Origin of the sequence: Streptomyces sp. NPDC007084, assembly GCF_040703595.1 — a bacterium.
In the GTDB taxonomy this organism is placed as follows: domain Bacteria; phylum Actinomycetota; class Actinomycetes; order Streptomycetales; family Streptomycetaceae; genus Streptomyces.
The window spans coordinates 1-43,066 of record NZ_JBEYFY010000061.1; the positions used below are offsets into that span (position 1 = coordinate 1).

At 71.6% G+C, this 43,066-nt stretch carries 38 protein-coding genes and 1 pseudogene; 23 read left to right on the plus strand and 16 right to left on the minus strand.

Annotated elements, in window-relative coordinates:
* The 6 genes from AB0912_RS30565 to AB0912_RS30590 form a co-directional block, all read left to right on the plus strand.
* On the plus strand, positions 1–740 hold a 740-nt coding region (locus AB0912_RS30565), incomplete at its 5' end, for an aldehyde dehydrogenase family protein (RefSeq protein WP_366705543.1).
* A 247-nt stretch (positions 741–987) separates the two neighbouring features.
* Positions 988–1,896 carry an alpha/beta hydrolase gene (locus AB0912_RS30570; RefSeq protein ID WP_366705545.1) on the plus strand — a complete coding sequence of 303 codons (909 nt, stop codon included), beginning with the start codon at positions 988–990 and terminating at the stop codon, positions 1,894–1,896.
* Positions 1,896–3,545 carry an FAD-dependent monooxygenase gene (locus tag AB0912_RS30575; protein WP_366705547.1) on the plus strand — a complete coding sequence of 550 codons (1,650 nt, stop codon included), beginning with the start codon at positions 1,896–1,898 and terminating at the stop codon, positions 3,543–3,545. The genes AB0912_RS30570 and AB0912_RS30575 overlap by 1 nt, the downstream gene beginning before the upstream one ends.
* A gap of 108 nt (positions 3,546–3,653) precedes the next feature.
* Positions 3,654–4,751: an amidohydrolase family protein gene (locus AB0912_RS30580; RefSeq protein ID WP_366705549.1), complete on the plus strand. Its 1,098-nt coding sequence runs from the start codon at positions 3,654–3,656 to the stop codon at positions 4,749–4,751.
* A gap of 130 nt (positions 4,752–4,881) precedes the next feature.
* Entirely contained in the window at positions 4,882–5,511 is a 630-nt protein-coding gene (locus AB0912_RS30585; RefSeq protein WP_366705551.1) for a GntR family transcriptional regulator, read from the plus strand.
* Between the two features lie 391 nt (positions 5,512–5,902).
* Complete coding sequence (locus AB0912_RS30590) at positions 5,903–7,099, plus strand: amidohydrolase family protein (protein ID WP_366705553.1); 1,197 nt, start codon at positions 5,903–5,905, stop codon at positions 7,097–7,099.
* Positions 7,100–7,237: 138 nt separating this feature from the next.
* Here AB0912_RS30590 and AB0912_RS30595 read toward each other — a convergent pair whose 3' ends face one another.
* Entirely contained in the window at positions 7,238–9,601 is a 2,364-nt protein-coding gene (locus tag AB0912_RS30595) for a pyruvate dehydrogenase (protein ID WP_366705555.1), read from the minus strand.
* A 396-nt stretch (positions 9,602–9,997) separates the two neighbouring features.
* Between AB0912_RS30595 and AB0912_RS30600 the strand changes: the two genes are divergently transcribed.
* The 4 genes from AB0912_RS30600 to AB0912_RS30615 all read left to right on the plus strand — a co-directional run bounded on the left by AB0912_RS30600 (position 9,998) and on the right by AB0912_RS30615 (position 13,128).
* Positions 9,998–10,480, plus strand: coding sequence for an Lrp/AsnC family transcriptional regulator (locus AB0912_RS30600; protein ID WP_366705557.1), 483 nt, complete (start codon positions 9,998–10,000; stop codon positions 10,478–10,480).
* A 545-nt stretch (positions 10,481–11,025) separates the two neighbouring features.
* Positions 11,026–11,874 carry a fumarylacetoacetate hydrolase family protein gene (locus AB0912_RS30605; protein WP_366705559.1) on the plus strand — a complete coding sequence of 283 codons (849 nt, stop codon included), beginning with the start codon at positions 11,026–11,028 and terminating at the stop codon, positions 11,872–11,874.
* A 164-nt stretch (positions 11,875–12,038) separates the two neighbouring features.
* The gene (locus AB0912_RS30610) at positions 12,039–12,611 is read left to right on the plus strand and encodes a VOC family protein (RefSeq protein ID WP_366705561.1); all 573 of its coding nucleotides are present in this window, start codon (positions 12,039–12,041) and stop codon (positions 12,609–12,611) included.
* A gap of 43 nt (positions 12,612–12,654) precedes the next feature.
* The gene (locus AB0912_RS30615; RefSeq protein ID WP_366705563.1) at positions 12,655–13,128 is read left to right on the plus strand and encodes a hypothetical protein; all 474 of its coding nucleotides are present in this window, start codon (positions 12,655–12,657) and stop codon (positions 13,126–13,128) included.
* Positions 13,129–13,211: 83 nt separating this feature from the next.
* Here AB0912_RS30615 and AB0912_RS30620 read toward each other — a convergent pair whose 3' ends face one another.
* Positions 13,212–13,982, minus strand: a complete 771-nt coding sequence (locus tag AB0912_RS30620) for a phosphotransferase (protein ID WP_366705565.1) — start codon at positions 13,980–13,982, stop codon at positions 13,212–13,214.
* Positions 13,983–14,138: 156 nt separating this feature from the next.
* Between AB0912_RS30620 and AB0912_RS30625 the strand changes: the two genes are divergently transcribed.
* From AB0912_RS30625 to AB0912_RS30640, 4 genes are all read left to right on the plus strand, one after another.
* Positions 14,139–14,558 carry a hypothetical protein gene (locus AB0912_RS30625; protein WP_366705567.1) on the plus strand — a complete coding sequence of 140 codons (420 nt, stop codon included), beginning with the start codon at positions 14,139–14,141 and terminating at the stop codon, positions 14,556–14,558.
* On the plus strand, positions 14,555–16,747 hold the full coding sequence (locus tag AB0912_RS30630; protein WP_366705569.1) for a tetratricopeptide repeat protein: 2,193 nt from the start codon (positions 14,555–14,557) through the stop codon (positions 16,745–16,747). The genes AB0912_RS30625 and AB0912_RS30630 overlap by 4 nt, the downstream gene beginning before the upstream one ends.
* Positions 16,748–17,108: 361 nt before the next feature.
* Positions 17,109–18,758: a CHAT domain-containing protein gene (locus tag AB0912_RS30635; RefSeq protein WP_366705615.1), complete on the plus strand. Its 1,650-nt coding sequence runs from the start codon at positions 17,109–17,111 to the stop codon at positions 18,756–18,758.
* A gap of 56 nt (positions 18,759–18,814) precedes the next feature.
* Positions 18,815–19,222 carry a hypothetical protein gene (locus AB0912_RS30640; RefSeq protein WP_366705571.1) on the plus strand — a complete coding sequence of 136 codons (408 nt, stop codon included), beginning with the start codon at positions 18,815–18,817 and terminating at the stop codon, positions 19,220–19,222.
* Here AB0912_RS30640 and istB read toward each other — a convergent pair whose 3' ends face one another.
* Positions 19,223–20,020, minus strand: coding sequence for an IS21-like element helper ATPase IstB (istB, locus tag AB0912_RS30645; protein WP_366705573.1), 798 nt, complete (start codon positions 20,018–20,020; stop codon positions 19,223–19,225).
* Positions 20,017–21,651, minus strand: coding sequence for an IS21 family transposase (gene istA, locus AB0912_RS30650; protein ID WP_366705617.1), 1,635 nt, complete (start codon positions 21,649–21,651; stop codon positions 20,017–20,019). Before istA ends, istB begins: the two co-directional genes overlap by 4 nt.
* Positions 21,652–21,979: 328 nt before the next feature.
* Between istA and AB0912_RS30655 the strand changes: the two genes are divergently transcribed.
* The gene (locus tag AB0912_RS30655; RefSeq protein ID WP_366705575.1) at positions 21,980–22,618 is read left to right on the plus strand and encodes a hypothetical protein; all 639 of its coding nucleotides are present in this window, start codon (positions 21,980–21,982) and stop codon (positions 22,616–22,618) included.
* Positions 22,619–22,658: 40 nt separating this feature from the next.
* Here AB0912_RS30655 and AB0912_RS30660 read toward each other — a convergent pair whose 3' ends face one another.
* From AB0912_RS30660 to AB0912_RS30700, 9 genes are all read right to left on the minus strand, one after another.
* Positions 22,659–23,597, minus strand: a complete 939-nt coding sequence (locus AB0912_RS30660; protein WP_366705577.1) for a sugar kinase — start codon at positions 23,595–23,597, stop codon at positions 22,659–22,661.
* A complete protein-coding gene (locus AB0912_RS30665; protein WP_366705579.1) occupies positions 23,594–24,229 on the minus strand; it encodes a bifunctional 4-hydroxy-2-oxoglutarate aldolase/2-dehydro-3-deoxy-phosphogluconate aldolase in 636 nt (211 codons plus the stop codon). Before AB0912_RS30665 ends, AB0912_RS30660 begins: the two co-directional genes overlap by 4 nt.
* The gene (locus AB0912_RS30670) at positions 24,226–25,149 is read right to left on the minus strand and encodes an SMP-30/gluconolactonase/LRE family protein (protein ID WP_366705581.1); all 924 of its coding nucleotides are present in this window, start codon (positions 25,147–25,149) and stop codon (positions 24,226–24,228) included. The genes AB0912_RS30665 and AB0912_RS30670 overlap by 4 nt, the downstream gene beginning before the upstream one ends.
* A gap of 33 nt (positions 25,150–25,182) precedes the next feature.
* Positions 25,183–26,211, minus strand: coding sequence for an ABC transporter permease (locus tag AB0912_RS30675; RefSeq protein ID WP_366705583.1), 1,029 nt, complete (start codon positions 26,209–26,211; stop codon positions 25,183–25,185).
* Positions 26,208–27,797: a sugar ABC transporter ATP-binding protein gene (locus AB0912_RS30680; protein WP_366705585.1), complete on the minus strand. Its 1,590-nt coding sequence runs from the start codon at positions 27,795–27,797 to the stop codon at positions 26,208–26,210. Before AB0912_RS30680 ends, AB0912_RS30675 begins: the two co-directional genes overlap by 4 nt.
* A 147-nt stretch (positions 27,798–27,944) precedes the next feature.
* On the minus strand, positions 27,945–28,985 hold the full coding sequence (locus AB0912_RS30685; protein WP_366705587.1) for a substrate-binding domain-containing protein: 1,041 nt from the start codon (positions 28,983–28,985) through the stop codon (positions 27,945–27,947).
* 80 nt (positions 28,986–29,065) lie between these two features.
* The gene (locus tag AB0912_RS30690; protein WP_366705589.1) at positions 29,066–29,821 is read right to left on the minus strand and encodes an SDR family oxidoreductase; all 756 of its coding nucleotides are present in this window, start codon (positions 29,819–29,821) and stop codon (positions 29,066–29,068) included.
* On the minus strand, positions 29,818–30,804 hold the full coding sequence (locus AB0912_RS30695; RefSeq protein ID WP_366705591.1) for a dihydrodipicolinate synthase family protein: 987 nt from the start codon (positions 30,802–30,804) through the stop codon (positions 29,818–29,820). Before AB0912_RS30695 ends, AB0912_RS30690 begins: the two co-directional genes overlap by 4 nt.
* Positions 30,804–32,519: an IlvD/Edd family dehydratase gene (locus AB0912_RS30700; RefSeq protein WP_366705593.1), complete on the minus strand. Its 1,716-nt coding sequence runs from the start codon at positions 32,517–32,519 to the stop codon at positions 30,804–30,806. The genes AB0912_RS30695 and AB0912_RS30700 overlap by 1 nt, the downstream gene beginning before the upstream one ends.
* Positions 32,520–32,669: 150 nt before the next feature.
* Between AB0912_RS30700 and AB0912_RS30705 the strand changes: the two genes are divergently transcribed.
* Positions 32,670–33,383: an FCD domain-containing protein gene (locus AB0912_RS30705; RefSeq protein ID WP_366705595.1), complete on the plus strand. Its 714-nt coding sequence runs from the start codon at positions 32,670–32,672 to the stop codon at positions 33,381–33,383.
* Between the two features lie 51 nt (positions 33,384–33,434).
* On the opposite strand, the gene AB0912_RS30710 is transcribed toward AB0912_RS30705, so the two are convergent.
* The gene (locus AB0912_RS30710) at positions 33,435–37,151 is read right to left on the minus strand and encodes a glycoside hydrolase family 2 TIM barrel-domain containing protein (protein ID WP_366705597.1); all 3,717 of its coding nucleotides are present in this window, start codon (positions 37,149–37,151) and stop codon (positions 33,435–33,437) included.
* A gap of 543 nt (positions 37,152–37,694) precedes the next feature.
* Entirely contained in the window at positions 37,695–38,345 is a 651-nt protein-coding gene (locus AB0912_RS30715) for a type III effector protein (protein ID WP_366705599.1), read from the minus strand.
* Between the two features lie 175 nt (positions 38,346–38,520).
* On the opposite strand from AB0912_RS30715, the gene AB0912_RS30720 reads away from it, so the two are divergent.
* The 4 genes from AB0912_RS30720 (at position 38,521) to AB0912_RS30735 (ending at position 40,863) form a co-directional block, all read left to right on the plus strand.
* The gene (locus AB0912_RS30720; RefSeq protein ID WP_366705601.1) at positions 38,521–38,955 is read left to right on the plus strand and encodes an Hsp20/alpha crystallin family protein; all 435 of its coding nucleotides are present in this window, start codon (positions 38,521–38,523) and stop codon (positions 38,953–38,955) included.
* A 117-nt stretch (positions 38,956–39,072) separates the two neighbouring features.
* On the plus strand, positions 39,073–39,468 hold the full coding sequence (locus tag AB0912_RS30725; protein ID WP_366705603.1) for a DUF2267 domain-containing protein: 396 nt from the start codon (positions 39,073–39,075) through the stop codon (positions 39,466–39,468).
* A 111-nt stretch (positions 39,469–39,579) separates the two neighbouring features.
* Positions 39,580–40,014 carry a DUF2267 domain-containing protein gene (locus tag AB0912_RS30730; RefSeq protein ID WP_366705605.1) on the plus strand — a complete coding sequence of 145 codons (435 nt, stop codon included), beginning with the start codon at positions 39,580–39,582 and terminating at the stop codon, positions 40,012–40,014.
* A gap of 201 nt (positions 40,015–40,215) precedes the next feature.
* Positions 40,216–40,863 (plus strand): HAD family phosphatase, encoded by a 648-nt coding sequence (locus AB0912_RS30735; RefSeq protein WP_366705607.1) that lies wholly within the window; start codon positions 40,216–40,218, stop codon positions 40,861–40,863.
* Between the two features lie 23 nt (positions 40,864–40,886).
* Here AB0912_RS30735 and AB0912_RS30740 read toward each other — a convergent pair whose 3' ends face one another.
* Entirely contained in the window at positions 40,887–41,705 is an 819-nt protein-coding gene (locus AB0912_RS30740) for a helix-turn-helix domain-containing protein (protein ID WP_366705609.1), read from the minus strand.
* A 91-nt stretch (positions 41,706–41,796) separates the two neighbouring features.
* Between AB0912_RS30740 and AB0912_RS30745 the strand changes: the two genes are divergently transcribed.
* From AB0912_RS30745 to AB0912_RS30755, 3 genes and pseudogenes are all read left to right on the plus strand, one after another.
* Positions 41,797–42,399: a TIGR03086 family metal-binding protein gene (locus AB0912_RS30745; RefSeq protein ID WP_366705611.1), complete on the plus strand. Its 603-nt coding sequence runs from the start codon at positions 41,797–41,799 to the stop codon at positions 42,397–42,399.
* A gap of 161 nt (positions 42,400–42,560) precedes the next feature.
* Positions 42,561–42,788 (plus strand): hypothetical protein, encoded by a 228-nt coding sequence (locus AB0912_RS30750; protein WP_366705613.1) that lies wholly within the window; start codon positions 42,561–42,563, stop codon positions 42,786–42,788.
* 187 nt (positions 42,789–42,975) lie between these two features.
* Positions 42,976–43,066, plus strand: a pseudogene (locus AB0912_RS30755) (GlsB/YeaQ/YmgE family stress response membrane protein); the annotation flags it as partial.

Genomic DNA, 43,066 nt, shown 5'->3' on the forward strand with positions numbered 1-43,066 from the left:
CGTCCCGGTTCAAGAGGGTGGGGCTGGAGCTGGGCGGGAAAACGCCGCATCTGGTGTTCGCGGACGCCGACACGGAGGCCGCCCTCGCCACGGCCGTGCAGTCGTGCACCGTCTTCGCGGGGCAGTTCTGCATGACGGGCAGCCGGGTGCTCGTCCAGCGGGAGATCGCCGACGCGTTCACCGAGGCCCTGGCACGTCGGCTGGAGAGCGTGCGCCCCGGTCCCGCCTCCGACCCGGCCAGCGAGATCGGCCCGCTGATCGACAAGGCGTCGGTCGCCCGGGTCGACGCCGCCGTGGAGGCGGCCGTGGCGGCCGGCGCCAAGCCGCTCGTCCGCGGCGGCCCGAGCACCCGCCCCGAACTCGCGGGCGGCGCCTTCTACCATCCGACGCTGCTCGCCGTGTCCGACTCCTCGCTGCCGATCGTCCAGGAGGAGACCTTCGGACCGGTGCAGACGGTCCAGGTCTTCGACACGGAGGCGCAGGCGATCGCCCTCGCCAACGACACCGAGTACGGGCTGAGCGCCTGCGTGTGGTCCCGGGACGCCGACCGGCCGGTTCGGGTGGCGCGGCAGCTCGACGCGGGTCTCATCTCCGTCAACAGCTGGGCGAACCTGACGGTGGAGTTCGAGGAGGGCGGCTACAAGTCCAGTGGCGTGGGCCGCCTCGGCGGACTGGCGTCCGTGGAGGACTTCCTGGAGCACAAGCAGATCACCCAGGACTATCTGCCGCAGCACGGCTGACCTCCCGCGTCCGGCGCGTCCTCGCCGGTTCACCACTCGCCGATCCGCTCGCTCCGGGCGTGCCGCGACTCTTGCTGTTATTACATATAACGCCTAGTCTCGCAGGACCCCGCCGCCGCCCGCACGCGGCACGTGGGCCCGCGGACCCGGGGGCCAACGCTCCCCCGCGAACCGTGCGTTGTCGTTCACCGCGCGCCGTCCTCCCGCCGCGCGGCACGCTGGAACACACCTTGGCAGGAGGCCACACATGGCCCAGCAACGCGACCTTCTGACCTTCGAGGTCGACGGACACACGATCACGGCACTCACCGCCGGACCCGCCGTACCCACCGGCAAGCCCCTCATCGCCGCCCTCCACGGCGGCACCTACACCGCGCGCTACTTCGACGTCGCGGCAACCGCCGAGGGCTCCTTCCTCGACGCCGCCGTCGCGCACGGACACCCGGTGGTCGCCTTCGACCGTCCCGGTTACGGGGGCAGCACGCCTCTCGCGCCGGACGCCAACACCTTCGCCCGCCACGCCGAACTGCTCGGCGACGCCGTCACGCAGGCCACCAAGCGCCTGGCGGCCGACGGCGTGTTCCTGGTCGGCCACTCCATCGGCGGGATGATCGCGCTGATGATCGCGGCCGGCGACCCCGCCTTCCCGCTGATCGGGGTCTCCGCGACCGGCATGGGGGCCGTCATCCCGCCGGGCGGAGCGGCCGAAGCCCTCGGCACGCTGCCGCCGGACGCGACGATCGATCTGCCGTACCCGGAGCGGGACGCGGTGATGTTCGGCCCGGCGCACACCCACACCCCCGAGGCGGTGGAGCGGGCCCACGCCTCGTACGCGCCCGTCCCGGTAAGGGAGTTGGTGCAGGCACCCGCCTGGCCGCGGGAGCATCTGCCCGGGCTCGCGCCCAACGTCCGCGTACCGGTGCACAACGCGCTCGCCGAGTTCGACGCCCTGTGGAGCAGCGGTTCGCGGAACGTCGGTCACTTCGCCGGCCTGTTCACGGCGGCCCCCTTCGTGGACGCGAGTGTCGCCCGCGGCACGGGCCACTGCATCGATCACCACACGCTCGGCCACGCCCTGCACCTGCGGCAGCTCGCGTTCGCCGAGGAGTGCGCGCACTGGGCCGCGACGCGGCGGCCGGCCGGGGCCGGGGCCTGATGCCCGCGACCGGGCCGGCAGGCCGGCCGCCGCGGCACACCCAGGTCCTGATCGCCGGCGGAGGCCCCGTCGGACTGGCGGCCGCCGTCGAACTGGGCCGCCGGGGTGTCGAGTGTGTCGTCGTCGAGCCCCGTCCGACGGTGTCCCGGGCGCGGCCCCGCTGCAAGACGCTCAACGTCCGCACGATGGAGCACCTGCGCCGCTGGGGGCTGGCCGGCCGGCTGCGCGAGCGCGCGCCCCTGCCCGTCTCCTGGTCCCAGGACGTCGTGTTCTGCACGTCGCTGTCCGGGGCGGAGCTGTCCCGCTTCACCGGCGTGCTCGGACTCGTGCCCGAGGGGGACCGGTTCCCGGAAGTCGGCCAGCAGGCACCGCAGTACGTCCTGGAGGACGTGCTGCGCGAGGCGGTCCAGGATCTCGCCGCGTGCCGGCTCGTCCTCGGCTCGAAGGTCACCGCCCTCGACCAGAGCGAGGACCTGGTGTCCGTGACCGTGGAGGACGGCGCCGGGAACCGCGCCGTCGTGACGGCCGACTACGTGATCGGCTGCGACGGCCCCCGCAGCGTCGTACGCGACGAGATCGGCGCCCGCTACCTCGGCGGAGAGGCCCTGCGCCCGAACTTCGGCATGGTCTTCGAGTGCCCCGGACTGTGGGAGCACGTCCGGCACGGGCCCGCCGTGCAGTACTGGATCGTCAACCCGGGCGCGCCCGCGCTGGTCGGGCCGCTGGACCGGACGGACACCTGGTGGGCGATCCTCTTCGGCGTCGACCGGGCGGCCGGCGAGCGGGACGGGGCGCGCTTCCTCGACTCGGTGGCCGGCCGGCCGGTGAAGGCCTCCGTGCTGTCCACCGACCCGTGGACGGCCCGTATGCAGGTGGTCGACCGGATGCGTCATGGCCGGGTGTTCCTCGCGGGCGACGCCGCACACCTCAACCCGCCCTTCGGCGGCCATGGGCTGAACACCGGTGTCGGTGACGCCGTCGACCTCGGCTGGAAGCTGGCGGCGGTGCTCGACGGCTGGGGCGGGCCGGGACTGCTCGACAGCTACGAGACCGAGCGCCGTCCCGTCCAGGAGCGCGTCGTCCGGGAGGCGACCGCCAACATGCGGGTGCTGTCGACCGAGTTGCTGGCCGAGAACCTGGAGGACCGGGACCGGGCGGGCGCGACGGCGCGGCAGGCGGCGGCACTGCGCATCCAGGAGACCAAGAAGGCGGAGTTCCACTCCCTCGACCTGGTGCTCGGGCTTCGGATCGCCGCTTCCCCGGTGCTTCCGGCGGAACCGGAACAGGCTCCCGTGCCACCCGACGGACGGGCGCGTGTGGGTGCCCGCCTGCCGCATGTCTTCCTCCGGGACGGCCGCTCCCTGTACGACGTCCTGGGCGACCGGCTGACGCTGCTCGTCGCCGGTGACGCGACGCTCGACGAGGCCGCCCTGCCGGAGGCGGGGGCGGCTCTCGACGCGGTGCGCCTGAGCGGTTCGGTCCCCGGCGACTACGCGCGGCGGCTGGGCGCCCGCTTCGTGCTGGTCCGCCCCGACCAGGTGGTCGGCTGGCTGGGGGACGAACTCTCCCCGGCGTTTCCCGCGCTGGTCGACACCGTGCGGGGGCGCGGCGCACACCGGGTCGAGACCGCGCCGCCGCAGCGGGTCTGACCCTCCACCCAAGGCTCCGCCCCGGCCGCGTCCTGTCCGAGGTACCCGCCTCGCGGCCGGGGCGGCCCCCTGTCCGTACGTCCTCGACTCCGGAAGGAAGCAGCACACATGACCAGGCAACCATGGACCAGACGTCAGGTACTCAACACGGCGGCCGGTACGGCCGCGCTCGCCGGCGCGGGCCAGCTGGCGGCGCCCGGCGTGGCCCAGGCTCACGGCGGGCGCCCCGCTCACGGCGGACCGCTGAGGATCGTCGCGATCGAGGAGGCCGTCATGCTGCCCGGCCTCATCACCCAGGGCACCGCGCTGGGCGGCGCGATCCCCTTCAAGCCCGAGGTCGCCCGCGAGTGGCTGAAGCGGCTCCCGGACATCACCGAGTACCGCCTCGCCGAGATGGACGCCAACGGCGTGAGCATGCAGGTGCTGTCGCTCACCCCGCCCGGGGTGCAGATGCAGCCCGACGCGGCCATCGCCGTACGGGACGCGCAGGTCGCCAACGACGCCCTCGCCCGAATCATCGCCGAGCGCCCCGCACGCTTCGGCGGTCTCGCCGCCCTGCCCCTCCAGGACCCCGCGGCGGCCGTACGGGAGGCGAAGCGGGCGATACGCGACCTCGGCATGGCCGGCTTCCTGGTCAACGGCCACACCAACGGCCACTACCTGGACGAGCCGCAGTTCCGGCCGGTGTGGGCGGCGCTGGAGGAACTGGGCGCCGCTCTCTACCTGCACCCCACCCCGGCACCGGCCGGCGACTGGGGCCTGCTGAAGGACCGTCCCGAACTCGTCGGCCCGCTCTACAGCTGGGCCGCCGAGACGGGCGGGCACGCCCTGCGGATCCTGCTCGGCGGGGTCTTCGACGACTTCCCCGGCGCCCGGCTCATCCTGGGCCACATGGGCGAGTTTCTGCCCTTCCACGCTCCCCGCCTCGATGTGCAGATCCGGAACATCACCACGCGCGTGGCGCTCAAGAGGCCGCCCTCCGCGTACTTCGGGGCCAACATCTCCCTCACCACCTCCGGGGTCATGGACGACACCATGCTCAAGGCGGCCATCGACATCGTGGGCATCGACCACGTGCTCTTCGCCATCGACTACCCCTTCGAGAAGAGCGAACAGGCCGTCAACTTCCTGCGCCGGGCGCCGCTGACGCCCGTTCAGCGCAGGAAGATCGCGCACGGGAACGCCGAGCGGATCCTGAAGCTGTGACGCCTCCCGTCCTGCCCGCTGCCGGCGGACGTGGCCTCGCTATAGTTGATATCGACCACTGGGCGGCCGAAGCGAGGGATACAGCGTGGCGACACCCCGAGGAGCCGTGCAGCCCATTACGTCACGGTCCGTGTCCGAGCAGGCCACCGACGAGTTGCGGCGCGCGATCCTGGCGGGCGGACTCGCTCCCGGCGCGGAGTACTCGCTGCGCGAGCTGGCCGGCATGCTCGACATCAGCTTCATCCCGATCCGTGAGGCGCTGCGCTCTCTGGAGAGCGAGGGCCTGGTCATCATGCGGCCCGGCCGCAGCGCGGTCATCGCGCCGCTCGACCTCGACGACCTGCGCGGAATCTACCGTCTCCGGCGTGCTCTGGAGCCGGAGATCGCGCGGCGCTCGTGCGCCCTGCTGACCACGGCGGACCTGGACCGGCTGCAGTCGCAGGCCGCCGAGTTCGGGGCGCGGGAGCAGGGCATGGCCGACATCTACGACGACCACCACGCCTTCCACCTCGCGCTGTTGGCGCCGGCCGCGACCGCCTGGGACATCCGCGTCCTGACCACGCTGTGGCGGGCGGCGGAACGCTACATCCGCATCGGATTCGGGCGGCTCGACCCCGACCCGACCGAGCACGAACGGCGCGGGAAGGCCCACGTGGACCTGCTGGCCGCCTACCGCACCGGTGATCCCGACAAGGTCGCGGCGGCGGTGGAACGGCACCTGGCGCGCAACGAGAAGATCGCCTTCTCCGCGCTGTCCTGACCGGACGGCACGGCGCGTCTTCCCGCAAGGGCACACCGTCTCCGCCTCTTTAGGACCTGTCTTACCTGTCCGGCCTGTCGTGCCCGCGCGGCCTGACGGGACTGACTGGGCTGACTGGGTCTGTTGACCCGTTCGGCCTGACCGGGCTGATGGGGACCTGCCCGCCTCCCCCGCGTCTCCTCACGCGAGAACGCACCCGCGCCGACCTCTTGTTGTTATCACATATAACAACTACGGTCGTCCCCCGACGAGGACCGAGGGGCGTCCGCCGAACCAGGCAGGACACGCCCCCGGACCCGCCCGAAGGCCGGCCGACAGCACGCTGTCAGCGCGCTCCGGCCCGACGCTCGATCGCTGCACTTTCCGCACCCCCTCGCAGAAAGGCACCACGATGTGCATCCCGCACACGAACCGGCGTGACTTCCTCAAGACCGCCGCGACGGCCGGAATCGCCGCCGCGGCCCTGCCGGCGCTCGTCGCCCCCACCGTCGCCCACGCGCAGCCGCGCACCCGCATTGCCGACGCCTCCCCGAAGGTCGCGCTCACCGGTGTCCGGGTCTTCGACGGGGACCGGCTGACCTCTCCGTCCACCGTCGTCATCGACAACGGCCTGATCGGACTGAGTGCGCTCGGGGCGCGCCGGATCGACTGCACGGGGGCCGTCCTGCTGCCCGGTCTGATCGACGCCCACATCCACCTCCAGGACGTCACCACCCTTCAGCAACTGGCCGGTTGGGGCGTCACGACGGGGCTGGACATGGCCTGCTTCCCGCCCTCGCTCGTCGCCTCGCTGCGCAGGCGGCCCGGCCTGACGGACATCCGCAGCGCGGGTACGCCCGCCGTGGCGCCCGGCAGTCCGCAGAGTCAGATTCCCGGCTTCCCGGCGAACGCGATCCTGACCGGCCCCGAACAGGCGCTCGCCTTCGTGCGCGCCCGGATCGGGGAGGGCTCGGACTACATCAAGATCATCGTCGATGAGCCAGGCCTCTCCCCCGCCATCGTCAAAGCCGTGACGGTGGCGGCCCATTCGCTCGGCAAGCTCGTCATGGCGCACGCGACCTCGACGCTCACCGTCGGCCGCGCGCTGGACGCGGGCGTCGACATGATCCATCACGTTCCGCTCGACAGCCCGCTCTCCGACGCGACGGCGGCACGGTACGCGGCCACGGGCACCATCGCCGTCCCCACCCTCACGATGATGGAGGGCTTCGCCGCTCTGGGTGTGCCCGGGTGGAGCTACGCCGCCGCGGAGGGCAGTGTCACCGCGCTGCGCCGGGCCGGCGCGAGGATCCTGGCGGGCACCGACTCCAACCACACACCGGGGATTCCCGTGCAGCCGCCGTTCGGCACCAGCCTGCACCACGAGCTGGAACTGCTGGTCCGGGCGGGGCTCACCCCTCGTGAGGCGCTGCGCGCCACGACCAGTCTGCCCGCGCAGTCCTTCGGCCTGCGGGACCGGGGCGTCGTCCGGGTCGGCAGCCGCGCCGATCTGGTCCTGATCGACGGGGACCCGCTGGCCGACATCACCGCGACCCGGGCGATCCGGCGCGTGTGGGTGGGCGGCACGGAGTACGCGCCCGTCGGTTGACCGGAAGGCCGGGCCCGCCTGGTCCCGGATACGCGTTACCCGTACGGGCGACGCGCGTCCGGGACCGGCGGCGCGTATCCGGGAACTGGCGCGCGATAAACGGGCCCTGGCGGGGCGCGTCCGGGATCTGACGGGGTGTTACTGGGTCAGGTCGAGGGCCGCGGTGACGATGCTGTCGGTGTCGATGCCGTGATGGCGGTAGACCTCCTCCAGAGAACCCGACTGACCGAAACGGGTCACCCCCAGCCTGCGGGCGGGCACGCGGTGCAGGGTGGCCAGGAAGGCGAGGGTATGCGGGTGTCCGTCCAGGACGGTGACCAGCGGTGTGGCGCGCTCCGCGGGGAAGACCTGGTCCAGAATCCAGTCGGCCGCGTCGCCGTGTCCGGCCCGCGCGTCAAGGGCCCGGTAGAGCAGGCCAGGGCTGGTCACGCACACCACGTCGGCCGGGACTCCGAGGTTCTGGAGGCGGTCCGCCGCGGCCAGCGCCTCGGTCACCATGGCACCCATGGCCGCGATGGTGACCTGGGCTCCCGGCCGCCGCAGGAGCGGATAGGCGCCGGCGACGACCTGACGGCGGCGGCGTTCCCGGGCCGCCGGGTCGGTGGGCACCCGGGCCAGCGACTGGTCCACGGGCCGGGTCGAGAGCCGCAGGTACGCGGAGCCGCCGTCGGGCCGTCCGAGCCGGGACAGCGCGGCCAGCAGCGTCCACTCGGTGTCGAGGGCGAACGCCGGTTCCCAACTCGTGCAGCCGGGCTGCTCGATGCCGAGGGAAGGCGTGGTGATCGACTGGTGCGCGCCTCCCTCGGGCGCGAGGGTCACTCCCGACGGGGTCCCGACCAGGATCGACTGCCCTCCCGCGTAGATGCCGAACGACCACGGCTCCAGGGCGCGTTGCACAAAGGGGTCGTACAACACCCCTATAGGCAGGAGGGGTTCGCCCCACCTGCTCCAGGTGGCGCCCAGCTCGCCGAGAAGGCCGACCAGATTCGTCTCCGCGATGCCCAGTTCGATGTGCCGGCCGGTCGGCCGCTCGCGCCAGTGCAGGATGGTCTCCGCGTCGTCGGCGAACCAGTCCACGCGCTCGCTGGGCGACCACACGCCGACCTTGTTGACCCACCCGCCCAGGTTCGTGGAGGAGCTGACGTCGGGGCTGACCGTGACCAGCCGGCGCGCGGCGCCGGGGGCGCTGCGGTTCAGGTCGAGCAGCACCCGGCCCAGCGCCGCCTGTGTCGTCGCCACGCCCGTCGGCGTACGGCCGATGTCCGCCGGGATCTTCGGGGGCCGCGCCTCGGGAACGGCGTCCCGGCGCAGCCGCGCCCCGGTCCGCTCACACAGGCGGGCGGCCTCGGAGCCCGGGGCGAATCCCCGCCAGGGGTCCGCGAGGTCCGTGCCGACCCGGTCGGCGAGTTCCCGCATCTGCTCCTCCGTCAGCAGGGAGGAGTGGTTCTGCGGATGGCCCTGGGTGGGCAGTCCGTGGCCCTTGACCGTGTACGCGAAGATCACCGTGGGCCGGTCGTCGTCGACCTCGGACAGGGCGGCGTCGAGGGCGGTGAGGTCGTGACCGCCGAGGTTGCGGACGGCCGCCATCAGGGTGGCGTCGTCGGTGTCCGCGAGCAGGGCGGCGATCGCCGGCGCCCCCGGGCCGGTGCCGGGCAGGCGGTCGCGCAGGTCCCCGGCGGGGCAGCGCAGCAGACGCTGGTACTCGGGGTTGGACATGGCGTCGAGGCGGTCCCGCAGTTCCCGGCCCCCGGGGCGCGCGAACAACTCCTCAAGGAGGGTGCCGTACTTGAGGGTGAGCACCTGCCAGCCGGCCGCGGCGAACATGCCGTGCAGGCGGCTCGCGGCGATGTTCGGCACGACGCGGTCCAGGGACTGCCGGTTGAGGTCGACGATCCAGACGAGTTCGCCGAGTTCGGCGACCTGGGGGTCCATCACCGCCTCCCACACCGCCCCCTCGTCCAGCTCGGCGTCCCCCACCAGCGCGTACTGTCGGCCGGCCCAGCCGCCGCCGGTGGCACCCGCGGTGGCGGCGGCGCCGGCACCAGCGGTGGCGCCGGTCGTGTACCGGCGGGCGAGGGCTCCCCAGATCGTCGCCGTGGCGCCGATACCGACCGATCCGGTGGAGTAGTCGACGGGGTCGGGGTCCTTCGATCGGCTCGGGTAGCTCTGCAGGCCGCCCAGGGCGCGCAGGGTGGTCAGGTGCGAGGCGTCCAGTTCCCCGAGCAGGTGGTTGAGGGCGTGCAGCACCGGCGAGGCGTGCGGTTTGACCGAGACCCGGTCCTCGGGGCGCAGGTGACGGAACCACAGGGCCGTCATGATCGACACCATGGAGGCGCACGACGCCTGATGGCCGCCGACCTTGAGGCCCGACGGGTTGGGGCGCACCCGATTGGCGTGGTGCACGATCGCGCTCGACAGCCACAGCACGCGGTTCTCGATCTCGTGCAGCACGCCGAAGTCGGCGTCCGTGGTCCGCCCGGAGGCGGCTGGTGCGGTGGTCATGAAGGAACGGTCTCCTCGCGCTCGGCACATCCGCGTACGGACGTACGACCGGCTGTGCGGGTGGCGTGGCACGGCGGCGAGCCGGACGCACCGGCCGCGGGCGCTCGGTGCGCTCGGCACCGGGCTCCGGGCACCGGGGTTCGGTGCGCGGGGCACCGGGCTCCGGGGCGCTGCCCGGCGAGCGACGGTGTGCGCCACGCTCGGACGGCGGTGTGTGCCACCGCTCGAACGGCAGTGTGTGTCGCCGCTCGAATGACTTGTGTGCCACGGCTCGAACGGCGTGTGCCACGGCTGGGGCCGAGGAGACCACCTGGTGACGACACCGCACAAGAACCCACGAGGAAATGACGCAGAATGCCCAGTCGCCCGGCCTCTCAGCCCTGGAAGGTGCGCACCATGCCCCGTTCCGAACGGATCGACCCGACCGACGCCCGCCTGCTGCTGGCGCTCTCCGCTCACCCGCGGGCCACGACGGTGGCCCTCGCCGAGGCCAGCGGGCTGAGCCGCAACACGGTGCAAGCCCGCCTGGCCGCACTGGACCGCAGCCACGCGGTGGACTCCTTCGAACGGCGCGTCGATCCGGCCGCGCTCGGCTATCCGCTCGCCGCGTTCGTCACCACCCGGGTGGCCCAGCGCCGGCTCGACGAGGTGGCACGGGCGCTGGCCGCGATCCCCGAGGTCGTGCAGGTGGACGGGCTCAGCGGGGAGACCGACCTGCTGGTCCACGTCGTCGCGACCGGCGCCGAGGACCTGTACCGGGTGGCCGAGAACGTGCTCGGCATTCCCGGCGTGGAGCGGACCAGCACGTCGCTGGTCATGCGGCGGCTGGTGCCGTACCGGATCGCTCCGCTGTTGCGGCGGCGCAGTTCGGGGGGTTGAGGGGGCGGCGCTGCCGCACGGTCGTGTGCGCGAGGCCGTACGCGGGGGCCTGGTGGGCCGGCGTTACCGCCCGCCTCCGGGCCTCAGCGGGGGCATCGCTGCCGCAAGGTGACGAGGAGGGTCTCCTCGGCGCGAGCGTCTTGGGCGGGGGTTTGTCGGCCCAAGGATCTTGGGCGGGGTCTCTCTCCTGAGGGCGAGGATCTTGGGCCGGGTCCCCTCGACGCGCTGATCTTCGTGGGCGGGGCCTCCTCGGCGCGAGGGTGCTGGGCAGCGGCTCGTTCCGGGCGGTGCGGAGGGTCCGGGTGAAAGTTCGTCGGCCCGACGTCTTGCTGTTATCACATATAGCGCTCTACTGTGATCGGCATCACGACCGCGACAACCGCCACGTTCCCGCGTCCACGGTGAGGCCGCTGCCGACCGAAGCGCCGGCCGCTCACCTCCGCCTCCGCCTCCACATCACCCGCCCCCTCGCCGACTCGCCGGCGCACACCGGCTCGCAGTACGACCCCCAGTAAAATTTCTCGAAGCAACACAGGAGCAGTCCCGTGCGTATCGCCAACCTCTCCGGCCGGCTGGTCCTCGTCGTGGACGGTCGTGCCGTCGACGTCGAGCGGGCCAGTGACGGCCGTTTCGCCGCGGACCCGCAGGCCGTCTACGACCGTTGGGAGGAGTTCCGGCAGTGGGCAACGGGGGCACGGCTGCCCGAGGGCGACTCGTTCGACCCCGCCGACCTCGGCGCGCCGGCTCCCGCCCCACGGCAGGTCGTCGCGGCGGGCCTCAACTACCGTGACCACGCCGCCGAGTCCGGGTTCGCGGTGCCGGACACCATGCCGCCGGTGTTCACCAAGTTCGCCACCAGCATCACGGGGCCCGTCACCGAGGTGGCCCTGCCGCCCGGCGGCCACACCGACTGGGAGATCGAACTCGTCGCCGTCATCGGCGTCCGGGCGCATCATGTCTCCGCCGACACCGCCTGGGACCATGTGGCCGGGCTGACCGTGGGGCAGGACATCTCCGAGCGCATCATCCAACTCGAAGGTCCTTCACCGCAGTTCAGCCTCGGCAAGTCCTTCCCCGGGTTCGCGCCGACCGGCCCGTGGCTGGTCACCCCCGACGCGTTCGACGACCGCGACGACCTGGGGCTGCGCTGCACCGTGAACGGCGAGGAGGTGCAGAAGAGCCGCACCAGCGACCTGATCTTCTCCGTGCCCGAGCTGATCGCGCGGCTCTCCGCGGTGATTCCGCTGCTGCCCGGCGACGTCGTCTTCACCGGGACGCCGGCCGGCGTGGGCCTGAGCCGCGACCCGCAGCGCTGGCTCGCTCACGGTGACGAACTGGTCAGCACCATCGAGGGGATCGGCGAACTGCGCCAGCGCTTCGTCGCCCGCGCCTGACACACCGGCGCCCCGCTCGGCCGGCCGGCCCGACGATCCGGCACCGCTCCGGCCGGCCCTGCCGTCCGTCACCGCTCCGGGCGCCACCCCGACGACCGACACCAGCAGGTAGCTCTCCAGCCCGCGCGGGCACGCGCCCGCGAAATTCGATCAAGGAGGATCGGATGTCCGCCACACCGAAGTTCGCCCACGTCGTGTTCCAGACCAGCAACCCCACGGCGATGCGGGACTGGTACTGCGCCGTCCTGGACGGCCACGTGGTCTTCCAGAACGACAGCCTGTGCTTCATCACGTACGACGAGGAGCACCACCGCGTCGCCCTGCTCACGCCGCCGGTCACGCTGGACCGCAAGTCCCCGACGACGGCCGCGGTCCATCACGTCGCCTACACCTTCGCCCACCTCGACGACCTCCTCGCCCGCTACGAGACGCTGCGCGACAAGGGCGTCACCCCGGCGGTGTGCATCGCCCACGGCGTCACCACGTCGATGTACTACCAGGACCCGGACGGCAGCTTCGTCGAGATGCAGATCGACAACTTCGCCGACCCGGACGAGGCCACCGCCTACATGCGCGGCCCCGAATACAGCGAGGACGCCGTCGGTCCCGCCTTCGACCCGGACGCCCTGCTGGCCGCCCGCCGCTCCGGTACGGACGTGGCGGACCTGACCAACCGGTCCTGGGCCCTCAAGTCGCCCCAGCCCGACCCCATGCTGGTGCTCACCGGGGCGGTCTGAGGCCTGCCCAGCCAGCTTCCGCATCGCTTTGCCGAGGAGAATCTTGAGCGCGTCCAGCGACACCCCCGACTGCTTCATATGCGGCCTGGAACGGACCAACGACGAGCGTGCCGTCGTCTTCCGTGACCCCCTGTGGTCGGCTGAGACGGTGCCGGGCTACGACGTGCCCGGCTGGTTCGTCCTACGCGCGCGCCGTCACGCCGAGCGGATCACCGGGCTCGACGAGGCCGAACTCGCGACGTTCGGCCGGCGGGCCCGGGACCTGGTCGCCGCGGTGACGGAGGTGACCGGGGCACCCGCCACGTATCTGATGGTCTTCGGCGAGAACCACGCTCACTTCCACGCGCTGGTCACAGCGCGCGGCGAGCACGTACCGGCGGACCGGCGCAGCGGCGGCATCCTGCGACTGGCCAAGGAGCAGGCCGATCCGGAGGCCGCCGCACGTCTGGTGCCGGCGGTGCGCCAGGCCTACGAGCGCCTGGCCGCCGGCGCCGCCGCGTACCCGTCCTCCGTATGACCGCCGCGGCGACCGCGCGCGAGCGCTGACGCCCCCTGACCACAGCAGGCCAACGCACCCCGGGAGTTGGCCTGCTCGCGGCGTCAGAACGCACGCGGGACCGCGCCGCCGCACATCCGGGATCTCAGCACGTCGACCTCGCAGCCCGGTGCGAAGGGGTCGAAGCCGTGCTCGATCAGCCAGCGGATCACCAGCAGGCTCCGCAGTGACCACCACGCGCGGATCGCGTCGAGGTCGACGTCGGTGCCATAGCCGGCGACGACGTCACCGAGGCGCTCCTCGTGTCCGAGGGTCAGGGTGGCGAGGTCGAACAGGGCGTCACCCGGGCCCGCTTCGGACCAGTCGATGATGCCGGTGACCTCGTCGTCGTCGACGAACACATGAGTGAGCTGCGCGTCGCCGTGCGCGAACACCGGGGTCCACGGCCGGAGCGCGGCCTCGGCGACCCTGCGGTTGCGGGTGACCAGGCCGGCGGGCAGGACGCCGTTCGTCACGAGGTGCTCGCACTCGGCGTCGAGATCCGCCGCCAGCTTGTCGGGGCTCCTCCCCCGGGCGGGCCAGGGCGGCAGCGGGGCGTCGTGCAACGTCCGGAGCGCGGCACCGGCCGCGGCCCACGCGGCCGGGGAGGCGGACGACGGTTCGCCGAGGCGGCCGAGCGCCGTCCCCGGGACCGCGGCGATCGCGAGCACGGGCGGCCTGCGCCACAGGACGTCCGGCGTCGGAACCGGCGCCAGTGCCATCGCCTCGGCCTCGACGCCGAGACGCCCCTGATCGGCGTCCACCTTCAGGAACACGTCCCCGACGCGGAGAGTCACCCGCTCGGAGTGGGCGACGACGACCTCGACCTCATCCATGGGCGACCAGTATCCCGGGGACGGGCGTGCGCGTCGCGGGGTTTGCCGCGTGCGACGGCACGGCCGGCCGCGTTCCGCTCCCCCGGCGGTCTCGGGGCCTTCTGGACAACCCCGTTAGGATCAGGGGCGGTTGGAGCGGACGAGCAGGGGGAGCTAATGGATCCGCACATGGTCGAGCTGGCCCGGTCGGCCGGGACGACGATGGTCACGTTGATGGCCACTCAGGCCTGGGAGTCGACCCGTGACGGGGTCGTGGGACTGTGGCGGCGCTTCCAGCCCGACCGGGCCGACGGCGTACGCGAGGAGCTGGAGGCGGGCCGCGCCGACCTGCTCCTGGCCCGGGAGGCGGGCGACACCGAGTCCGAAGCGGAACTGGCGGCGGAATGGCAGGGGCGTGTTCGCAGACTGCTGAACGCACAGCCCGAAGTCGCCGCCGAACTCCGGAGTCTGCTGGCCGAACTGGCCCCCCGGATGCCGCAGACTCCCTCCGTCGTCGAAGTCCACCAGCGAGCGGAGGCCTCCGGAAGCGGACGGGTCTACCAGGCCGGACGTGACCAGCACATCACCGAACGATGAGCGGCCGGGCGCGGTTCGACGGCAGGGCTTTTGGGCAGGGCCGGGTGTACCAGACACCCGGCGACCAGCACATAGAGGAGCACCATCACCACTACGCGGCGGGCAGCAGGCCTCTGCTGGGTACGGCCGCGTCCGGTCCGGCCGCACCCGACACGGTCCGGACACCGCTGACGGGACGCGTACCCGGCGTCGTGCGTGACCGTGCGGAACTGAAGTCGCTGCTGCGCCGGTCCCTTGCCGGCCCCGGCAACGACGCCCACGTCGTGCACGGCATGGGCGGCTGCGGGAAAACGACGATCGCCTACTGGGCGTTCACCACAGCAGTGTCCGAGTTCGGCCGGGTGGGGCTGTGGGTCAACGCCTCCGAGCGCATGTCCCTGCGCGCGGGCATGCTGGCGGTCGCCGGTGACCGGGGCGCGACGCCTGCCGAACTCGCGGCGGCCGCCGACGGGCAGCGGGCGGCCGCCGACCTGGTCTGGCACTACCTGGACCACTCCGCGCAGCGCTGGCTGCTGGTCCTCGACAACGCCGACGATCCCGCGCTGCTCGAAGAAGGCGGCTGGCTGCGCACAAGCCCACCCGGCACCGTACTGGTGACCACCCGCCACGCGGGCTCACCGCTGTGGCGGTCGTCCGGCGCCACCACCCACCCGCTGGGCGTGCTGCCGCTGGAAGACGCGGCACTCGTTCTGCGTGACCTCGCCCCGCGGGCGGGTTCCGCCGAGTCCGCGCGCAAGGTGGCGGAGCGACTCGGCCGGCTGCCCCTCGCCCTGACGCTCGCCGGTTCCCATCTGGCCCATCAGCTCCTGGAGTCGTGGACCATGGACGAATACGACCGCAAGCTGAGCGAGGAGTCGACGGCCATCGTCGACCGGGCAGCGGCCGGCCGCACCAGTCCCGCACGCCAACTGGTAGGCCGCACCTGGCAGTTGTCCCTCGACGCGCTGGCCGGCCAGGGGCTCCCGGAAGCTACGTCGCTCCTGCGGCTGCTGTCCTGTTGGGGGGCCGACCCCGTGCCCATGACGATGCTCATGCCCGCGCTCCGCGGCGAGGTGGATCTCGGCTCACTGGATCCCGCGCTGCCTGCCGACCGGCTGGAGGCCGCCCTGCGCGGACTGCTCGATCACTCTCTGGTCGAGTTGGTCGACTCCGGCGGCGCTCGCTGTCTCAACGCCCACGGTGTGCTCCTCGACAGCGTGCGCGACGCGTCGGACGCCTCGCATCCGGCGTTCGTGTCGGCCGCGGCCGAACTGCTGGAGGCATCGCTTCCGGCAACGGGAGACGAGTCCCCCGGTGCGCGTGCCGCGCTGACGCTCCTGGCACCGCATGCGATCGCCCTGGTGAGGAACGCTCCCGGGGAAGACACGGCCCGGCTGACCACCGTGTTCGTACGACGGGTGTACGAGGCCGGCGACTGGGCGGGATCGCTCGGCCTCGCCCGTCCCGTCGCGGACATGGTGAGACAACTCCTCGGCGCGGAGCACCCTTTGAGCCTCGGCGCGCGGGGCACACTCGGACTGGCGCTCTTCGGCATGGGGCGGTTCGCCGAATCCGAGAAGGTGCACCGGGAGGTTCTGGAAGCCCGCGAGCGTGTCCTCGGCCCGCACCACCCGGACACCCTGGACAGTTGCTACGGCCTCCACCAGGCCCTCGACCTCCTCGACCGGAACGAGGAGGCGGAACACTTCATCCGCCGCGCGGTCGACGGCAGGCGAAGAGCGCTCGGCGAGGACTCGCCCGTGACGCTGAACAGCCGTGCCGTCCTTTTGGAGGCCCTGGTCAAACTGCGCAAGGAATCGGAGTTCGACGCGGAGGCGGCATCCGTGCTCGCCGACTGCGAGCGCGTACTGCCGCCGGACCATCCGTCAACCCTGACCGCCCGCCACCTGTACGGCTGGGGGCTCCAGGAGTTCGGCCGCTACGAGGAGGCGGAGCCGCTGGTCCGGCGCATCCTCGCCGATCGCAGGAGGATCCAGGGCCCCGACCACCCGCTCGCGCTCAACGCGCTCACCCTCGCCTCGATGCTTCTGCGGCGCATGGGCCGTATCCAGGAGGCGGTGCCTCTCCAGGAGGAACTGGTCGAGCGCCGCGAACGCGTCCTCGGCGTCGACCACCCCTTCGTCGTCATGAACCGGGAGACACTCGACAGCCTGCGCGCGTCGATCGCCGCCAGGGAGGGACGGGGCTGATCCGGCCGCGGCGAAAGGGCCCGGGGTGCCGCTCACGGTCGGCACCCCGACCCCGACGGGCGGTCATCGCAGACCCGGGGGAAAGCCCCCGTGCGGCGGGCGCGGCTCCGATAATCTCGGCCTGCCGACGGCGACGGTGCCGACGGACAACGAGGCTGGCAGCGGGGGACGTCGATGAGCATCGTGCGGATGGCGCAGGTCACGGAAGAGATCCAGCCGGCTCTTCGTGGCGGCCGGGCCGACGCCCCGGCGCGGACTCCGGCCGCGAGTGCCGCGGCGTCGTTGACGGAGAGCGTCACCGCGTACATCCACGCTCACGGACCCGGACGTCCAGGAGACGCTGGAGCACGCCGTGGGCATCATGGAGAGGGGCCGCGCCACCACGCTGCGAGCCGCTTCCGGTGCCGACGTGCGCGAGCTGCAACTGCTCCGGGGCATCGATCCCGGGCTCGCGGAGGCCTACCTCTCCGCCGTGGGCGCCGCGCGCACCACGCGCCGCAGCGCGGCCTCCGTCCCGGGCGGACAGGCCGACGAGGCGCGAGCCGGAGCCGCCCCTGCCGGCCCGTCGACTCATGACGCGGTCCCCTCGCTGGACGGGCTCCTCTCGGCCATCCGAGGGTTGCCCGGCCTGGCCGACTTCGCTCTGGGGCAGCCACCCGCGACAGCCGAGCTGAGGGCCACTCTGCGGCCGGGACAGGCGCTCGTGTACCTGATCGCGCACCCGCTGGGCTGTTGTGCCCTGGTCATCACGCCTGCGGCTTCCCCCGTGCCGGTGGTGCCCGTCGATCTTCCGTCGACCGACGGTGCCCGGCTTCTCACCCTCATCCTCGGTATCGGCCGGCGCGCCGACGGAAGCCCCGACGGGCTGACTCCCGGGCGTCCACGGGCCGGTGAGGGGCTGCTGGCAGGGCCCGGGGCGGACTTCCGGCTCCCGAGGTTCCGGCGGGTACTGCGCAAGGTCCTCGCCGAGATCGGCCGGACGGTGGTCGAGCCCCTCTCGCACGAACTCCTGGCGAACGGCACGACCGACCTCGTCATCGTCCCGTGTGGTCTGTTGCCGGCCTTCGCCTGGCACGCGGCGACGTGGCGGACGCGAGGGAGGACGATCTCGCTGCCCGACGTGCTGGAGACCGTCTCCTACGCCCCGTCGGCCGGTGCGTGGTCGGCGGCCCGCAAGCGAGTGGAACGGCTCGGCGAGCAGCCGCCGTTCCTGGTGGGTCTGGCGAATCCCAGCGCGTCGCGTCCTCCGCTGCCCGGGGCCGAGGCCGAGCTGCGTCATATCGTCACGCGCTTCCCCGGGCGGCGCTCGGCCGTCGCCTACGGTCCTCAGGCGACCGGCGGCTTTCTCCTCGACCAGCTCCCGCGGGCGACCCACCTGCACCTCGGCTGCCACGGCAGCATGAGTTACGACTCGATCGACAGCGCGTCTCTGTCGCTGGCCGACGCCGAGCGACTGGACATGGCGGGCATCCGCCGCCTGGCCGGAGAGGGCCTGCGTCTGGTGGTCGTCGCCGCGTGCGTGTCCGGTGCCGTGAACGTCATCCTGCAGCCCGAGGAGTCCCACGCGCTCACCATCGGCTTCATGCACGCGGGCGCGGCGGGCGTGCTCGGGGCGCTCTGGCCGATCCCGGATCTGCCCACCACGCTGTTCATCACCCGCTTCTACGAGGAACTGACCGGCGGAAGCGGCGCGGAACCGGCTCTCGCTCTGGCGCGAACGCAGCGATGGATGAGACAGCTCACCTCCGCCGACGTCCGGCGCTATGTCGGCGAACGTCCGGCCCTTGCCGCGCTTCCCGGACGCGGGCGTCTGCGGGGCGCCGTGCAGGGGACCGCCCCGGGCGGCAGAAGGCTCGCGCGCACCCGCACGCTGCCGAGGCGACGTCCGTTCGCGGCGGCGGAGTACTGGGTGGCTTCGTTCACGTCAAAGGACAGCGGATGTCGATGTCTTTGGACGGCAGTGCGTACCCAGATGGCGACGCAAGTGTCGATGAGAGTTGAAGGCGGCTGATTCGTGAGCAGATGCGCTCGTCACCGATTGTCAGTGCACGCTGTCAAGATAAGGGCATGATCCCATTGATGCTGACTGACGTGGAAGCTGCTATCCGCAGCAGTTGGGGTGCCGACACTTTCCCGCCGGACGCCAGCTCTGACTGGAACCCCGACAACCCCGCCCGGGGTCAGTGCGGCGTCACGGCAATGGTCGTCAACGACCTTCTCGGCGGAGAGCTACTGCGCGGGGAAGTCCTGGTGAACGGAGTGCGGACGGACTACCACTGGTGGAATCGGCTGGGTCAGGGCGTCGAGATCGACCTGACACGTGAACAGTTCAGACCGGAGGAGGTCGTCACTGCTGGAGTCGTTGTCCCACGGCCGCCGTCGTTCACCCGGCTGCGAGCTGAGTATGAACTCCTGCGCAGCCGGGTCATGACGAAGTGCCTTCAGCAACAAGGGCTGCCAGGTCCGGCACTCTGACTAGCTTGCCGCAATCTGCTCTGTGCGCGCTCGGGTGCTGGCCAGTCGGTAGGAGTCGGTGCCGGTCTCGATGATGGTGCCGTTGAAGGTGAGGCGGTCGACGATAGCCGCGCAGAGACGGGGGTCGGTGAAGGTCTTGGTCCAGCCTCCGAAGGACTCGTTGGAGGCGATCGCGACGCTGTTCTTCTCCTCCCGTTCGGTCAGGACCTGGAAGAGGAGTTCGGCGCCGTGGCGGTCGAGTTCCATGTAGCCCAGCTCGTCGATGCAGAGAAGATCGACGCGGCCGTAGCGGGCGATGGTCTTGTTCAGCTGCTTCTCGTCGGCGGCCCCGACCAGCTCGTTCACCAGCTTCGTCGCGAGGGTGTAGCGGACGCGGTAGCCCTTCATCGCCGCCTCGGTGCCCAGGGCGATAAGCATGTGGGACTTCCCGGTTCCGGAATCACCGATCAGGCAGAGCGGCTGACTCTTCTTGATCCACTCGCAGCTGGCCAGAGTGTGGATGGTCGCGGCGTCGATGTTCGGATTGGCATCGAAGTCGAAGGTCCGCAGCGACTTCTCCCGAGGGAAGCCCGCGGCCTTGATCCGTCGTTCCGATCGACGGCGAGCCCGGTCGTCGCACTCGGCCATCAGCAGCTCGGCGAGGAAGCCGCGGTAGCTCATCTGGTCTTTCAAGGCCCGGTCGGCGATCTCGTTGAACTCATTGCGGATCGAGGGCAGCCGCAGCAGACGGCAGGCACTGTCGATCGCGGCGTCGGCGGCCTGCTCGGTCAAGCCTCGCTGGCGGGGCAGGGTAGTCACTGGGCTTCTCCCTCACGGTGTTCACTGCCGCTGGTGCGGCGGCGTCGGAGCAGTTGGTCGTAGGGGGTCACCGACGGCAGGGGCCGGGTGTCCGGAGGAAGGTGTGCGAGCCGCCACTCGTGCAGGGACGTCACCGTCGCCGACGGCTCGCCAGGAGCCGGCCGACCGGTCGCCGGGGCCGGTTCGTTCTCTGCCTGGGCGGCCTTGCGGGCCTCCAGAGCGACCGCATCGGCGGTCATGGCGCCGGCCCGCAGGGCCGAGGCCAGACCGGCGACGACGTGCTCGTGGGGCAGATGCCGGCCCAGCAGGAGAACCTCGATCAAAGCCCGGGTGCCGTCCCGCTCACCATGGATCTTGCGGGCCTGGTCCCACCAGGCGTCGTGGACCGGAGTGAACCTGCCTGCCGAGCGGGCCTGTTCGAGCGCGGTCGAGCCGGGAAAGGCACCGGGCTTGCGGACCAAGACCTCCAGGTAGTGGTCCAGGTCCAGTCGGACGGCTCCCTTCGCGATCAGCCGCTCATGCCGGGCCACTTCCACATTCTGGTCGTAAACCACCAGATGGGAAGCGTGCAGCACGACCCGCACCCGCTTGCCGATCAGCCGGATCGGGACTGAGTAGCGGTTGGTGCGGACGGGGATCTGGCCGTAGCGGTCGACCCGCGGGGTGAACACCCGCCCGGTCTCGAACGGCTCCTCCGGCAGCGGCATCAACAGCGGCTGTTCGAGAGCGAAGTACTCCGCGACCGTCTTCGGCCTCGAACCGATCCTGCGGGCGTCGTCCTTCCGGTCCCACTGTTCGACCATCTCGTTCAGCTCGGCGAACGAGTCGACCTCAGGAACGGGAACGAAGTGATTGCGGCGAAAATAGCCGATCATCCCCTCGACCCCGCCCTTCTCGTGGGCGCCCTCGATGCCTGGACGGCAGTAGAAACTCTCGATGCCGAAGTGCGAACGGAAGGCGATCCACCGGTCTGCCTCCGTCCTCGCCCGCCCCTGCCCCATCACCCTGGCAACAGCGGCCTTCAAGTTGTTGTAGCGGACCTTGGTCCGTGGCACTCCGCCCAGCATCCGCAGTGCGTGGACGTGGCCTTCGAAGAAGGCTTCCTGGCCGCAGGAGGCGAACACCCGGTGAACGGCCTTGCCCGAGTACGACAGCCGGAAAGAGAAGAGGTAGCAGGTCACCAGCTCGCCGGCCAGCCGCACGGCCACGTCGCCGAAGTCGACCTCGGCCTCATGACCTGGCAGGTGCATCTGCGGGACGAACGCCTCCAGGGGAGCCTTGCCCGACTCGACCAGGATCTCGGGCTTCCGGCCGGCGACGTAGTAGCGCACGACCCCGTATGAGACATCCGCGCCGTGCTCCTCGACCAGCCGGTGGAAAATCCGTGTCACCGTGTGCCGCTGCTTGCGCGACGCGTTCAGATCTGCCCGCAGGATCTCGTCGATCACCGGCTTGTACGGATCCAGCACGGTGGCCCGGGTCGGCAGCTTCTTGCGAGGTTCCGGCCAAGACGAGTCCAGCGCCTTCCGGACCGTCCGCCACGTCACCCCGTACTTGCCCTCAAGCTCCCGCATCGACATGCCGCCGCGATGGTCACGCCGGATCGCCGCGTACAGCTCGACCTTCGACATCTGGGGCATGACCAGCACCTTTCACCACGAGCATCCCGATGCTCCCGTGGCAAGAGCCGCCGTGCCTCCCAAACTCATCAACATCACCCGACCGTGGTTCGGGGCGCCTCCCAAACTCATCGACAAGTGCCATCGCTACTGCTCGATAAAGCCAACTGGGCGGCGTTCGTACTCAACGGCTGTTGACGGGTCGTCAGGTCTCGACAGGTCAGGTCGCCGGTTCCCGGAGTTCGGTGAGGTAGGCGGTGATCGCGTCGCGGTTGCGGGTCAGGGTTTCGATGCGGTCGGTCAGGCGGGCGCGTTCGTGTTCGTGTTCGAGGATGCCGGCATGACCGAAGCGCAGGGAACCGTCAGCCCGGTGTTCGAACCCGTCCGCGATGTCGTGGAGGAGCAACCGCGCGGTGGCGCCGAGGTGGGCCTGTCGCCGGCCGTCGAGATCGACGGCCGGCGGGTGGTGGACCTGTGGGGCGGTCATCGCGACGCGGCCCGCACCCAGCCCTGGCAGCGCGACACGGTCGCGTTCGGCGCCGACGCGGCCAACACCCCCGCTTGGCGCGCCGCCGATCTGGGCGCGGCCAAGGGGCACGGCAACGCCCTGGCCGTCGCCGAGATCCTCTCCCCCATCGCCCGCGAGGGAGCCTCGGCCCGCGGCCGGCTGCTGCGGCCCGACACCATCGGGCTCATCTTCGAGGAGCAGTCCAACGGCACGGACCTCGTCAACGGTCTGCATGTGCGGTGGGGCATCGGCTTCGCGCTGCCCGACCGGCGCACCCTGTCCTGGATTCCCGACGGCCGCGTCGCGTTCTGGGGCGGCTTGGGCGGCTCGACGGCGATCCTCGATCTCGACCGGCGCCTGCCGATCCGCTGTGTCATGAACAGCATGGGCGCCGGCATTCTCGGCTCGCCACGGGCCGCGGCCTCCACCGCCGCCGTCCACCGGGCCCTCGGCCACGACGCCCGGACATGACGGGAAAGGAGTCGCGGTCCGCCCCGGCACGGCCCGTCGGTCAGCGGTGTACGTCCCCGCTTCCCAGCAGCGGCAGTTCCCGGCGCAGCGGCAGGCCCTCCCAGTCTCCCTCCACGGACACCGCGAACGCCCCGCACACGGCCCCCCAGCGCAGGCGCTCCGCCGGGGCGGCAGCGCCGAGGTGGGCGGCCAGGTAGCCGGCGACGAAGGCGTCTCCCGCGCCGATCGGGTCCACGGCGGTGACCGGGACGACCGGCTGCTCGAAGACCGCTCCCTCGACCACCGCGAGGGCTCCCCGCGCACCGAGTTTGACGACGGCCTGACTGGGGCCCAGTTCGGCCAGCGACCGGGCCAGGGACAGCGGGGTGCCGCCGGGTACGAAGAGGTCCGCTTCGTCGGGGCTCGCGAAGACGATGTCCGCCTGGCGTACGAGCGGGCCGAGAGCCGCGGCGGCCTCCTCCCGGGACCACAGCAGGGACCGGTAGTTGACGTCGAGCGAGACGGTGGCGCCGGCCTCGCGGGCCGTCTCGACGGCCCGGCGCACCGCCTGGTGGGCGGTGTCGCCGAGGGCGGGTGTGATGCCGGTGACGTGCAGGACCCGTGCCCCGCTCACGAGGGCTTCGTCGACGTCCGTTGGCGCGAGGCGTGATCCGGCGAGGCCCGTGCGGTAGTAGGCGACGCGTGTGTGGTCGGCGGTGCGGCGTTCCCGCAGCATGAGGCCGGTCGGCAGCTCGGGGACGGTCCGGGCGTGGACGTCGACGCCCTCGGCGCGCAGTCCCGCCCGGATCATGGCGCCTGCCGCGTCGTCGCCGAGGCTGCCGATCCACGCCGCCGGGTGTCCCAGGCGGGCCACGCCGATGGCGACCGTCGCCTCGGCTCCGGCGAACGAGAGGCGGGCGGTCTTCCCCGGAGCGAGCGGGCCCGGCGCGGTCGACGCGGCGACGGCCATGGCTTCGCCGAGGGTGACGAGAGCGGTCATGTGCGGGCTTCTTCCAGGAGTCGGGTGAGCCGGGCGGCGCGTTCGCGCAGAGCGCCGAGGTCGCCGCCGGAGCAGGCGTCGCCCACCAGCGGGCCGCCCATGCCGAGCGCCTTGGCTCCCGCGGCCAGGTAGGCCGGGGCGGCGTCGAGGGAGATGCCTCCCGTGGGGACCAGGGGAACGTCGGGGAGCGGTGCGCGTACCGCCCGCAGGTAGTCGGGGCCGCCGAGGGAGGCGGGGAAGACCTTGACCATCGTGGCGCCGCCCTGCCAGGCGGTGAGGATCTCCGTCGGGGTGAAGGCGCCGGCCAGCACCGGGACGCCCAGGCGGGTTCCCTCGGCGATGACGTCGGGCGTCGTGCCGGGGGTGATCAGGTAGGTGGCCCCGGCCGCCACGGCGAGTTCGGCCGCGCGGGGCGAGGTGACGGTGCCGGCTCCGAGCACGCTGCCGGCCGGCAGGTTCTGTGCGTACTCGCGCATCGCGTCCAGGGCGCCCGGGGTGGTGAGGGTGAACTCGACGGCTCGTACGCCTTCTTCGCGGAGGGCGTCGGCGACCTGGGGGAAGGAGGCGGCGGAGGTGGACCGCAGGATCGCGACCACGGGGGTGGCGGCGAGCGCGTCGTGGAGGGGGGTCATGGGATCTCCCGGAGAGAGCTGTCGTCGAACGGGACGGCGGGCAGTCCCGTGGTGCCCGGCCGGCACACGAAGAGACGTCCGGCGTCGGGCTGGGCGAGCCGGTCGCCCGGGGTCAGGCCCTCACGGGCGGTGGTGATGATCAGCAGGTCGAGCAGCGGACCGGCGAAGGTCACGCTGGACACGTGGGCGGCGGGAACCGTCACGGTCGTGCGGGGTGTCCCGTCGGGGCCGTAGGCACGTACCCGGCCGGCTCCCCAGATCGCGGCCCAGACGTTTCCGTCGCTGTCGACGGTGAGGCCGTCGGGTACCCCGCCGGAGATCTCCGCGAAGGGTCTGCGCCGGCTGGGGACGCCGGTGGCGAGGTCGTAGTCGAACACGTCGATGCGCCCGGTCGCGCTGTCGGCGTAGTACAGGAGTTCGCCGTTCGGGCTCCAGGCCAGGCCGTTGGAGACGGTGACGGAGTCCTCCAGTACGCGCAGGTCGTGTCCGTCCAGCAGGTAGAGGGCGCCGGCTCCCGGTGTCGCGTCGAAGGCCATCGTGCCGGCCAGCAGCCTGCCCGCCGGATCGCAGCCGGCGTCGTTGAAGCGCCGCCGGATCCCGTCGTGCGCCTCCGGCACGGTGGCGACGACCTGTGGCCGTCGGCCCGGGCGGAGCCGCAGGACGCGGCTGCCCGCCGCGGCCACCAGGGCCCCGCTGCGGCAGGGGTGGACCGCCCCGACCGTGCTGTCCAGCGTCAGCGTCGTTCCGGGCGCGATGTCGGGCAGGGCGCCGCCGTCGGCCCGGGCGCTCAGGGCGCCGCGGTGGACCGTTCCCGCGACGATGTCGACCCACAGCAGTTCGCGCGTTTCCCGGTCCCAGACCGGTCCTTCGGTGAGATGTCCTGGAGGAGGGCTGCAGGCAGCAGCCGTCAGACGTCGCACGCAGCCGTTCCCTCTCGTCGAGCGTGGAGATGATCAGTGGGGTAGTCCGACGGGGCGTTCCCCGCTGCGGCGCTGCTGGATGATGACGGCGATGACCAGGAGCGCGCCCTGGGCGACGTTCTGCCAGAAGCTGTTGATGCCCTGGACGGTGAGGCCGTTCTCCAGGCAGCCCAGCAGAGCGACGGCCAGCAGCGTGCCGCCGATACCGCCCTTGCCGCCCTTGAGCGCGGCGCCACCGAGCGCCGCCGCGGTGATGGCCTTCAGTTCCAGGCCCTCGCTGCCCGACGTGGGCTGCCCCGAGCCGGTACGGGCGGTCAGGAGGATGCCCGCCGCCGCGGCGACGACGCCGATGAGGGCGTAGACGGCGATCAGGTACTTGTTGATGTTGATGCCGGCCAGCCGGGCGGCGGTGTCGTTGCCGCCGATGGCGTAGATGTTGCGGCCGATGTCGGTGTACTTGAGCAGCAGGTGCACGGCGACCGCGACCACGATGAGGATCCACACCATCACCGGCAGACCGGCGATCTTCCCGCGGCCCAGGAAGATGAAGGTGTCGTTGTTGAGCACATAGCCCTGGGCCCGGCCGTCGGACAGGAGTTGGGCGAGGCCCTTGTATGCGGCGAGGCCGGCGAGCGTGGCGATCGTGGGGTTGACCCGGCCGTAGACGATGACCAGGCCGTTCACGATGCCGATGAGGACACCCACGCCGACCGCGGCGAGCATGCCGAGCAGGGCGTTGGAGTTGGCCGAGGTGAAGACCATGGCGCTGACGACGGAGGCCACACCCGCCTGGGAGCCGACCGAGATGTCCAGGCCGCCGCAGATGATCACGACGGTCTGCACGATCGCCAGCAGCCCGGTGATGGTGGCCGCCTCGGCGATGACCTGCATGTTGGACCAGCTGAGGTAGTTGCTGTTCAGGATCCCGAAGAGGATCAGCACGAAGGCCAGGGCGCCGACCAGGCTGATGTTCTGCCCGCCGAGTCCGGCGAACCGCTTCGGCCGGGGCCGCGGCTTCTCGGGAGTGTCCTGCTGCGTCTCGGAAGACGTCGTGGTCGTCATGAGGTGGCTCCAGAAGCGTCGGCGAGGTCGTCGGCCATGGCAAGGGCGAGGATGGATTCTTCGTCGGCGTCGCGGTGGTCGAGTTCTCCGGTGATGCGGCCGCCCTGCATCACCACGACCCGGTCCGCGAGACCGAGCAGTTCGGGAAGTTCGGAGGAGATCACCAGCAGGGCGATCCCCTCGGCGGCGAGGTCGGCGATGATCTGGTAGATCTCCGCCTTGGCTCCGACGTCGATACCGCGCGTCGGCTCGTCGAGGATGAGCAGCTTGGGCTTACGGGCCAGCCAGCGCGCCAGGACGACCTTCTGCTGGTTGCCGCCGGACAGTTTGCGGACCTCGTGCTCGATGGACGGGGTGCGCACCCGCAGCCGGTCCGTGTACTGCTGGGCCAGCTCGCGTTCCGCCGACCGGCGTACGAACCGGAAGCGGCGCAGTCGTTCCAGGACGACCAGGGAGGTGTTCTCGCGGATCGACTGCTGGAGGAACAGGGCCTGTGCCTTGCGCTCTTCGGGGGCGAGGCCGAGACCGGCCTTGATCACGGCGCTCGGGTCACCCGCGCGCAGTTCTCTGCCGTCGAGGGTGACGGTGCCGCTGTGGATGGGCAGGTCACCCGCGAGGGCGAGGGCCAGTTCGGAGCGGCCCGCGCCGATCAGGCCGGCGAGCCCCACGACTTCGCCCGCGTGGACCCGCAGCGAGATGTCGGTGACGTCGTCGGTGGTGAGACCGCGCACGTCGAGGACGAGGCGGTCGGTGGCGACCCGCTGCCGCACGAACATGGCGGACAGGTCCCGTCCGACCATGAGGCGCACGAGTTGGCTCTCGTTGGTGGCCGCCGCCTCCTGGATGCCGACGAGGCTGCCGTCGCGCAGGACGGCGATCCGGTCGGCGAGACGGAAGATCTCCTGCATGCGGTGGGAGACGTAGACGATCGCGATGCCCTGGCCGCGCAGCCGTCTGATGAGCGCGAACAGTGCCTCCACCTCGTGTTCCGACAGCGACGAGGTGGGTTCGTCGAAGGCGATCAGCCGGGCGGGGACGGCTCCGGTGAGGGCCCGCATGATCTCGACCAACTGGCGCTGTGCCGGGGTGAGCTGCGATCCGAGGAGGCTGGGGTCCAGGACGTCGGCGAAGCCGAGGCGTTCGAGGTCGTCGTGGATGCGGCGGCGCAGTTCGGCCCGGTCGAGGAGGCGTCCGCGCTTGCGGGGCAGGGCGCCCGCGTAGACGTTCTCGGCGACGGACAGGTGCGGGATGATCTCCGGTTCCTGGGGGATGATCCGGATGCCGGCGGCGCGTGCGTCGGCCGGGGAGGAGAGCGCGGCGGGCTCTGCGTCGATCACCACGTGTCCCTCGGTGGGCTGGTGGTCGCCGGTGAGGATCCTCAGGAGGGTGGACTTTCCGGCGCCGTTCTCGCCCATCAGCGCGGTGACCTCACCGGCGACGAAGTTGACGGTGACCGCGTTCAGGGCCTGGACGGCGCCGAAGCGCTTGGTGACACCAGCGACTCCGATCCCGTCGGGCCGCGGGGTGTCCGGGGAAGCGGGCGCTGAACGATCCGGTGGTGCGCTGGAGTTGGGTTCTGTGGTCATGGGTCGGTCACCTCGAAGGGTCGGGCTCGTCGGACCAGGACGGCCGGGCGGGGCGCGGGAAGGGGTCCGCGCGCGTCGGCGCCCGGGCCGGATGGCAGTGGCCGGCTGCCGGTGTCCGCCGTGGTGGGCGGACACCGGCAGGCGGGGTCAGCCGCAGGTGAGGCCTTCCTTCTTCCAGGTGGCGGCGTCGACCATGGAGGTGGGGGCGAAGGCCTCCTGGGGGAACGCCTTGCCGTTCTTGAGCTTGTCGTACATGGTCTGGACGGCGAGGGCGCCGACGTCCTTGCCGTTGATGAACAGGGCGGCCTTCATGCCGGAGGGCTTGTCGGACTCCCATTCCTTGCAGGCGAGGTAGGCGCCGAGGCCGACGCCGACGACGTTGCGCGGGCTGATGTCGGCGTTCTGCAGGGCGGTGACGCCGCCCATGACGTTCTCGTCGTTGCAGCCCCAGACCACCCAGTTCTTGACGTGGGAGTTGGCGGTGACGGTCGCGGCGATCTTGTCCTGGGCGCCGGTGGGGGTGTTGTCGGTGGCGACGTCGATGGTCTTCACACCCGGCACGGCCGCGTCGAAGGCCTTCTGGGCGGCGTGGACGCGGTCGCCGCAGACGGTGACGTCGCGCTTCCAGGCGGAGATGACGCGGGTGTCGGAGGCCTTGAAGCCGGCCTTCTTGTACTCGGCGGCGGCCCGCTTGCCGACCTCGGCGCCCATCTGCTGGCCGCTGAAGCCGATCCGGGGGACGAGGTCCTTCTTGCCGCAGGCGGCGGGGTCGGGTCCGGTGGTGCAGATCTGGTCGTCCGAGGTCAGCAGGGCGACCTTGCCGTCCCGCGCGGTCTGCACGACCTGGGGGCCGACGGCCGGGTCGGGGACGACGACGATCACGCCGTTGGTCTTCTGCGCGACGGCCGACTGCACTTCGCTGACCGTCTTGTTGGCGTCGTTGCCGAGGTTGACGACCTTCAGGTCGATGCCCAGTTCCTTGGCCTTGGCCTTGGCGCCGGCGGCCTCGCCGATGAAGTACTCCTGGTCCCCCTGCTTCTGGAGGTAGGTGATCGAGATCTTCCCGTCGACCTGGGAGGCAGAGTCGTCCTGGGTGCTCTCCTTGCCGGAGGAACAGGCCGTGCTCAGGCTCGCGGTGAGCAGCAGACCTGCAGCGACTGCGATCTGCCTGCGGTGGGTGCGGAACATGCGGGCTCCTTCGTGCTGACAGCGACCACCGCCGCCTGGTGCGCGCGGGGATCGTGGTTCGGGGATGTTGCCGGTCGCGGTCAGGCGAACCGGGCGGAGACGCCGCCGTCGACGGCCCAGTCGGCGCCGGTCACGAAACCGGCGGACTCCGACAGGAGGAAGGCGACGACGGAGGCCACCTGTTCGGGTGTGCCGAGGCGTCCGAGGATGTGCTTGTCCAGGGCCTCGCGCCGGACCTCGGGGGGCTGGAGCGAGAAGTACTCGGCGAGCAGGTCGGTCTCGATGTAGCCGGGGCTGACGGAGTTGACCCGTACGCCGCGCGGTCCCACTTCGAGGGCGAGGCTGCGGGTGAGCCCGACGAGTCCGGACTTGGCGGCGGCGTAGGGGAACATGCCGGGGCAGGTGAACGTGGCGTGCATCGAGGCGATGTTGACGATGGCCCCGCGTTCGGCGGCCAGCATGTCGGGCAGCACGGCACGGGACATCAGCCAGGCGCCTTTGAGGTCGACGGCGAACACCTCGTCCCACTCGTCGACCGTCATGGCCACCGGATCGCCGTAGGCGTTCTTGCCGGCGTTGTTGACCAGGCCCGTCACCGGACCGAGGTCGCTTCGCAGGGCTGTGACGGCGGGGGCGACCGAGTTCTGGTCGGTGATGTCGCAGGCGGCCCAGGCCGCGGCCGGCCCGATGCGTTCCGCGAGGGCGCGGGCGCCGTCGGCGTCGATGTCGAGGAGCCCGACGCGTGCTCCGGCGTCCGCGGCGGCGAGGGCGATGGCCGCTCCGATGCCGCGCGCGGCCCCGGTGACCAGCACGACCTCGCCCGTCAAGTCGCTCATGTTGTTTCTTGTCCGTTCCGTGCGGTGGTGAGGAATGCGTCGAACTCTGACAGGAAGCGGTCCACGACCGTCGCTTCCTGTTCATCGAGGCGCCGGCCGGGGCGCCGGCAGTGGCCGGTGTCGATGAGGCCGCGGTGCACGGAGACGCGTTTCTCCACCGCGATGATCAGCTCGACTTCCTGCATCCAGTAGGCGAGGTAGGGAACGAGCCGGCTGTGCAGGGCGAGCGCGGCGCTCTGGTCCCCGCTGTGCCACAGGGTCCAGATCCGCTGGTAGATCTCGGTGAACGAGCACCCCGGCTGTACTCCGGTGACGCCGCGCGCGAGGCCGTCGGGGAGCTGGAGTCCGGCGTAGCCGACGAACGTGCGCAGCGCGGCGGGGCCGGTACCGAGTGCCTGGGCGAGGCGGCCGGGCAGCGCGGTCTCGATCTTGACGCCGACCAGGTTCGGATGCCGGCGGCCGAGGTCGGTCAGGGTCTCGGGGCTGAACGAGGACCCGGTCTGCGCCGGTGCGTACTGGAGGATGACGGGAGTCGGCGCGACGGCGGTGACCACGGCCTGGACGTGGTGGTGGACTTCGGCCGGGGACGGGGCGAGGAAGTGCGGGGGCAGCAGGTTGAGGGCGTCGGCGCCGGCCGCGACGGCGGCGGTGGCCCGTTCGACCGCGAGGCGGGTGGAGTGGTCGGGAACGGAGACGACGGCCGCCACGTCGGGCCGCGGGACGGTGTGGGCGAGCAGGCGCCGGGTCAGCAGGTCGCGTTCGGCGTCGCTGAGCTTGTGGAACTCGCTGGCGAATCCGGGGAACATCACGGCGCTGACGCCGGTGTCCAGGACGTGCGAGACGATGCGGTCGAAGCTGTCGAGGTCGAGGGCGCCTTCGCTGGTGAAGGGCACCTCCAGTACGGGCATCACCCCGGCCAGCAGTTCCGCTGCGGCTGGCGCGGCACCGGGTCGAGCGGCCTCGCGGGGAGCGGGGGCGGCCATCAGAAGGGCGCCTTCGCGGGACGGTCGCCGGAGCCCCCGGCGAGGAAGTCCAGGTCGCAGCCGCGGTCCGCCTGTTCGACGTGGTCCACGTACAGACGCGCCCAGCCGCGGTCGGCCGGCCGCACCGGGGCGACCCAGTCCGCGGCCCGCCGGGCCAGTTCGTCCTCGTCGACGTGGAGGGTCAGGGTGCGGGCGGGGACGTCGAGTTCGATCGGGTCGCCGGTGCGCACCAGGGCGAGCGGTCCGCCCGCGGCGGCCTCGGGTGCGACGTGCAGGACGACGGTGCCGTAGGCGGTTCCGCTCATGCGGGCGTCGGATATCCGGACCATGTCGGTGATTCCCTCGGCCAGCAGTTTGGCCGGCATGGGCAGATTGCCGAGTTCGGGCATTCCGGGGTAGCCGCGGGGGCCGAGGTTGCGGACCACCAGGACGGTGTCGCCGTCGACCGGGAGGTCCGGGTCGTCGGCCGCGCGCAGGTAGTCCTCGATGCTGTCGAAGACGAGGGCGGGGCCGCGGTGGGCGAGCAGTTCGGGAGAGGCGGCGGACTGCTTGATCACCGCTCCGGCGGGGGCGAGGTTGCCGCGCAGTACCGCGGTGCCGCTGCCGGGGGCCTGCACGGGGTCGGTGAGTTTGCGGATGACCTCGTGGTTCCAGACCTGCGCGCCCGCCAGGTTCTCGCCCAGGGTGCGCCCGGTCACCGTGGTCGCCTGCCGGTCCAGCAGGTCGCCGAGTTCCGCCATGAGGGCCGGCAGTCCGCCCGCGTAGGCGAAGTCCTCCATGAGGAAGCTGCCGCTGGGCATCAGGTCGGCGAGGAGCGGGGTGTTCCGGGCGAGGGTGTCGAAGTCGTCGAGGGTGACGGGGACGCCGGCCCGTCCGGCGATGGCGAGGAGGTGCAGGACGGCGTTGGTGGAGCCGCCGATCGCCGCGTTGACGACGATGGCGTTGGTGAAGGCGGCCCGGGTGAGGATGGCCGAGGGGCGGACCTGCTCGCGGGCGAGTTCCACGGCGCGGGCGCCGGACTGCTCGGCGAGCTGGGCGCGCCGGGCGTCGGCGGCGGGCAGGGCCGCGGCGCCGGGCAGGGACAGGCCGAGCGCCTCGGTGACGCAGGCCATGGTGGAGGCCGTCCCCATGGTCATGCAGTGGCCGGCCGAGCGGGCGAGGCAGCCCTCGAACTCCTCGAAGTCCTCCTGCGTGATGTGTCCGGCCCGCAGTTCCTCGCTCATCCGCCAGATGTCGGTGCCGGAGCCGACGGCCCGGCCGCGGAAGCGGCCCGTGAGCATGGGGCCGCCGGACAGGGCGATGACCGGGACGTCCACGCTGACGGCGCCCATGAGCTGGGCCGGCAGGGTCTTGTCGCAGCCGCCGAGGAGGACGACGGCGTCCAGGGGGTTGGCCCGGATCGTCTCCTCGACGTCCATGCTCATCAGGTTGCGGAAGAGCATGGACGTGGGACGCATCAGGGGTTCGCCGATGGACATGGTGGGGAATTCGAGGGCGAGGCCGCCCGCCGCGGTGATGCCTCTGCGCACCGATTCCGCGAGCACCCTCAAGTGCGCGTTGCACGGGGTGAGTTCCGACCAGCTGTTGCAGATCCCCACGACGGGCTTCCCGCTCAACTGCTCGCGGGTCAGGCCGAGCTGACGCATGTGATGGCGGGCGATGAACCCTGACTTGCCGGGATCGTCCCACCAGGTCGCGCTGCGCAGTCGAGTCATTTCTTCTCCTCTTCGCTCACCCCTGCTGGGGCGTCTGTATGCTTTTACTTAGCAGCTATGTTGTCAAGTGTCTGGACGGCTCGGATTCCAGGTGACGCGCTCGCGGGGCAAGGCCTGCTGCGGACCGGTGACGGATGAGAGGGTGATGACATGACGATCGGGCGGACGACGCTGAGCCACCACGTGGTGCAGGAGATCATCGAGGAGATCAAGGAGCGCGGCCTGAGAGCCGGCGACGAGATCCCGGCGGAGGGAGAGCTCGCGGAGCGCCACGGGGTGAACCGCCTCGCCGTGCGCGAGGCGATCCGCACGCTGGTGGCCCGCGGCGTGCTGGTCTCCAGCCAGGGCAAGCGGGCCAGGGTGGCGATCCCGTCCCCGACCGTGCTGGAACAGATCCTGGAGTTCCGGCTCAGCCAGGACGCGATGAGCTTTCAGGACCTGCTGGAGACCCGTCGGGTGATCGAGGCGGAGCTGGCACGCCGGGCAGCCGACCGGGTCGCCGCCGGCGAGGGGACGGTCGATGAGGCCGTACGGGCACTGGAGGCCATGCGCGGCGCCATCGGCGACCGTGAGGCCTTCATCTCGACGGACCTGGCCTTCCACCGTGCGGTGGCGGACCTGGCGTCTTCCGAGCTGTTCTCCTTCATACTCGCCGCGATGAACGGGATTCTGCTCGACGCCCGGCGCGCGAGTTACGAGGGCCGGGCCCAGCGCGGCGGCGGCCAGGAGGCCACGGTGCAGGCCCATCAGCTCATCGTGGACGCCATCGCCGCCGGGGACGGGGACCGGGCCGCCGAGGCCATGACCGGGCACCTGGCGGAGACCGGTCACGACCTCGGGCTGGAGAAGGCACGGCGTTCGTAGCGGCGGTGGGTCCGGAGCGTGACGCGCCCCGGACCCACCGCGCTGTCCGCCTCAGGCGAGCAGCCGCAGACGTACGGTGCCCTGCCAGCCCGCGCTCAGGGTGATCGCCGGGTCGGTGTAGTTGCCCCACGCGAGGTCCGGGTAGTTGACCCTGGCGCTGACGATGAGGCCGGGGGCGGGCGCGTAGGGGTCGGAGAACACGGTCTCGAACGCGTCGAGGACGACGTAACTGTCGCTGGACGAGGCGTTCTTGTCGCCGGTCGCCTTGACGGTCACGGTGTGCTCGCCGGCCGCCAGGCCGGTGCGCTCGAACACCTTCTGCTGGAACTGCTTGCTCGCGGCGTACAGGTCCACCCGTACCGGTGTGCCGCCGTCCACCGAGATCTCGGCGATGCCCTGGTTGGGTCCCTTGGGACAGATGACGCGGATGCCGGTGCCCTGGAAACGGGTGGTCGCGGTGGCGTTCACCTCCTTGCTGAACGACTCGGTGCGGTTCAGGTCCCCGCTGGTCCACGCCTGTGAGCTGTCCGCGTGAGTCCACGAGCCGGTGTAGCCGACGCGGGCGGAGGTGTCGTCGGTGATGGGGTCCACCACGTGGAACGCGTCGACCAGGGCGTACGTCCCGCTGGACGCGGCGTTCTTGGTGCCGGTGCACTCGACCTTGACGGTGTGCCGGCCGTAGGCCAACGCCGCGCTGCGGAAGACGAGTTGGGCGGGGGACTTGCCGGGCCCGTAGAGGTCGACCGTGTCGGCGAGTGTCCCGTCGACGTACACCTTGATGATGCCGAGGTTGTCGGCCTTGGCGCTGTAGAGCCCGACGCCCGTGCCGGTGAACTGCAACTCCGCTGTCGCGCCGGCCGCGCTGGAGAACGACTCGGTGCTGAAGAGGTCGCCGGCGGTGTAGTCGGCGTCGCTGCCCGCGTGGGTCCACGCGCCGGTGTAGGTGATTGCCGCGGAGGCGTCGTCGACGAAGGCGCCCGCGACGGGTGCGAGGCGTACCGCGTCCTTGCCGTCCGACTCGACCTGGACGCCGGGGCCCGAGGCGCCGGAGGTGGCCTTGGCCAGACGCACTCCGGTCTTCGCGCTGCGGAAGTCGTTGGTCCAGTGCGCGGCGCTGTTCTTGCCGAACAGGGCGTAGCTGTGCGTGTCCTGGGCCCATGGCCAGGTGGGCCGCTCGCCGTAGCCGTCGGTTCCGGTGGCGCGGGTGCGGGACGCGGTGCCGGAGGGGCGTCCGATGTGGTCGTCGGGGTACACCGTCCACTGGGCGTCGCGCTGCCAGCTCAGCGTGTTCGTGGACTCGGGGAGCGTGAAGCGCAGGCCGACGTCGCTGAGCGCGCCGGTGGGCGGGTTGGCGAGGGTGTAGGTCGTCGTGAGCAGACCGCGGCCGTCGACGGAGACCTTGATCGTGGTGTTCAGCGTGCCGAACCGGCCGGTGAGCGTGACGACCGCCTGGCCTCCGGAGGTGGCGACCGTGGCCGATGTTCCGGTCCAGTCGCCGGGCACGGCGCGCGAGAGGACCAGGTCGGGCCCTCCCGTGAGGACGCGCTTCCCGCCGGCGGTGGCTTCGACCAGGCGTGCGGAGGCCTTGTCGAACACCACCGTGAACGGCGCGTCGACGCCGGTGACGAGGATCTTGCCGTCAGCGTCGCGGACGGTGGGTGCGGTGCCGCCCGGGGCGGTGAACTGCGGTGTCGTACGGGAGTTGAGCCACAGCAGGTAGTCGTCCACCACCGCGCTGCCCCGCCGGAAGGTCAGCCGGAGGGTGTCTCCGGACGACCAGGCGCCCGCCGGTACGGTGAGGGTTCCGCTCTGCCGGGCGGAGACGCTGACGCCGGTGAGGGTGCCGGACCGGTCGCCGATCTTCCAGGAGATGTCCAGTTCGCCGAGATCCGAGTGGTCGAACCAGTTCTTGACCGGGACGGGGATCGCGGCGCCCGGGGTCAGCCCGGTGAGGACTCCGTCGGTGATCCTGACCGGCGAGAAGGCCTTCTTCGTCAGCCAGAACTCCGGCTTGGGGCGCCGCCAGAGGTCGATGATGCCCCACTCGCCGTAGCCGACGGGGCCGCCGGGCAGGTAGAACACCTCGTCGATGGCCGCCCAGATGGCGCCGCCGACGACACCGCTGGTGGTGCGGAACTTCTCCGCGAGCCTGACGATGCTCTGGCCCCAGAAGTCCCGGACGCCGGGGTCGGCCTGGAGCGTGGGGAGGTTGTAGCAGGGGACGTGGGCGAACTCGCCGTACTGGATGGGCTGTTGGGCGTTGCCGTTGGCGTTGCCCAGGTTCGGGTAGTGGCCGGAGTAGATGTCGGTCTGGTTGCCGCCGTTGGTCTGGCTGACGTCCTCGAAGACGGTCGGGCGGGAAGGGTCCGTCTCGTGCGCGTAGGTGTGCTCCGAGGCGAAGTTGCGGCCCATGCCGCTCTCGTTGCCGACGGACCACTCCACCACGCACGCGTGGCTGCGGTCGCGCTCGATCATCTCGGCGAACTGGGTCAGGTACTGGTCGGAGTAGGCGGGGTCGTCGACCGTCTTGTACTGGAAGCAGACGGGGGCCTCCTCCTCCACGTACAGGCCGACGCGGTCGGCCCATTCGAGCAGCGCGGGGGTCGGCGGGTAGTGCGAGGTGCGGATGAAGTTGCAGTTCGCCTCCTTGTAGAGGCGTACCGCCTGCTCCTCCATGGAGGCGTTGGTCGAACGCCCCTGGGCGGCGGTGATGCTGTGGTGGCACACGCCGAGCAGGTGCACCGGCTTGCCGTTGACGAGGAGCTGGTTGTTCTGGACCTTGACCTGGCGGAAGCCGATGGCCCGGGACACGGTCTCGGTCGACCCGTCCGCGGTGAAGGTCGCGGTGAGGGTGTAGAGGTTCGGGTGTTCGGCGTCCCACTTGAGCGGGGCCTTGACCGGGATGGCCGCGGCGTCCTGGGCGGCGGACTCGGTGAGCGTGATACGGGAGGGGGTGAGGGGAACGTTCTTGCCCTGGGCGTCGGTGAGCGTCAGGTCGACCGTTCCCGTCTTGCCCGCCGCCAGTGCCGCGGCGGCGGTCACCGTGAGCGTGGCGTCGGTGTAGGTGCTGTCGAACGTGGTCTCCGCGTGCAGCCGGGTGAGGTAGGAGGTCGGGACGGCCACGAGGGTGACGTCGCGCAGAATGCCGCCGATGATGTGGTGGGCGTAGTCCGACTGTCCGGCGATGCTGGTGGGCCGGTCGGTGACGCCGAGCGTGACCTGCGCCTGCTGTCCCGGTGTGACCAGCGAGGTGATGTCCGCGTACCAGGTGGTGAATCCGCCGTCGTGGGTGCGGACCGCGGTCCCGTTGACCCACAGTCGCGCGTAGCTGTACACGCCGTCGAAGCGCAGCATGATCCTGCGGCCGGCGTAGTCCTGCGGGATGGGGACCTTTACGGCGTAGGCGCATTCGGTGTTCGAGCGCACATCGCGCCCCTGCACCGCCGGTTCGCCCGGGACGTCGATGGCGCCCCATGACGAGGTGTCGGTTCCTGACGCCCAGAAGGAGGCCGGCGGGGTGGACGTGTAGCGCCAGCCCGAAGTGACGGGTATCTGGGGCTTGTTCACTCCCGAGACGGTGTCGGGCAGCGGCGGGATCAGGGGTGGGGCGGTGGCGGCGGCCGCGGGCCCGGCGAGAAGCACGTTGCCCGCGACGGCGAAGGCGCCGGCGGCTGCCAGGCCCTTCAGCGCACTGCGCCGGGAGAGCAGGCCCGGTGCCGGTGCCGGTTCGGCGGGGTTCGGACGGGTTCGACGGTGAGGGAGGTTCACGGTTCGCCTTTCTTGGCAACTAGGCTGCCAAGTACATATAGAGGGGTGCGGCGGCGGGTGGCAATACCCGTGCAGGCACCGAAGTCGGTCGACTCACCGAGGGACGCGGGCCGGAGGGCTGGACCTTGCGGCGTCATGTCTGCGCGTTCGACTGCTCGCGGTGTACGGGGCGGTGCCCTCGCGCGGGGCGGAAAGGGCGGTGGCCCGCCGGGCCTTCTCGCGCTCGGCGGGCTCACCGGCCACGGCGCCCGCGTCGGTCTTGCGCGGGTTCGCCTCGCGCGGGCCGGCCTCGGTGAAGTCCGCTTCCCTCAGGTCTGTTTCGGTCAGCCGCGCACCTCTACCCAGGAGCGGACGAGGTTGGCCTCAGGCAGCCGCAAGCCGTCGCGGTCGGGCCGGCCCGGCGGCTGACGCGCGGTTGGCGGCGGGTGGCGTACGCGCCGGACAGGACGGCCAGGCGATTCGGCCCGCTCTCCCGTGTCCATGAGCATGGGAGCCCAGGCGCCGCGCGCCGGCAAGCGAAACGGCCCCATCAACCCCTGGCCGCTACTTGGGGGCTTCGCCGGCGCTACGGATGTGGTCGGCGTGGGCGGTGATGGCGGCGACGCGGTCCGCCAGGCCGGGGTGGCGGGCCTTGAGGTGGCCGTGGGTGTCGGCGAGAGGGGCGAGGAGGTTGGCGGCGTCGTTGTCGGCGAGGGCGTCGGTGAGGCGGGCCACCGAGGTGCGGGAGCGGGCGGGCAGGTCGGCCAGGGCGATGATCTGGCCGGCGAGCTGGCGCAGCTCGCCGGCGTTGGCCCGGGCCCAGGTGCTGATGGTGCGGTCCGCGGCCCGGCTGTTGCGGGTGGCCTGCACCCGCTCCTCCCCGGTACTCCCGGGGGTTCCGGGGCGTACGCGCAGGTAGCGGCGCTCGGCGGCCTGCCGGCTGGCGACGCCGAGGGGATGGGCGAGGTCCGCCCAGCTGGAGCCCGCCGCGCGGGCGGCCTCGATCAGTCCGGGCTCCCATCCGGCGAGCTGCTCGCGCAGTTCCCGCAGCAGCAGAAGGGCGGCCAGGGCCTGGTCGGCACTGACCGGCCCGTCCTGCTGCCGCGCTCCGGCCTGCGGGGTCTGCGCGGCGTGGACGGCCTCGTCGATGGCGTTCAGCGCCGCCGCGGCGGCGAGGAACGAGGTGGGGTCACGCTGTTCGGCGGGGACGGTCATGGCGATCCTCATTGCTGTCGTCCAACCGGTGCCGTGGACCGGTCTCGTGGACCGGCACCACCGGTGTCATCCATCGGGTGACGTCTGGAGTTGTCATCGTTTCGATGACATGTTACAACGGAGTCAGACGAAGCGCATTGGCAGTCCCTGCCAGACCCTTGGAGGTGTATTCGCGATGTTGATGCGCACTGACCCGTTCCGCGAACTCGACCGTCTCGCGCAGCAGCTCACCGGCGTGTCCGGCACCTGGACGAGGCCCTCGACCATGCCGATGGACGCCTACCGGGAGGGCGAGGAGTACGTGATCGCCCTCGACCTGCCCGGTGTCGCGAAGGACGCGATCGACATCGACGTCGAGCGGAACATGCTCACCGTCAAGGCCGAGCGCCGGCCCGTCGCCAAGGCCGACGACGTGCAGATGGAACTCTCCGAGCGGCCCCTGGGTGTCTTCTCCCGCCAGCTCGTCCTGGCCGACACCCTCGACACCGAGCGCATCACGGCCGACTACGACGCGGGGGTGCTGACCCTGCGCATCCCGATCGCCGAGCGCGCCAAGCCCCGGAAGATCGCCATCGGCGGCGCGTCCGAGCGCCCGCAGATCAGCGGCTGACGAGCCGGGCTCCGACGAGCCGGCTCCTTGACCGCGCCGACGGCGGAGGACGGACCGCGCCCCCTCGGACCCGTCCTCCGCCCAGCGTCCATCCCCCCATGACGTGCAAGGGCAGTGGTGGCCATGCGATGGGAAGCGTTTCTCGACCATGTCCAGGAGCGCGGCCAGTACGCCGGGCCGCGCGAGGCCGAACGGGCCGCACGTACCGTACTGGCGCTGCTGGGCGCGCATCTGGTGGGCGACGTCCGGGCGGAGCTGGCCGCCCGGCTCCCGGAGACGTTCGCCCTGATCCTGCTCAACCCACTCCAGGCCGCCGAACCGCTGTCACCGGAGCGGTTCGTACGGGCGACCGCCGCGTGGATCGAGGGGGCCAGCGAGCAGACGGCGGCCTGGGACGTCAGCGCCGTGCTGAGCGTGACCGCCGAGGCGGCGGGCGACGAACTCACCCGCCGCATCCTGCTCCAGCTCCCGCCGGGCTACGACCTCCTCTTCGGCCACCCCGAGCCCGGATGAACCCGGCAAGCAAGCCCGCGCACGCCCCTCCCCCCGGCGGGGCCGGCCCAGTGCCCACGCCGGCCGGCCCCGCACACCGTGAAGCCAGAACGAGAAAGGGAACCCCTGCCGATGGTGTCGCTGCGTGAACCGGTCTCCGCCCGGAACGGCATGACGTTTCACCAGATGCTGGAGAAGATCCGCTACGAAGGCGCGTACCCGACCCGGGAGAAGGCCGAAGAGGTCACCCGGGCCGTACTGGAGGCGCTGGGCCGCCAGCTCACCGGCGACGAACGCGTCGAACTCGCCGCCTGCCTGCCCACCGAGGCCGCACGCGCCCTCACCAGTCAGATCCCCGACCCCCGGCCGCTCACCGGCTGGGGCTTCGTCAAGGACCTCGCCACCCGCACCGGCGCGGCCCCCGCCACCGTCCGCTGGGACACCGGAGCGGTACTGACCGCCGTCGCCCACCTCGCCGACGACGACCTCATCAACCGCGTCATCGCCCAACTCCCCGAGGGCTACGCGCTCCTGTTCGGCCGAGCCCAGCTCGTCCGGGCGGCCTGAGGCGGCGCGGACCGGGGGCGGGCCCGGGGGAGACACGGCCCGGTGTCAGACACCGCCCGGGTGCCCGCCCTGGAAAGCCGCACATCCGGTCTCCGCGGGCGGGACTTGACCTTGTCCGAAGGGGAAGGCCGACCGTGGGCAGCGCAATCAGGTCGGCGGGCGCGTAGGGCCGTCGGCCGGAGACCGGATGAGGAGGCCTGTATGGCGTCGCGCTGCGTTGTTCTCGATATCGGTGGAGTGCTGGAGTTGACGCCCCCGACCGGATGGCTGGACCGGTGGGACGAACGGCTCGGGCTGCCCGCGGGAAGCCTGGACCGGCGACTGGACGATGTCTGGCAGGCCGGGGGTGTCGGGACGATCAGCGAGACACAGGTGCGGACGGAGGTCGGTACCCGGCTCGGCCTGGACGTCATGGAGGTCGAGTCCTTCATGGCCGACCTGTGGGACGAGTATCTGGGCACCGCCAACACGGAGCTGATCGAGTACGTGCGCGGGCTGCGCACCCGCTGCCGGCTCGGCATCCTCAGCAACAGCTTCGTGGGAGCGCGGGAACTGGAGACGGCGAGGTACCGGTTCGACGAACTGGTCGAGGAGATCGTCTACTCCCACGAGATCGGCGTCGGCAAGCCCGAGCCGCGGGCCTTCGAGATCACCTGTGCCCGGCTGGGCGTACGCGCGGCGGACTGTCTCTTCGTCGACGACCATGACGTCAACGTCGACGCTGCCCGGGCGGCGGGAATGCAGGCTCACCTGTTCGAGGACAACGAGCGGACCATCGCCCGCATCGAGGCCCACCTGTCCGGTACGGCTGCCCTGGCCAACCCGTCCGGGGCCGCCGAGCAGGCCTGAGTCTGGCGAGGCGTTCCGGCGGGTCAGGTGGTCGGGTAGGACGTCGGGGGGACGCCCACCGTTGTGTGGAAGTCCCGTACCAGGTGGGCCTGGTCGGCGTAGCCGAGGTCGGTGGCCAGGGCGGCCCAGTCGATGTCGCCCTGGCGGCCGGCCGATTCCATGGCCTCGTGGATGCGGTACCGCAGGACGCACCACTTGGGGCTGACCCCCACGTACCCGGTGAACAGGCGTTGCAGCGAGCGCACCGACAAACCCTCCTCCCGGGCGAGGACGGAGACGCGGCGCACACCGTGGCGGGGGTCGCGGATCCGGTCGACCAGCCGGCGCGCCAGTTCGACCTGCGGGTCGACGGTCGCCGGGGCGAGGGCGAGGAGGTAGGTGTCGAGGGCGGCGACGCGGTCCCGGTCGTCGGGCAGGCGTACGAGGGCGGCCGGGTCGGTCGCCGGCAGCACCTCCTCGTAGGGCCGGACCTGTCCCGTCCAGTGGGCGACCGGCGCGTCCGGGGCGAAGGGGAGGAAGGCGCCCGGCCGGAACTTCACCCCGCAGACCCGGCCACGGCCGTGCAGCTTGCGGGTGTAGAGGCCGGGGGTGCTGACCCCGGTCAGTTCCCCGTACGGCGGCCCGTCGTCCTCGTCCCACTGGAAGGTGAGGTTCACGGCGGGATGCGGGAGGACGTGCGAGACGTACGGGCTGGGCAGGTCCCAGTCGATCAGCCAGTACGTCTCCACGTACGGGCGCAGGGCCTCGGCGGGTGCGTGCCTGCGGAACCGTACGCGGGTCAGCAGCGCGGCGGGGTCGACGATCCCCCGGGTGTCCCGGGGCTGCTCGTCACGGGCGGCCATGCCGAGATCGTACGTGGTCAGGGGGCCCGGGACGCGGCGCCTGGCGCGTTTGTTCAAGACCGCCGAGCGGGTCGCCCCTACCGTCGGGAACATGGACGTGAACAAGGACACGCACGGTATCGGTGAGCTTCTGGACCTCGCGGCGGCGCGGGCCGTACGGGTCGTCGACGCCATCACGGACACGGACCTGGACCGCGCCACTCCGTGCCCGGAGTACGACGTGAAGGCCCTGCTCAACCACCTTTGGCACGTCGTCGTGGAGTTCCGGAAGCTGGCGGCCAAGGGCGACTCGGACTTCACGAAGACGCCTGACCGGGTGGGCGAGGGACCCGGCTGGCGGGAGCGCTTCGCCGCCGAGGCCCGTGCGCTCGCCGCCGCGTGGTCCCGGCCGGGCGCCGAGGACGGGCTGACCGGAGCGATGGACATGCCGGCCCGGCTCGTCGGCTCGATGGCCCTGCTCGACCTGACGATTCACGCCTGGGACCTGGCCCGGGCGACCGGTCAGGACTATCCCGACGACAAGGAACTCGCTCCTGTCATCGCCCAACTGGACGGCGCGGTCGCGGAGCTGGGGGACACGGCCCGGTCGATGGGGATGTTCGCCGCCGCGGCCGAGGTTCCCGAGGACGCCTCGCCGCTGGCCCGGCTGCTGGCGGCGACGGGCCGCGACCCGTACGCCGAGATCCCTGTGTGAGGGCCCTCACGCGACAGCCCCGCAGGCCAGGTGACCCGTACCCGACACGGGCGGGAGGGCGTGGGCGGGAAGGCCGGCCCGCTCCGCCACGATCGCTGTGCCGATTTCCGGGAAGGGATGCCATCACGGGATCAGCCGACGGACGAGACGGGAGCCGACGCGTGGGCGAGCAGTGCGGGCGGGACTGGACACAGATGACCCCGGAGAGCTTCGGCCATGACGCTCCCCCGCGCCCGACCGCCGAGCAGGCGGCCGTCCCCGCCGTGCCCGACGCCTGCGGGACGGCCCCGCTCTTCGGCGAAAAGACCCGGACGGAACGCCGGGCCGAGGCACCCTCCGGTCCCGCTGCCGGTCCCGGGGAGCGGGGCCATCAGGAAGCGCTGTTCTGAAGCCGTCCGCTCGCACTCCTGCGCGAACAGCCCGGACGCGCGACCGTAGGCGGTCTCCTGCCCGACGGGCCCGCCGACGGTGTCACCGACGGAAGTCCGTGACACCGCACGGGGTTTGAGATCGCCGATTCGGAACACACGGTTGTTCTGACACAGTCTTTATACAACCAGGTAGGAGACACACATCATGGGCATCATCGCCTGGATACTCATCGGTCTGCTCGCGGGCATCATCGCCAAGGCGCTCATGCCGGGCAAGGACCCGGGCGGCATCATCA

Bases quoted from the DNA above. Each gene is read 5' to 3' on its own strand.
- AB0912_RS30570 (WP_366705545.1), top strand. From the start codon at position 988: ATGGCCCAGCAACGCGACCTTCTGACCTTCGAGGTCGACGGACACACG.
- AB0912_RS30575 (WP_366705547.1), top strand. From the start codon at position 1,896: ATGCCCGCGACCGGGCCGGCAGGCCGGCCGCCGCGGCACACCCAGGTC.
- AB0912_RS30580 (WP_366705549.1), top strand. From the start codon at position 3,654: ATGACCAGGCAACCATGGACCAGACGTCAGGTACTCAACACGGCGGCC.
- AB0912_RS30590 (WP_366705553.1), top strand. From the start codon at position 5,903: ATGTGCATCCCGCACACGAACCGGCGTGACTTCCTCAAGACCGCCGCG.
- AB0912_RS30595 (WP_366705555.1), bottom strand. From the start codon at position 9,601: ATGACCACCGCACCAGCCGCCTCCGGGCGGACCACGGACGCCGACTTC.
- AB0912_RS30600 (WP_366705557.1), top strand. From the start codon at position 9,998: ATGCCCCGTTCCGAACGGATCGACCCGACCGACGCCCGCCTGCTGCTG.
- AB0912_RS30610 (WP_366705561.1), top strand. From the start codon at position 12,039: ATGTCCGCCACACCGAAGTTCGCCCACGTCGTGTTCCAGACCAGCAAC.
- AB0912_RS30620 (WP_366705565.1), bottom strand. From the start codon at position 13,982: ATGGATGAGGTCGAGGTCGTCGTCGCCCACTCCGAGCGGGTGACTCTC.
- AB0912_RS30625 (WP_366705567.1), top strand. From the start codon at position 14,139: ATGGATCCGCACATGGTCGAGCTGGCCCGGTCGGCCGGGACGACGATG.
- AB0912_RS30630 (WP_366705569.1), top strand. From the start codon at position 14,555: ATGAGCGGCCGGGCGCGGTTCGACGGCAGGGCTTTTGGGCAGGGCCGG.
- AB0912_RS30635 (WP_366705615.1), top strand. From the start codon at position 17,109: ATGGAGAGGGGCCGCGCCACCACGCTGCGAGCCGCTTCCGGTGCCGAC.
- AB0912_RS30640 (WP_366705571.1), top strand. From the start codon at position 18,815: ATGATCCCATTGATGCTGACTGACGTGGAAGCTGCTATCCGCAGCAGT.
- istA (WP_366705617.1), bottom strand. From the start codon at position 21,651: ATGTCGAAGGTCGAGCTGTACGCGGCGATCCGGCGTGACCATCGCGGC.
- AB0912_RS30655 (WP_366705575.1), top strand. From the start codon at position 21,980: ATGACCGAAGCGCAGGGAACCGTCAGCCCGGTGTTCGAACCCGTCCGC.
- AB0912_RS30660 (WP_366705577.1), bottom strand. From the start codon at position 23,597: ATGACCGCTCTCGTCACCCTCGGCGAAGCCATGGCCGTCGCCGCGTCG.
- AB0912_RS30665 (WP_366705579.1), bottom strand. From the start codon at position 24,229: ATGACCCCCCTCCACGACGCGCTCGCCGCCACCCCCGTGGTCGCGATC.
- AB0912_RS30675 (WP_366705583.1), bottom strand. From the start codon at position 26,211: ATGACGACCACGACGTCTTCCGAGACGCAGCAGGACACTCCCGAGAAG.
- AB0912_RS30680 (WP_366705585.1), bottom strand. From the start codon at position 27,797: ATGACCACAGAACCCAACTCCAGCGCACCACCGGATCGTTCAGCGCCC.
- AB0912_RS30685 (WP_366705587.1), bottom strand. From the start codon at position 28,985: ATGTTCCGCACCCACCGCAGGCAGATCGCAGTCGCTGCAGGTCTGCTG.
- AB0912_RS30690 (WP_366705589.1), bottom strand. From the start codon at position 29,821: ATGAGCGACTTGACGGGCGAGGTCGTGCTGGTCACCGGGGCCGCGCGC.
- AB0912_RS30695 (WP_366705591.1), bottom strand. From the start codon at position 30,804: ATGGCCGCCCCCGCTCCCCGCGAGGCCGCTCGACCCGGTGCCGCGCCA.
- AB0912_RS30700 (WP_366705593.1), bottom strand. From the start codon at position 32,519: ATGACTCGACTGCGCAGCGCGACCTGGTGGGACGATCCCGGCAAGTCA.
- AB0912_RS30705 (WP_366705595.1), top strand. From the start codon at position 32,670: ATGACGATCGGGCGGACGACGCTGAGCCACCACGTGGTGCAGGAGATC.
- AB0912_RS30715 (WP_366705599.1), bottom strand. From the start codon at position 38,345: ATGACCGTCCCCGCCGAACAGCGTGACCCCACCTCGTTCCTCGCCGCC.
- AB0912_RS30720 (WP_366705601.1), top strand. From the start codon at position 38,521: ATGTTGATGCGCACTGACCCGTTCCGCGAACTCGACCGTCTCGCGCAG.
- AB0912_RS30730 (WP_366705605.1), top strand. From the start codon at position 39,580: ATGGTGTCGCTGCGTGAACCGGTCTCCGCCCGGAACGGCATGACGTTT.
- AB0912_RS30735 (WP_366705607.1), top strand. From the start codon at position 40,216: ATGGCGTCGCGCTGCGTTGTTCTCGATATCGGTGGAGTGCTGGAGTTG.
- AB0912_RS30740 (WP_366705609.1), bottom strand. From the start codon at position 41,705: ATGGCCGCCCGTGACGAGCAGCCCCGGGACACCCGGGGGATCGTCGAC.
- AB0912_RS30745 (WP_366705611.1), top strand. From the start codon at position 41,797: ATGGACGTGAACAAGGACACGCACGGTATCGGTGAGCTTCTGGACCTC.